The sequence below is a fragment of the Massilia aurea genome, from assembly GCF_040790145.1.
Taxonomy (GTDB): Bacteria; Pseudomonadota; Gammaproteobacteria; order Burkholderiales; family Burkholderiaceae_D; genus Telluria; species Telluria aurea_C.
Genome location: NZ_JBFMMP010000003.1, coordinates 56,213 through 113,883, shown reverse-complemented (window position 1 = coordinate 113,883; position 57,671 = coordinate 56,213). Strand labels below are relative to the sequence as shown.

39 protein-coding genes, 2 pseudogenes and 1 riboswitch (2 of these 42 running past the window's edge) are annotated in these 57,671 nt (G+C 62.5%); of the genes and pseudogenes, 16 read left to right on the top strand and 25 right to left on the bottom strand.

Annotation, left to right across the window (positions count from 1 at the left end; all coding sequences use genetic code 11):
- Window positions 1-673, bottom strand: a pseudogene (locus tag AB2N08_RS07160) (IS3 family transposase); its annotated part reaches 411 nt to the left of the window's first position; the annotation flags it as partial.
- 694 nt (window positions 674-1,367) lie between these two features.
- On the opposite strand from AB2N08_RS07160, the gene AB2N08_RS07155 reads away from it, so the two are divergent.
- From AB2N08_RS07155 to dcd, 5 genes are all read left to right on the top strand, one after another.
- Window positions 1,368-2,543: an AAA family ATPase gene (locus AB2N08_RS07155; protein ID WP_367609951.1), complete on the top strand. Its 1,176-nt coding sequence runs from the start codon at window positions 1,368-1,370 to the stop codon at window positions 2,541-2,543.
- 12 nt (window positions 2,544-2,555) lie between these two features.
- The gene (locus AB2N08_RS07150; RefSeq protein WP_367609950.1) at window positions 2,556-5,078 is read left to right on the top strand and encodes a S8 family peptidase; all 2,523 of its coding nucleotides are present in this window, start codon (window positions 2,556-2,558) and stop codon (window positions 5,076-5,078) included.
- A gap of 197 nt (window positions 5,079-5,275) precedes the next feature.
- Window positions 5,276-5,599 (top strand): hypothetical protein, encoded by a 324-nt coding sequence (locus tag AB2N08_RS07145; RefSeq protein ID WP_367609949.1) that lies wholly within the window; start codon window positions 5,276-5,278, stop codon window positions 5,597-5,599.
- A gap of 145 nt (window positions 5,600-5,744) precedes the next feature.
- Complete coding sequence (locus AB2N08_RS07140) at window positions 5,745-6,674, top strand: hypothetical protein (RefSeq protein ID WP_367609948.1); 930 nt, start codon at window positions 5,745-5,747, stop codon at window positions 6,672-6,674.
- Window positions 6,658-7,278 (top strand): dCTP deaminase, encoded by a 621-nt coding sequence (gene dcd, locus AB2N08_RS07135; RefSeq protein WP_367609947.1) that lies wholly within the window; start codon window positions 6,658-6,660, stop codon window positions 7,276-7,278. The genes AB2N08_RS07140 and dcd overlap by 17 nt, the downstream gene beginning before the upstream one ends.
- 50 nt (window positions 7,279-7,328) lie before the next feature.
- Here dcd and AB2N08_RS07130 read toward each other — a convergent pair whose 3' ends face one another.
- The 8 genes and pseudogenes from AB2N08_RS07130 to AB2N08_RS07095 all read right to left on the bottom strand — a co-directional run bounded on the left by AB2N08_RS07130 (window position 7,329) and on the right by AB2N08_RS07095 (window position 15,601).
- Entirely contained in the window at window positions 7,329-8,381 is a 1,053-nt protein-coding gene (locus AB2N08_RS07130; RefSeq protein ID WP_367609946.1) for a ComEC/Rec2 family competence protein, read from the bottom strand.
- Window positions 8,382-9,728 (bottom strand): hypothetical protein, encoded by a 1,347-nt coding sequence (locus AB2N08_RS07125; RefSeq protein WP_367609945.1) that lies wholly within the window; start codon window positions 9,726-9,728, stop codon window positions 8,382-8,384.
- A gap of 3 nt (window positions 9,729-9,731) precedes the next feature.
- Window positions 9,732-10,964: a caspase family protein gene (locus AB2N08_RS07120; protein ID WP_367609944.1), complete on the bottom strand. Its 1,233-nt coding sequence runs from the start codon at window positions 10,962-10,964 to the stop codon at window positions 9,732-9,734.
- A gap of 1,208 nt (window positions 10,965-12,172) precedes the next feature.
- Window positions 12,173-12,556 carry a VOC family protein gene (locus AB2N08_RS07115; RefSeq protein ID WP_367609943.1) on the bottom strand — a complete coding sequence of 128 codons (384 nt, stop codon included), beginning with the start codon at window positions 12,554-12,556 and terminating at the stop codon, window positions 12,173-12,175.
- A gap of 87 nt (window positions 12,557-12,643) precedes the next feature.
- Window positions 12,644-12,739: pseudogene (locus AB2N08_RS07110) on the bottom strand (VOC family protein); the annotation flags it as partial.
- 58 nt (window positions 12,740-12,797) lie between these two features.
- Window positions 12,798-13,685, bottom strand: a complete 888-nt coding sequence (gene kynA, locus AB2N08_RS07105; RefSeq protein WP_367609942.1) for a tryptophan 2,3-dioxygenase — start codon at window positions 13,683-13,685, stop codon at window positions 12,798-12,800.
- A gap of 37 nt (window positions 13,686-13,722) precedes the next feature.
- Window positions 13,723-14,985, bottom strand: coding sequence for a kynureninase (gene kynU, locus AB2N08_RS07100; protein ID WP_367609941.1), 1,263 nt, complete (start codon window positions 14,983-14,985; stop codon window positions 13,723-13,725).
- Window positions 14,986-15,130: 145 nt separating this feature from the next.
- Window positions 15,131-15,601: an Lrp/AsnC family transcriptional regulator gene (locus AB2N08_RS07095; RefSeq protein ID WP_367609940.1), complete on the bottom strand. Its 471-nt coding sequence runs from the start codon at window positions 15,599-15,601 to the stop codon at window positions 15,131-15,133.
- A gap of 317 nt (window positions 15,602-15,918) precedes the next feature.
- On the opposite strand from AB2N08_RS07095, the gene AB2N08_RS07090 reads away from it, so the two are divergent.
- The 9 genes from AB2N08_RS07090 to AB2N08_RS07050 all read left to right on the top strand — a co-directional run bounded on the left by AB2N08_RS07090 (window position 15,919) and on the right by AB2N08_RS07050 (window position 32,251).
- On the top strand, window positions 15,919-18,846 hold the full coding sequence (locus tag AB2N08_RS07090; protein ID WP_367609939.1) for a TonB-dependent receptor domain-containing protein: 2,928 nt from the start codon (window positions 15,919-15,921) through the stop codon (window positions 18,844-18,846).
- A gap of 23 nt (window positions 18,847-18,869) precedes the next feature.
- Window positions 18,870-20,282, top strand: a complete 1,413-nt coding sequence (locus AB2N08_RS07085) for a M20/M25/M40 family metallo-hydrolase (RefSeq protein ID WP_370662405.1) — start codon at window positions 18,870-18,872, stop codon at window positions 20,280-20,282.
- Window positions 20,283-20,310: 28 nt separating this feature from the next.
- Window positions 20,311-21,699 carry an amino acid permease gene (locus AB2N08_RS07080; protein WP_367609937.1) on the top strand — a complete coding sequence of 463 codons (1,389 nt, stop codon included), beginning with the start codon at window positions 20,311-20,313 and terminating at the stop codon, window positions 21,697-21,699.
- 301 nt (window positions 21,700-22,000) lie between these two features.
- Window positions 22,001-22,220: riboswitch (cobalamin riboswitch) on the top strand.
- A 147-nt stretch (window positions 22,221-22,367) separates the two neighbouring features.
- Complete coding sequence (locus tag AB2N08_RS07075; RefSeq protein ID WP_367609936.1) at window positions 22,368-26,747, top strand: cobaltochelatase subunit CobN; 4,380 nt, start codon at window positions 22,368-22,370, stop codon at window positions 26,745-26,747.
- Window positions 26,744-27,187, top strand: coding sequence for a MotA/TolQ/ExbB proton channel family protein (locus AB2N08_RS07070; protein WP_367609935.1), 444 nt, complete (start codon window positions 26,744-26,746; stop codon window positions 27,185-27,187). Before AB2N08_RS07075 ends, AB2N08_RS07070 begins: the two co-directional genes overlap by 4 nt.
- A complete protein-coding gene (locus AB2N08_RS07065; RefSeq protein WP_367609934.1) occupies window positions 27,184-27,510 on the top strand; it encodes a hypothetical protein in 327 nt (108 codons plus the stop codon). The genes AB2N08_RS07070 and AB2N08_RS07065 overlap by 4 nt, the downstream gene beginning before the upstream one ends.
- 8 nt (window positions 27,511-27,518) lie before the next feature.
- A complete protein-coding gene (locus tag AB2N08_RS07060) occupies window positions 27,519-29,612 on the top strand; it encodes a TonB-dependent receptor (protein WP_367609933.1) in 2,094 nt (697 codons plus the stop codon).
- An 11-nt stretch (window positions 29,613-29,623) separates the two neighbouring features.
- Window positions 29,624-31,060: a PepSY domain-containing protein gene (locus AB2N08_RS07055; RefSeq protein ID WP_367609932.1), complete on the top strand. Its 1,437-nt coding sequence runs from the start codon at window positions 29,624-29,626 to the stop codon at window positions 31,058-31,060.
- A 219-nt stretch (window positions 31,061-31,279) separates the two neighbouring features.
- Window positions 31,280-32,251: an antitoxin Xre/MbcA/ParS toxin-binding domain-containing protein gene (locus AB2N08_RS07050; RefSeq protein WP_367609931.1), complete on the top strand. Its 972-nt coding sequence runs from the start codon at window positions 31,280-31,282 to the stop codon at window positions 32,249-32,251.
- Between the two features lie 30 nt (window positions 32,252-32,281).
- On the opposite strand, the gene AB2N08_RS07045 is transcribed toward AB2N08_RS07050, so the two are convergent.
- The 12 genes from AB2N08_RS07045 to AB2N08_RS06990 all read right to left on the bottom strand — a co-directional run bounded on the left by AB2N08_RS07045 (window position 32,282) and on the right by AB2N08_RS06990 (window position 48,452).
- Window positions 32,282-33,058, bottom strand: a complete 777-nt coding sequence (locus tag AB2N08_RS07045) for a ThuA domain-containing protein (protein WP_367609930.1) — start codon at window positions 33,056-33,058, stop codon at window positions 32,282-32,284.
- A 10-nt stretch (window positions 33,059-33,068) separates the two neighbouring features.
- Window positions 33,069-36,107, bottom strand: coding sequence for a glycosyl hydrolase family 28-related protein (locus AB2N08_RS07040; RefSeq protein WP_367609929.1), 3,039 nt, complete (start codon window positions 36,105-36,107; stop codon window positions 33,069-33,071).
- Window positions 36,108-36,128: 21 nt separating this feature from the next.
- The gene (locus tag AB2N08_RS07035; RefSeq protein WP_367609928.1) at window positions 36,129-37,445 is read right to left on the bottom strand and encodes a gluconate:H+ symporter; all 1,317 of its coding nucleotides are present in this window, start codon (window positions 37,443-37,445) and stop codon (window positions 36,129-36,131) included.
- A 12-nt stretch (window positions 37,446-37,457) separates the two neighbouring features.
- Entirely contained in the window at window positions 37,458-40,442 is a 2,985-nt protein-coding gene (locus AB2N08_RS07030; RefSeq protein ID WP_367609927.1) for a TonB-dependent receptor plug domain-containing protein, read from the bottom strand.
- A gap of 111 nt (window positions 40,443-40,553) precedes the next feature.
- On the bottom strand, window positions 40,554-41,087 hold the full coding sequence (locus AB2N08_RS07025; RefSeq protein WP_367609926.1) for a gluconokinase: 534 nt from the start codon (window positions 41,085-41,087) through the stop codon (window positions 40,554-40,556).
- Between the two features lie 269 nt (window positions 41,088-41,356).
- The gene (gene mnhG / locus AB2N08_RS07020; protein ID WP_367609925.1) at window positions 41,357-41,740 is read right to left on the bottom strand and encodes a monovalent cation/H(+) antiporter subunit G; all 384 of its coding nucleotides are present in this window, start codon (window positions 41,738-41,740) and stop codon (window positions 41,357-41,359) included.
- On the bottom strand, window positions 41,737-42,015 hold the full coding sequence (locus tag AB2N08_RS07015; RefSeq protein WP_367609924.1) for a K+/H+ antiporter subunit F: 279 nt from the start codon (window positions 42,013-42,015) through the stop codon (window positions 41,737-41,739). The genes mnhG and AB2N08_RS07015 overlap by 4 nt, the downstream gene beginning before the upstream one ends.
- A complete protein-coding gene (locus tag AB2N08_RS07010; protein WP_367609923.1) occupies window positions 41,999-42,517 on the bottom strand; it encodes a Na+/H+ antiporter subunit E in 519 nt (172 codons plus the stop codon). The genes AB2N08_RS07015 and AB2N08_RS07010 overlap by 17 nt, the downstream gene beginning before the upstream one ends.
- Window positions 42,514-44,196, bottom strand: coding sequence for a monovalent cation/H+ antiporter subunit D (locus tag AB2N08_RS07005; RefSeq protein WP_367609922.1), 1,683 nt, complete (start codon window positions 44,194-44,196; stop codon window positions 42,514-42,516). Before AB2N08_RS07005 ends, AB2N08_RS07010 begins: the two co-directional genes overlap by 4 nt.
- A complete protein-coding gene (locus AB2N08_RS07000) occupies window positions 44,193-44,537 on the bottom strand; it encodes a Na+/H+ antiporter subunit C (RefSeq protein WP_367609921.1) in 345 nt (114 codons plus the stop codon). The genes AB2N08_RS07005 and AB2N08_RS07000 overlap by 4 nt, the downstream gene beginning before the upstream one ends.
- A complete protein-coding gene (locus AB2N08_RS06995; protein WP_367609920.1) occupies window positions 44,537-47,452 on the bottom strand; it encodes a monovalent cation/H+ antiporter subunit A in 2,916 nt (971 codons plus the stop codon). The genes AB2N08_RS07000 and AB2N08_RS06995 overlap by 1 nt, the downstream gene beginning before the upstream one ends.
- 418 nt (window positions 47,453-47,870) lie before the next feature.
- Window positions 47,871-48,452 (bottom strand): hypothetical protein, encoded by a 582-nt coding sequence (locus AB2N08_RS06990; protein ID WP_367609919.1) that lies wholly within the window; start codon window positions 48,450-48,452, stop codon window positions 47,871-47,873.
- Between the two features lie 162 nt (window positions 48,453-48,614).
- Here AB2N08_RS06990 and AB2N08_RS06985 point away from each other — a divergent pair, with 162 nt between their 5' ends.
- Window positions 48,615-49,721 (top strand): porin, encoded by a 1,107-nt coding sequence (locus AB2N08_RS06985; RefSeq protein ID WP_367609918.1) that lies wholly within the window; start codon window positions 48,615-48,617, stop codon window positions 49,719-49,721.
- Window positions 49,722-49,733: 12 nt separating this feature from the next.
- On the opposite strand, the gene AB2N08_RS06980 is transcribed toward AB2N08_RS06985, so the two are convergent.
- The 4 genes from AB2N08_RS06980 to AB2N08_RS06965 form a co-directional block, all read right to left on the bottom strand.
- A complete protein-coding gene (locus AB2N08_RS06980) occupies window positions 49,734-51,935 on the bottom strand; it encodes a heme-degrading domain-containing protein (protein WP_367609917.1) in 2,202 nt (733 codons plus the stop codon).
- Window positions 51,932-53,272, bottom strand: a complete 1,341-nt coding sequence (locus tag AB2N08_RS06975; RefSeq protein ID WP_367609916.1) for an MFS transporter — start codon at window positions 53,270-53,272, stop codon at window positions 51,932-51,934. The genes AB2N08_RS06980 and AB2N08_RS06975 overlap by 4 nt, the downstream gene beginning before the upstream one ends.
- A 15-nt stretch (window positions 53,273-53,287) precedes the next feature.
- The gene (locus tag AB2N08_RS06970; protein ID WP_367609915.1) at window positions 53,288-54,631 is read right to left on the bottom strand and encodes a GH1 family beta-glucosidase; all 1,344 of its coding nucleotides are present in this window, start codon (window positions 54,629-54,631) and stop codon (window positions 53,288-53,290) included.
- Window positions 54,632-54,712: 81 nt separating this feature from the next.
- Window positions 54,713-57,136, bottom strand: a complete 2,424-nt coding sequence (locus AB2N08_RS06965) for a TonB-dependent receptor (protein ID WP_367609914.1) — start codon at window positions 57,134-57,136, stop codon at window positions 54,713-54,715.
- Window positions 57,137-57,410: 274 nt separating this feature from the next.
- On the opposite strand from AB2N08_RS06965, the gene AB2N08_RS06960 reads away from it, so the two are divergent.
- Window positions 57,411-57,671 carry the 5' end (the start) of a LacI family DNA-binding transcriptional regulator gene (locus AB2N08_RS06960; protein ID WP_367609913.1) on the top strand. It continues 750 nt past the right edge of the window, so the window shows 261 of its 1,011 coding nt (coding positions 1-261); it begins with the start codon at window positions 57,411-57,413; its stop codon lies off the right edge, out of view.

Genomic DNA, 57,671 nt, shown 5'->3' with positions numbered 1-57,671 from the left:
AACCGGATGCTGCGCCCATCTGCGAGCTGATCATGCATGAAATCTATCGACCAGCTCTGGTTGGTGGCGGTCGGCCCGACCAGCGGCAATGGCTTCTCGCCCACCAGGAGATGACGTGGCTTGATGTGCAGGTTCAGTTCAAGCTCACGGTAAATCTTGTAGAGCGGTCGTGCTTCCATTTGAAGCCCTTCACGTTGCGCAGGTACAAAAAGCTTAGTCCGAAGCCCCAGTTGCGCTCGTTGTTCGTCAGCCTTACCAGTCAGTCGGCAATGACGGCGTTTTCTGCGTCCAGCTTTGCCTTGTACCGGTAGCACGTCAGGGTGATGCAAAACGCCTGGCACGCCAGGCAAATGGTGGCTGACCGCTGCGTTACTGCCCACTGCGCCTTCTCCCGTTGCTGAGATCGCGCGACCATTTTTTGCAAGTATCTCCGCGACGATCTCGGCCTCGAGGCGCTCCTCAGCATACATTTTCTTCAGGCGCCGGTTCTCCTCTTCCAGTTCCTCGATCCGTGCATCAAGGACACATCCATGCCGCCATATTTGGCGTGCCACTTGCAGAACGTTGCATTGCTGATGCCATGTTCGCCGCACAGTTCTGGTGCCGGGGTGCCAGCTTCGACGTGCTTGAGGATGGCCATGATCTGACTGTCGGTAAGGCGGGAAGTCGTCATGTAGAGCTTTCTGTGTCTTAAGTAGAAAATTCCACTTCCAAACGTGCTCTTTTTACGGGGAATTACCGGCTGAAAACCAGACCCGGCCCCTCGAGAACGCTGCCAATCTGGGCCAAAGGGTCATTAGAGTTCGGTTTTCGGGTTGTGCATTACTCGCCTCCCCAAGTGTAAGACTGATGTGTGGGTAGAGGTTGGCAGCTCGCAGTAGCGGAACGCTGCTTAACACTTATTTCGTCCACTTATCATAACGAGCGCCAACGACAAGGGGGCGGAGTATTCCTCGCCAGAGATAGGATCCCGACAATGAAACAAGTCGCTCTGCAATCCTTCTCCAGTGCGACCAAGTACAGCCTTCCAGCCTCAACATCTTGACCTTGCGCTGATGCTTTTTACAAAAATTCAGTGCTGCGGACATAGATTTCCTTCGTTTTGACACGGGAGGTTAACTGGGTTGGATATTCATCGCGAAAATGTCTTTAAAGCGAACTTAAAATGGGAAATTTTCCAAAAAATCGGGAAATTTTACAATTTTTCAGGGAAATATCCACAAATTTAAAGCAAAAACAAGCAATTTTTGGGAAATTGGTATATTATCACAACAACTGTATGAAGTACTGTACAAGTGTGCAAAATTGCTGACACGCACTTGCGAAAAACACCGTACAAGCATTGCCAAACTAACATGGAGAACTAATTGGAACACTTTGCAATCGTTCACGCGATCTGCCGTCTTGCCCTTGCTCAACCCACTGACGCTTTAGTTTTTCAGGTAAAGCGCCTAGCCGATGCTTTGTTGGAGGGCGGCAACGAAGAAGACGCGAGCGCGCTCCGAGCGGTTTTGTTGCTGTCGGAACGGTCTGCTGAAATGACGCCCCGGCGGCTTGTGCCTGCCCGCGGAATTGCGGTCTCAGGTGAGGCGCTTCTACCCAACACCATTCTGCCTGCAGACAAGGAAACGGGAGCCCGGTTACTGGATGTAATTTTCCCCAGTGAGACAGCGAAGGCGCTGCCTATTTTCTCCGACGCGCATCGACGAGCAGCTGAGCAGCTGGTTGCCGAATGGTCTAATGCGGAAAGGCTCAGGGAAGTAGGAGTTTCCCCCACTATGTCCTGCCTCATTTTAGGGGCGCCAGGAACCGGTAAAACGACATTGGCGTATTGGCTAGCTCATCAACTCGGATTGCCTGTGGTATTGGCTCGAATAGACGCAATGATGTCGTCCTTCTTGGGTACGTCGGCTCGCAATATCACCCAAGTCTTCAATTTTGCGAACAGATTTAAATGCATTCTAGTGCTTGATGAGTTTGATTCGATCGCTAAAATGAGAGATGATCCGAACGAGGCTGGCGAAATTAAGCGAGTAGTCAATGCACTGCTCCAAAACTTGGACACGCGGAAGCCAATTGGCATTACGATTGCGGTAACTAACCATCCGAAATTGTTGGATAGTGCGGTATGGCGACGCTTCGAAGTCCAAGTCCAAGTCCCTCTTCCAGACTTTACGACGCGCTGTGAAATCGTTCGGCGTTATGCTACCCCATGCGAGTATTCGGAACCGGAAATACTCACGATGGCAGCGCTCTTGGATGGTTGCTCGGGGGCAGAAGTGGAAGATTTTGTACGAGCATATAAGAAACGATTCATTCTCGACCCCGTTCCTACATCTCCCATCGAAGCAATGAGAGACGTGATAGTGATTAACGATGGGCGTGTGTCAAATGAGGTGAAAGCGAAATTTTTAACAGACGATGCGCACTTAGCTGTATGGTTGAAAAATAACGACGAATTGAGCTTGGGGGTGGTGGAGATCGCATCACTTATCGGCAAGAGCAAATCCGCTGTTTCCCGACTTATGAATACAAAATTTTGACGCGAGATCAGAATGAAACAATATAGCCCAATACAAGTGGTACTGGACGCACGTACTTATCAAGATGCGCGAGTTAGGCAGGCGGGAGGAGGCCGTACCGATTTTTTTGAGGGAGATAATGCCGGCTTTATCAAACATCGTAGCCAGATTTCTTCCACATTGCGCGCCGCAGCCCTGCAGCTAGGTGGACAAGAGGGCCCATGTGTAGGGTTCTTAAAAGTCTCGATGCGACAAAACGCTTTGGCGAAAAGCCATAGACCAGTCAAGTCATTGTTCCCCTCCCGAGCCACCGCCGTGGTGGGTATTGACGAAGTCGGGGAGCTGTTAGTCCAAGTAACAAGTGGCGCCGCAAGTCGGGCGGCGGATGAGATCGACGCGACGGAAGATCACGTTGAATGGGTGAAAAGGATGAAACCCGATGGACGCGTGGTTGAGGAAGCCGTACCGTCGCAAGCTCGGGCGGAGACTAGTGCTATCGAAGGAATTAGTCTGTGGGGACCTAACGACAAACGTCAATTTTCGACAAGGGTCGCTATCGCATGGGCGAAAGAAAATAACCTTACTCTAAGGTACCGAATTGATCTCTTCGACTTTACACCACCCCAAGACCGTAAGGTCCTCAATGAAGTGAAGCATAGCCACCCGAGGCAATGGTTTTTGGAGCAGCTTGATGTTGAGGTGGGTGGAGGTTACTTCGCTATAAATGACCGGCCGTCCGATGAAGCGAGCGAGCGCATTTACCTGTGGCTGGTGAAAGATTCGTCTGTTAAGGTTATCTCAACCCTTCAGCAAGTGCGATCCAAAATTCCGAGGCGGGATGAAATTGATTTGGACCTGTCGAGGCACGAAAAACTTTTAAAATTTCTCGATAAAAATTGTATTGTGCGGCGCGTCGGTTTGCCGAACACGTTCGAACGGTCTGCTGCCTCTCACGTGCACACGAGCGGCCCGATCAGTACTCATACTTACTCTACGCCTACTTCCGGTCCAGCTGGATATCCGGTGGTGGGTATTATTGACGGCGGTGTGGGCGAAATCCCAAAGGCATGGATAGCTCGGGAGGCGGCAATGGTACCTCCGCACCAACTCGATTCCTCTCATGGGACGGAAATCGCAAGTTTGTTGATCGACGGACAATCGCTGAACGGTCCCAAGGTGTGCCCTGAGCCAGATGGTTGCATGATAGTCGATATCGCCGCCTTGCCACGACCAATCTTTTTCTATGATAACTATCCTGGAGGGGACCTTGGTCTTTTGGCTGCACTTGAGGTCGAAGTGCGAAAGGCGAAAGAGGCAACTGGAGTCCGTATCTTCTGCTTTAGTCACAACATCAATTATGCCGTGAGGCCAGACACCTACGACATGTTATCCCTCGGGCTCGACAATATCGCGAGAAAGCATGACGTTATATTTGTTATTTCGGCTGGAAATTTAGCCTCAAACGTCGTGCGTCCCGAATGGAAATCAAAATCGGCCGATGTTCTAAGTGATCTGGCAAATGCGGTAGATGATCGTGTAAGGGCGCCGGCCGACTCAATTCTCAACATAAGCGTATCGGCCCTAAATCCGCTCACTGTTACACACGTGTTGCCTGGAGTGCCTGCTCGATATTCGCGCCGCGGGCCAGGCTTCAAATTCACGACCAAGCCCGATGTCACGCACTTCGGGGGATGTGGACCTGGTGACGTAGCTGGACCTTCGGGGCTCTTAGCAGTGACCACTGACGGAGTTGTTGCGTCTGTTCACGGTACGAGCTACTCAGGTCCGTTAGCTGCAAAAACGTTGGCAAGGCTCGATCTACTTACGCAAGGAACACTTACGCGTGAAGCATTAATCGCGCTGCTGATTCACGGCACATCGATCCCAGACTCGGTGTCAGCGAAAGACTATTTGCAGGTCAGGCGAGACCTGGTCGGTTTCGGACTGCCGATGCCAGCACTGAACTTGCTCGAAGGGGAGCAAACTTCGGCGACGCTTGTTTTCTTAGATGTTCTACAGCCGAAGAAGGATCTGTTTTTTCAATTCCGTTGGCCTGAATGCCTTTCAGTAGAAGGAAAGTGTCGTGGCGAAGCGCGTGTGACCTTAGTGTATAGCCCGCCAGTGGGAGAAAAGTTTGGCGCCGAAATGATACGAATTAATTTGGACGTCTCGTTACAGCAGTATGATCCTGAAAAGGAAACTTACGGCGCAAAAACTAAGAGCGTTTTTAAGCCGACAAGCGATGCGGAGAAGTCCCACGAACATGAGTTGATCAAAGCCAGCATGAAGTGGGGTAATGTGAAGCAGGTCGAGTTCTCATCGCCGCGCGGGGTCGGAAAATCCTCGGATTGGCGACTCAACATTGGCTATCTTGAACGCCAAGATGCCATCTTCCCTCCGGAGGGCGTTCAATTTGCAGTTATCGTGACCCTGCGTGATCCTAAGAAAAACGCCCCCGTGTACCAAGATATGCGGAGCACTTTGGCCTCGACCAATGTTCGAACAGAGGATATACAGGTATATGGCCGCGCTCAAATACGCGGTTCGACCGGCTGAGTATCTTGACTGACTAAGTATCTTGGTAAAAAGTGAAAAATTCTGCGGAATCCTACTTCTCGTATTTTATTGTTCATTGTACAATCGTAATCGAAAATATGTCTGACGCAAACTTGGAAATAAGATGGAACAATGGTTGAACCGTTAAACATGGCAAATTTCCCATTGTTCTTGCTTGTGACCTCAAAGGAGCAAACATGAGCTTCTCTGTCATGATGCATCACCAATCGCCTCTAGCGTTGCTTCGCGTTCTGGTTCGCGAAATGTCTCAAGAAGGCGGAAGTGTTCCCGAGGAGGTGCATAACTATGTTTATCGGACTGCAGTTGATGCGGCACTCTTAGTCAATCGAGAATCGTCGAAAAATCATATAATAGAACCCGAAGCGATTGAACTTGCCTTCGAGATCGCAGACCAACCTGATCTCGTTAGAGTATTGAGCGGCATGAAGTCGCCCCAACAATTTGACAAGAATATGGCACGGAGACTCTTAAACGAGTTTGACCGATTTGTTGCTGCATAAATCCATACTCCGACTGCTAGGTGCTCAGCTCGATAGTTTGATCGTTGACGGGCAGATGTCGAGCGACCTTAGGCGGTATGTAGCCCATTTAAAGGTTATGCTTGCCGGATTGACGGCGCGCGCACTGGCTTCAAGGACTGATGCGATGGACGCGATGTCGCATCTACTAATTGACTCCATTTGGCGCTCAACACAATACCTCGCAGGTAGTACGTCAAATCGGGTACCTTTCGAAATTGTCTATGCGCTCAAGCATGCCCTAAAAGACTGGGACTTAACGGACGCAATTATTACGACGTCTCTTCTGAAGTCATCGGATTTTTTATGTGAACGTGCAAATAACGCACCTAAAGCCGTTGCAGCGATGGTCGGCGAACCGGTTCCATACGACTTAGTGCAAATTGCCTTTCCCGAAATTTTCCAACACTACCCTTTGTTCTGTACGCCTCTCTATCACGAGATTGGGCACTATATCGAAGACAGACATGGCTATGTTGCCCGCCTCGTAGCTGGGAGTAAGGTGGACGAGTTGTGGGCTCTGCTTCCTGATAGAAGCCATTTCTCGTGCCTCGATATTGCGGCTCGCAGGCGAATAATTCGGAATCATCTCACCGAATATTTTTGCGACCTATTTTCGGCCAGTTATTTGGGCACTAGCGCTGGCTTCTACATTGGACAATTAGAAGTTGGCCAACCGGTAACCGAGTCACATCCATTGATCAGGTCTCGCTTAACTGTAATCGAAAAGTTCACGTCGAAATCCACAGACCCGATAGTCGACTTGCTTAAGCGGTGCGCTATTGATACTGATGGGAACCAGCGTCTCCGCCAGCGTTTTTTAGATGTTCCAGTTGCGCATTGCTTTACCGACGCACGGCCAGTAGATATTGCAAATGTCGAAGAGATGCATGGTATTTTTCCAGCCGCCTTGGCTTTTATTGCAAACGGCCAGCCGCCGGCGAGCTGTACTTCTACGAACCACGTGGATGAGCTGACGAAGCTGGTCAATGACCTTGTGGAGAAATCGATTCGAAATTTTATGATAGCGAAAGCGTGGAATGAGCATCTGGTCTAAGCAAGAGATATTCGCAGGCCTTCGTAGCTTCGAGCCCAGCCTCTGCATTCAGCCGCTCCTATCTGATGACCAGGTGAACGATACGACGGTCGATCTTCGTCTGGGTTACGACTTTTTGGTTTCTATTCTGACTCGAAATGCATGCATCGATATTTCTGGCAATGCAGCCGCGGGCAACACTGACCTTTCTTCGCACTTCCAGGAGACGCGGCGGGAAATGGGGGCGCCATTTGTGTTGTACCCCAACCAATTAGTCCTAGTTACAACCCTAGAATATATCTCCCTCCCCGCAGATACCTATGCAGATATTTTCCCTCGAAGCAGCTACTCTAAGCTTGGTGTGGCCTTAGGCGGAATGTTGCAGCCAGGATATCGGGGGTGCATACCCCTTGAGTTACTTAACCACGGTAATGTGCCGGTTACGCTGACTGTGGGCACTAGGATATGCCAGATGCGGCTTATGCGATGCGGACTATCGTTTAATTATCATAGTCAAGTGGATCCCCGAAAATACTTTGCACAGGTGCGACCTTCGGTATCCAAGGCGTCCACTGATAGCGACATCGCCAAACTGCGAGCACTTCCTAGGATGCTGGATCTGTAGTAACCGTTCTATGCCGTCTAGCGGTCGTCATGCGCCCGGAAAACTCACTTCTATAACTCCGGCAAACGAATCTCCAAGACTTCTCCAGCTTTTGCATATTGGGCAGTATGACGTTCATTGGAAACGCTCGTGTCAGACCAAACTGAGGTTATTGAGTTTGTGTGGTTGAAGATGAGCAGAGGATTAGGGTGGCCCTGCGTGATAATTCGTGCCAGCGTAGCGTTATCGGGGAGGGGATGGACTTCACCACTAGTTGATATAACATACTTTGGGGCCGGGAAGAGATGAAGCAAGTCCTCATTGGTGTTTTTAGCCGAACCGTGATGTGAAACTTTAAAAATGTCGATCGGTCTGACCCCATTTTTCCCGGCAATCCAAGACTCGCAGATTACCTCAGCGAGCGCATCGCCCGCAAATAGAATGCCGTGTTCGCCGACCTCAAGAAGGAATGCAATGCTTGAGGCGTTAGTTGGAGACTTATCTTTTTTGTAAAGAAGCGGATCTGCAAGCGCATCGATATTGATACCGCCGAACGATTGACGGCCCTTCTTTTTATTGAGTTTGGCCTGAGCCCGCGCCTCTAAGATTACAAGGCCGTCATCCCATGCCTTTTTTAGCTGAGTCAGCTCTGGAATTCCCGGAGACAAAATGCTAATTTTTGCCGCGAAACTCAGATCAATCACACGTGGCGAACCATCTTTGTTAATATTTACGGCTTCGTAACCGAAATGTTCGTTCCAAGGTATGTCGGATTCTTCAATCAGCTTCGTCAGTGATTCACCTTGCCCTACGCTAAACGACTGAGTCCCTGAGCGCACTGGAAGATGTTTATAACCATTAAACCAAATTGATTTGATTTTCTTCCGCGCCTCAGCGTCATTCAAGATCGCTATCATTCCTCCTATGTGGTCGTCATCAATGTGTGTCACAACGGCGAGATCAACCTCTCCGTCCAAGGCTTCCAGCCAGGCCTTTGTATAGCGGTCGAATGTTGAACCAACGCCGCCGTCAACCATTAAGCGGAACAACTTCCCGCCATTGTCGAACTCGCAAACGAGGCAGTCGCCATCACCAGCCTGGAATATCTTAAGTAAGACTGCCATTCACTTCTCCTCATGTCGGATCGTCGTTAGGGCGTTACCTGGGACGACTTGGCGTGTCAGCCAGCGTATAGCATTAAGCTCGTCCGAATTCTTGTTATTTTCGAAGGCCCATTCGGCGCCGCGTTTAAGTAGTCTGACTGCTTCAGTAAACATTGGTAGTCCCCTACGGACTGCCAGCTCAAAAGAGAGCGAAGCTTCTGTCATCTGTACATGTTGATCCCCGGGACGGAGAGCATTAATCCATGCATCACCTACAGCACCGTCCGAAATTGTATAAAAATCTTTTCTTAGCGTGTGGAGCCAACTTTCCCATTTGGCCTTATCCGCGTCAGGTAATGCTTCTCCCATACTCGCGTGGACTAATACGAGCGCTGCTGCTGCCGCAGCCACTGGGTCTTTATGCTTATTAAATAGCATTTTTTTAGCAAGTGACGTCCATACTTTGACGGCGTTGGGCATCTCGCCGTCCGCCAAAAACTGCGTTACGGCGTCAAATTTCGGATCAGTGGTGTGAAGTCTCACCCCACGTAACCGATCAATTTCCGACGTGCATCGAACACGCTCATTCACGTATGATATTTCTAGGGTTAACGGATCGACATTGCCTCCTTCATCCGGACTTATTTGGGGTAGGACCACGCTAAACGCTTGGTCAGAAAATTTAATTCTGAGCAGTGCTTTTCGTCTAATTTGGTTTCTAACTGTCTTCGAAAGATCCAGTTTTAGGTTTAATACCGATAGGTTTTGGCTGTGTTCCTTAAATACTTCACCGGGCCATACCTCGGTTGGAACGTACGGCTCGCTTTCTCGCCAGTCGGACATCCAATACTTCATTCGAGCGTCAAAGCTGTTCGCGTCGGAAAAGTAAGCGCGGGCCGCATTTTCGCTTGGTCTGTAATCATAGAGCTTAACGAGAAACATGTCTTTGTTAGCAACCCTAGCGGTCGATTGGGAATTATTCGAAGACGTATGCCCCCTACTCGGAGCGAGGCGACCGCGGGGAAGAAGTCCATAAGGATGAGAGTCATCGCTCGTTTCATATCTAATTTTGCGCTCTGCTTCTCTGCCTATAACAATGTTTATAGCCTGCTCATGGATTGATTCGGGAACGGTTATCACGTTCACGGATTCTGGAAAGTACGCATTTTTGACAAATACGCACCATGTTCCATGCCCTAACTCGGCGGTCACAGGGGTCGCGGGGACACGCTCAACTATCGCAATAGTCTCTTGGGTTGATGTATCGATATCACCAACGTTCGCTGGCCGAACACAGCGCACAATCGCTGACAATTGACGCCCAACTGGTAGACGCAAGTCGGAGATGGAGAGTTTTACGATCGGCATGATCTAGCCCACAAAAATATAATGGAACGGCAGCACTACTGATTCGTTCTTGTTCCTGCAGCGTCGACCATCACCGCCGATCGCTCCGAAGGAGTAGTAGCCTGGAGTCAGTTCGGTTCGCCATACTTGCCCGGACGGCTGTTGAAGAGTTTCTTGGACTCCCTGTTTCCAAAAAATCGTGTGCGTTGCGTTGTCGCTATCTGGGTCGCACGAGATCTCCACCATCATGGTTGGCAGTCGTTCTGCTGGTAAGCAATGGAGGAACGAATCACTATCCGCATTCCACTGATAGGGCACTGGACGCGTCGCAAGGTCGAAATCTTCTCGCACGTAGATGCGTTCTAATTGCTTGGAAATCGCTCGGAAGGCTACGTCCGTAAAACACGCCCAGTCTCGGCCATTGCGGCGATCGAAAGCGTTCGATTCAAATGCTTTTACTACTGCTTCTGCAAAAAAGCTTGGGGCACCCGCGTTACCGTGCGCCTCACCGCCTGGTGAAGTTGCAAAAAACGTGGAAATTTTCGGCCCCCCGATTTTTCCAATCGGCCCGGTTCCATCATCTACCTTACGACCATAGTCGCCATTAATCGCTTGAGCGATCTCACTAACACGGCATGAGTCGATAAATATCCAAACGTGAGACGATTTAGACTTGTTCGCGATTGCATAGAGAACATTATTGTAGTCAACAGCCCCTTCCATCCTTCGTTTGGGCGCCGCGTTATAGTTTTCGCAGATCAACGAATGATCGGCCCACGAGCCGATTCCGTGGCCTGCGAAGTAGAGAACTAAAGTACTTCCAGGCTGGGCGTCGGCATCTGCGATCCAAGCATCGTAGGCGTCGAGGAAGTTGTCGCTAGTAGCCGCGTCAACCTGCTGCACTCCCTCCGCTGATTCCCATTGGTTACCATGATCATTTGACAGTAATAGCCTTAGAGACGCTAGAGGCTTCGAAGGGTTATGAAATTTCTGAGCGAACCAGTTCGCAACACTTTGAGCGCCGATTTCGGCAGAATCGATTTGTCCCATAGTGTTTTGACCAGGAACATATCCTGGAAATGTAGGGTAGCTACCGACTCCGACTATGAGCACATGTGTGCCAGGATGTTCTGAGTGGTTGCGAATAACGAGGGTCATGAAGCGGAATCCAATATAGCCCACGTCCTTGACGCAACGTGTGTAAGTAATAATAGTGCAAAACGACAAAAAATAGTTGCCTTTGTTTGTGTGAATCATCCTGTGAACACCTGAATGATCATTGAGAGCTTGAGCGACTGTCGGTTATTTTCTGCATCGGTCGGTCGTATATTTGTCCACTGATTGATCGGCATACATCGTCAGCTTTCTGGACCTGGCTAACAGGTGTTTATGAACATTATGGTTACCTCGTTACCGCCGGAGCGACCGACATGCTCAGGCGTCTTCGCCTTGCGGCCGAGGTGTAACCCACACTGGCAGAAGGTTGGGTTCGCGCCCGTATTAGTGTTTTGTGGGCGCCGTTGCGACGTGATCAAACTGCGGTCGTTGGGCAGCGATGGCTGTTCCTGCTTGCATGGCGACTTGAGCACGGACACCCCGTCCTGGCACAGGGACCAACGTACGGTAACGCTGATCCCTGTGGTAGCACGGACAACGGAACGACCTAAACAGCCGTGCCTGTGGGCTTATTTGCGTGATGACTAGACCAAGCAACGTCACCAGTGAAGGAATGGTTCGCCTACACACTGGGTTGCAAGGGCATTTATCGAAAAACCCACTGACCCATCTCAATAATATGCTGTTTGCGGATGCCTATGCCGGCTTAAATGCGCTGTTTGACGACGGCACAGTTTAAGAACTTCTTTGCTGGCGCGTGCGCGACTTTGGAGGTGACGAAGCGGGCAGCCAGCTGCGAGCCGATCTAGTTCGACGCGGCTGACATTGGACGGCTCTGGTAAGTCTCCAACCGCCAAGCAGGAGTCGTCGGGCTGATGGAAGTCTGAATCCTTGGGTAGCAGAGATGCAAGAAACGGAGCTAAGCTTCAGTGTTGTTAATGTGGAGCACTTAATTGCTGTGCGTGGCGGCGATGGCCCAGATGTATGTTCCTTCTGCACCGGCCTGTATGTGTGGTACACCGTGGACGCACTAAGTGCTACCCACAAAACGATGTCCTGGCCCCAGTTTTGCAATGAAAAACGTGTTTTTAGACAAGCTACCAACAACTTGGTACCTAGATTGGGCGTGGAGCCGGACTCACTTACTCACATGGAGCGCGCTACCAACACTTTTTGGTGGGCATAAGGCTTCTAAGACTGATTGTTGTTGAACCGATCAAGCTCCGTGGGTCTGCGACTCACGGAGTTTTTTTTCGCCGCCGGGGGCGCGGCGTTCGCTCCTGATCGCTGTCTGCGCCGCGCTCGGCTTCTACATCTTCACGCCCGGGCAAGCCGCGGTAATACGGACGCTACGTACCGTTAATATTCAGCACATTCCCAGCCGGATCCTTCAGCCAAGCCGCCTTCATCCCCTCGGCGACATGGATATCCCCTTCGAGTCGCATGCCCGGCATGTCGTAATGCTCGAAGCGCACACCCTTGGCCAACAGCGCATCGACCACCGTCTCGAGGCGATTGCCGACATCCCAGGTAACGGAAGTCGCCTGGTTGGTGCCGCCAAATGTGGATTGATACACCTGCACCAGTGTGGCGCCGCTACGGTAGGTGAGGAAGTCGGGGTAGTGACTGCGCGCCTCGTCTTCCTGGAGCTCGAGCACCTCGCCATAGAATGTGCGTGCAGCAGCGATATCGCGTACGCCGACCGTCGCGATCGCATCCGTGTTTGCCAGCATGGGTCACCTCCGCAGTTTAAGCGGATACGCTACGCCCATCACATCTTGTACAGCGCGCGTTTGCCGCTGGGAATGCGGCGATGGTGATCAGCCGATCGGCTCGGAAATCTCGATCAGATTGAGATCCGGATCGCGCACATACACCGAGCGGATCTTGCTCGTCGCGCCAGTGCGCTCGACCGGGTCAGCACCAGATGGTCGAGATGGGAAATCATGGCACGCGGTCCCTGGTTGAAGGTGATTACAGCTCGGTGCGCAATTCGAACAATTCCGGGAACAGCACCACGTCCAGCATCTTGCGCAGATACCCCACGCCGTCCGTGCCGCCGGTGCCCGTTTTAAAGCCAATCACGCGTTGCACGGTCGTCACGTGCCGGAAGCGCCACAACCTGAAAGCCGTCTCGATATCGACGAGCTTTTCGCCCAGCTCGTACAGTGGCCAGTACTGGTCGGTGTCGCGATACACCACCATCCACGCCGCCTTCACCGACGGATCGGACCGCGTCGCATGGTGCCATGGACCGGCCAGCCGCGCCGCGTCGACCGCCAGCCCGCTGCGCGCCATCACCATGATGGCTTCGTCATACAGCGACGGTTTGTCGAGCACGTTTTGCAGGGCAGCGTGCGCATCGACCTTGTGCTGGTGCACCTGCAAATGCGTAACGTTCTTGTTCCCTAATATAAATTCGATCTCGCGATACTGATGCGACTGGAAGCCCGACGACGCGCCCAGGTAAGGGCGGATCGCCGTGTACTCGGGCGGGGTCATCGTCGCCAGCACATCCCACGCATGCACGAGCTGGTTCATGATCGCCGCCACGCGCGCCAGCATCTTCATTGCCGCCGGCAACTGGCCGCCTGCGATATTGTCGCGCGCGCCGTGCAGCTCGTGCAGCATCAGCTTCATCCACAGTTCGCTCGTCTGGTGCTGGACGATGAACAGCAGCTCATTGTGCTCGGGCGACAGCGGATGCTGGGCATTGAGGATCGTGTCGAGCGACAGGTAGTCGCCGTAGCTCATGTCCTTGCTGAAGTCGAGCTTGGCGCCGTGGTAGCCGGGCTGCGAAACCGGACAGCCGCCCGGATTGGTGGCTGCGGCGGGCGAATCGGGGGAGACAGGGCAGGGCATGATGTTCTCTCTTGCTGGCGTTGGTTTCAACAGTAACTCAGGTCACGGCGGTGCGCTTGGCATCGACCTGGTAATCGCTCCGGTCGAGGATATCCTTGAGCACCACGACCGCCTGCCACACATCCCGATACCCCGTGTACAGCGGCGTGAAGCCGAAGCGCATCACCTGCGGCTCGCGGTAGTCGCCAATCACGCCGCGTGCGATCAGGGCCTGCATCACCGCGTAGCCGTGCGGATGCGTCACGCTCACCTGGCTGCCCCGGTCGGCATGATTGCGCGGCGTAATCAGCTCCAGCGGATGGGCCGAACATTCCTGCTCGAGCAGCGCGATGAAGAGGTCGGACAGCGCCAGCGACTTCTTGCGCAGCGCCGCCATCGTCACTTGCTGGAACACGGCCAGGCCGCATTCGATCAGCGCCAGCGATACCACCGGCTGCGTGCCGCACATCGCGCGCCGGATACCGGCCGCCGGTGCAAACGCCGGCTGCATCGCGAACGGTTGGCGATGCGCCCACCAGCCGGTCAGCGGCTGCGTGAACTGCGCATGATGGCGCTGCGGCACCCAGATAAAGGCCGGCGCACCGGGCCCGCCATTGAGGAATTTATAGGTGCAGCCCACCGCGAAGTCAGCATTGGCGCCGTTCAGGTCGACCTCCACTGCGCCGGCCGAATGCGCCAAATCCCAGATCGCCAGCGCGCCGGCGGCGTGGATCTGCGCGGTGATCGGCTGCATGTCGAGCATGCGGCCGGTGCGGTAATTCACGTGCGTAAGCATCACCACGGCCACTTGCGCGCCGGCCTCGCCCTCGAGTGCGGCCGGCAGGTCGGCCCAGTTGTCGAGCAGGCGCAGCTCGTAGCCGCGCTCGAGCCAGCCCAGCAAGCCTTCGGCCATGTAGATGTCGCTCGGGAAGTTGTCGCGCTCGGTGATGATGACGCGGCGCCCGGCGCGGGCCGGATCGTTGGCCTGCATCTTCAGTGCGCCGGCCAGTGCCTTGAACAGGTTCACCGACGTGGAGTCGGTGACCACTACCTCGTCCACCGCCGCGCCGATCAGCGGCGCGATCATGGTGCCCAGGCGCTGCGGCAGGTCGTACCAGCCGGCCGTGTTCCAGCTGCGGATGAGATCGTCGCCCCATTCGGCGGCGATGACGTCCTGCGCGCGTTGCAGGGCGGCGCGGGGACGGGCACCGAGCGAATTGCCGTCGAGGTAAATCACGCCGTCCGGCAGCGCAAATTCATGGCGCTGGGGCGCCAGCGGATCGGCCGCATCGAGGGCCAGGCAGTCTTGTTCAGTGATCATGGGAAGGCCGTCGCTAATTAAGTTGACCAGAATTTTACGTTGAGGCGCGCAAAATAATATTCCTTACTTCCTGCCAGATGGGGCATCCCGCAGAACAACAGTCTGAATTTTCAGGCATTAGCAGAACGCTCACGCCTTGTAGCAATCAACTTGCGACCGCTCGCCAGCGCGCCGCCTCGGTAAGCGATGAGCGTGACTTGATTGTTTTAAGGCAGATCATCGTTGTCGAGCGCTGTAAACCCGGCAGCAGCGACAGGTTGTAGCGCAGCAGGTCGTCGAGCTTGTCGACGCCTTCGCAGACCACCTTGAGCAGGTAATCGGCATCGCCGGCCATTGACATGCATTCGATCACCGCCGGATTGGCCAGCGCGGCCGCCTCGAACTCGGCGCGCCGGCCAAAGTTGATCATCACCTGAATATAGGCGATCAGCTTCAGGTCGAGGTGCTGCGGGGCGATATCGGCGTGGTAGCCGCGGATCGTGCCGTTCTTTTCCAGCGCTTGCACGCGCGTCCAGCATGGCGTCTTGGACAGGCCCACTTCTTCGGCAAGATCGACGAACGATTGCCGTCCGTCGCGTTCGAGCGAGGCGAGGATGGCGAGGTCAAATTTATCCATTGCAGCGTCCTTGGCAAAATCACGTGAAAAACAATGTTTGATCAACGTCCTGCTTTACCGGTCTTGTGCAGAATCTTCGTCCTAATATACAACGCATCAAGAACGAAATTCCGATTCTTCGGCAAATTTCGATATTTTCAGAATAAAAATCCACACTGGAAAGATATGATGAAGGCATGAGTTCATGACTACATGATCCGCCCGGTCCGCTACCAGCATCACCGGGATGAAGGACAAGTTCGCTACAACGACCAGGTGCCATCCGGATAGACGGTAGTTCGCTTCATTCAAAGCCATTTATTTACCGGAGAACCGCAATGCGCAGTCCAACTACCCGTACATCGCCGTCCGACAAGCCGGCCTGGTCCGAAACACTGAACCTGGCCGTTGCGCTGTTGCTGGCCTCGGCCGGCGCCTCCGCCCTGGCCCAGACCGCGCCGGAAGCGGCCGCAGTAGCCGCGCCAGCCGAGGCTGAAGCCGCCCCCGCCGCGCCAGCCCCCGCCGCCATCCCGATGCAAAGCATCGTGGTCAGCTCGTCGCGCATCGACCGCGCCGGCTTCAAGGCGCCGACGCCCACCACCATCATCGGCGCCCAGGCCATCGCCGAGCGCGCCGCCGTGAACGTGGGCGACGTGCTCAATGAAATCCCGGCTTTTCGCGCGTCCAACTCGGCCACCAGCGGCACGACCAGCACGGGTGTCACGTTCACCGACCTGCGCGGCCTGGGCGCCAACCGCACGCTGGTGCTGCTGGGCCGTAACCGCCTGCCGCTGACCTTCAACGGCAACGTGGCCGGCGCCGCCGGTGTCGACCTGAACATGGTGCCGACGTCGCTGATCCAGAGCGTGGACGTCGTCACCGGCGGCGCCTCGGCAGCCTACGGTTCGGATGCCGTGGCCGGCGTCGTCAACATCCGCCTGAAAGACCGCATCGACGGCGTGCAGGGCTCGATCCAGTATGGCCAGGCCGAAGAAGGCGACGCGCGCGACAAGACCATCAGCCTGGCCGGCGGGACGACGTTCGCCAACGGGCGCGGGCGCATCATCGCGGGCGGCGAATACAACGACAACTCGGGCGTGGCCAATTACTACGAGCGCGACTGGGGCCGCCGCGAGAACGCGGTGTTCGCCGTGCCGGGCGTGCGCGCCGCCGGCGTGCCGGCCAACCTGATCGCCGACGGCATCCGCATCGGCAACATGGCGCCCGGTGGCCTGATCCAGAACGTGGCCACCAACCCGGCGGCGCTGCGCGGCCAGCAATTCGTCACCGGCGCCGACGGCAGCATCGGGACCACGCCATTCGACTACGGCCAGTACGCCAGCGGCACGACGATGGTCGGCGGCGGCATCGCCGGCAACAGCGTGTACGGCGTGTTCCCGCTGCGTACGCCGGTGGAGCGCGCCTCGTTCATGAGCCGCCTGACCTATGACCTGAGCGACGACGTCTCGCTGTACGTCGAACCGTCGTTCGCACGCAGCAAGGGTGGCGGCACCACGCAGATCTACTTCAATCCGGCCGTGTCGATCGCGCGCGACAACGCGTATTTGCCGGCCTCGATCGCGGCGCAGATGGGCACGACGCCGCTGCGGGTCGGCTACTCGGGCAATAACCTCGGCGCGCCGCAGCTGGAAAACGTCAACGAAGCGGCGCGCCTGGCCGTGGGCCTGAACGGCGCGTTCGGCGAGAGCTGGAAGTGGGACGTCAACCTGCAATCGGCGCGCAGCAATTTTGAAAAGGCCACGTCCAACAACGTCATCAACGCCAATATGCTGCGCGCGATCGACGCCGTGACGGTGACGCCGGCGAATGTCGGCAGCTCGGGCCTGGCGCTGGGCTCCGTGGCCTGCCGCTCGACGCTCACCGCACCGACCAATGGCTGCGCGCCATTCAACCTGTTCGGCAGCAGCACGCCATCGGACGCGGCGCGCGCGTACATCCTCGGCACCGCGCAGTTCAAGCAAGTCTCCAAATTGCAGGAAGCATCGGCCAACCTGCAGGGCGAACCGTTCGAGAACTGGGCCGGGCCAGTGTCGGTGGCCGGCGGCGTCGCCTACCGCAAGGAAGAACTGGAATCGAGCGCCGATGCGCTGTCGTCCAGCGCGGCCTTCAACGTCAACAACGTCCAGCCGATCAACGGCGCGCTCAATGTCAAGGAAGTCTATCTCGAGACGCTGGTGCCGCTGGCGGCAAAGATGACGGGCATCCACGCGCTGGACCTGAACGCCGCCGCGCGCCGCACCGATTACTCGACCTCGGGCGCCGTCACTACCTGGAAGGTGGGCCTGAACTACGCGCCGGTCGCCGACGTGCGCCTGCGCGCCACGCGCTCGCGCGACATCCGCGCGCCGAACCTGTCGGAGCTGTTCAGCTCACGCAATTCGGCCACGCAGAACCTGTTCGACCCGCGTCCGGAATTCAACCGCAGTTACGTGATGACGGCGTATAACGGCGGCAACCGCGAGCTGCAGCCGGAGGTTTCGGACACCACCACGGTGGGCGTCGTGTTCGAACCGGTGGGCTTCAAGCGCCTGAGCATGTCGGTCGACTATTACAAGATCGATGTCAAGAGCGCGATCACGACGCTGGCCTTCCAGACCCTGATCAACAACTGCCTGCGCGACGGTAAGACGAGCGACTGCGCGTTTCTCACCTACGGCGCCGACAACTCGATCGCGGCGGTATCGGGCGTGAACGCCAACGTGGGCGAGCTGCGCACCGATGGCGTCGACCTGCAACTGGCCTACACCCAGCCGCTCAAGGAGTGGAGCGATTCGCTGGCCGGCACCGTCAACTTCGCGGTCCAGGGCACGCGCGTGTTCGAGCTCTGGTCGTCCGGCGACGTCACCCCGGCTACCCCGGACGGCATCAACCGCGCCGGCCAGACCGGCGTCACGGGCGGCATCGCGAAATGGACGTGGAACGTCAACGCCACCTACAAGCTGGGCCCATGGTCGACCACGGGCCAGCTGCGCCACATCAGCCGCGGCCACTTCAACAACGGCTTCATCGGCCCGGACGACGCAGCGTATTCGCCAACGCTGGCCAACAGCATCAACGACAACGAGATGCCGTCGGCGACCTACTTCAACTGGCGTGGCAGCTACGAGATCGGCGGCAAGGGCTCGCCAGAAGTCTTCTTCGCCGTGAACAACGTGTTCGACCGCGCGCCGCCGCTGCCGGCCAACGGCATCTATCACGACGTGATCGGCCGCAGCTTCAGCCTGGGCATGCGCGCCCGCTTCTAACCAATCCAGGAAATCAAGAGATGATGAAACACACACACTGGCGCAAGGCCCTGATCGCATCGCTGCTGGCATCCGGCGCCGTGCTGGGCGCGGCGCAGGCAGCGGATGCCCCGGCCACCTTGACGCCGACGCAAAAAAGCTTCCGCGCGATCTACCAGGAACTCATCGAGATCAACACCACCCACTCGGCCGGCGACACCACCAGGGCTTCGGAAGCAATGCGCGCGCACCTGCTGGCAGCCGGCTTCAAGCCGGACGACGTGCAGGTGGTCGCACCGTTCCCGCGCAAGGGCAATCTGGTCGCGCGCTTCAAGGGCAGCGGCAAGAAGAAGCCGCTCCTGCTGCTCGCCCACATCGACGTGGTCGAAGCCAGGCGCAGCGACTGGGACACCGATCCGTTCAAGCTGCAAGAAAAGGATGGCTACTTCATCGCGCGCGGCGCGGTCGACGACAAGGCCATGTCGGCCGCCTTTGTGTCGGTTCTGGCGCAGCTGAAGTCCGAAGGCTTCAAGCCGGATCGGGACATCATCCTGGCGCTGACCGGCGATGAAGAGCGCGGCGGCGAGCCGACCAACGGCGCGTTCTGGATCGTCAACAACCGGCGCGAACTGATCGAGGCCGAATACGGCATCAACGAGGGCGGGCGCGGCGAGAACAAGGACGGCAAGCCGGTCGCGCATTACGTGCAGCTGGGCGAAAAGAGTTTCGTGCACGCCGAGTTCGACGCCACCGGCCCGGGCGGCCACAGCTCGCGCCCGATGCCGGACAATGTCATCTACGAAGTGTCCGAAGCGATGGCCCGTTTGAAGGCGTACCAGTTCCCGGTGCGCGTGAACGAGGCGGCGCGCCTGCACTTCGAACGCAGCGCCGCACTGCAGACGGGCCAGGTCGCCGACGATATGCGCGCCGTGGGCAAGGGCTCGGTCGACCCGGCCATCATCGCGCGCCTGTCGGCCAATCCGGGCCTGGTCGGCCTGTTGCGCACCACCTGCGTGGCGACGATGATGAGTGCCGGCCACGCGCCGAACGCGCTGGCGCAAAGCGCGAAGGCCACCGTCAATTGCCGCCTGCTGCCAGATGAAGACTTCGCCTTCGTGCAGGCCAGGCTGACCGAGATCGGCGGACCGAAGGTCAAGGTGGTGGCGCAGGAATTGAGCAAGCCGGCGCCGGCGTCCGCGGCGCGGCCTGACGTGATGGCAGCGGTGGAGTCGATCAGCGCGAGTATCTGGCCGGGCGTGCCGGTGATCCCGACGATGGGCGTGTCGACCACCGACAGCCGCCACTTTCGGCAGAACGGCATTCCGATGTATGGTGTGTCGGGCATGTTCGGCGACGACGCCAACGGCGTGCACGGCCTGAACGAGCGCATCGCCGTGAAGGATCTGTATAACGGCCGCGAGTTCCTGTACCAGCTGGTCAAGCGCCTGGCCCGCTGATCACCCTTGATTTAATCTGCCCCACACCATGACGCAACCTGTTGAACACAACACGCTCAAGCGCGGCCTGAGCAACCGCCACATCCAGTTGATCGCCCTTGGCGGCGCGGTCGGCACGGGCCTGTTCCTGGGCGTGGCGCAGACCATCGCGCTGGCCGGCCCGTCGGTCATCCTCGGCTATGCGATCGCCGGCATCATGGCCTTCTTCATCATGCGCCAGCTCAGCGAAATGGTGGTCGACCAGCCGGTGGCGGGCTCGTTCAGCCACTTTGCCAACCGCTACTGGGGTTCGTTCGCGGGTTTCGCGTCGGGCTGGAACTACTGGATCCTGTATGTGCTGGTCAGCATGGCCGAACTGACGGCGGTCGGCATCTACGTCCAGTACTGGTGGCCGCAGGTGCCGCTGTGGGCGTCGGCGCTGGTGTTCTTCGTGCTGATCAACGTCATCAACCTGCTGCACGTAAAACTGTTCGGCGAGATGGAATTCTGGTTCGCCATCATCAAGGTGGCGGCCATCGTTGGCATGATCGGTTTCGGCAGCTATCTGCTGTTGAGTGGCACTGGCGGGCCGCAGGCCAGCGTGAGCAATCTGTGGGCGCTGGGCGGGTTCTTCCCGTACGGCGTGAGCGGCATGGTGATGGCGATGGCCGTGATCATGTTCTCGTTTGGCGGGCTGGAACTGGTGGGCATCACGGCGGCCGAAGCCGAGTCGCCCGAGAAGACCATCCCCAAGGCGACCAACCAGGTCGTGTACCGCATCCTGATTTTCTACGTCGGCGCACTGGCGGTGCTGCTCTCGCTGTATCCATGGAGCCAGGTGCAGCAGGGCGGCAGCCCGTTCGTGATGATCTTCAAGGCGCTCGACAGCGCATGGGTGGCGTCGGCGCTGAACGTGGTGGTCTTGACGGCGGCGCTGTCGGTCTACAACAGCTGCGTCTACAGCAACAGCCGCATGCTGCTTGGCCTGGCGCTGCAGGGCCACGCGCCGCGCCGGCTGGCGCAGCTCAATGCGCGCGGCATTCCGGTGGCGGCCCTGGGCGTCTCGGCGGCGGCCACCGCGCTGTGCGTGCTGCTCAATTACGCGATGCCGGGTGAAGCGTTCGGCATGCTGATGATGCTGGTGGTGGCGGCCCTGATGATCAACTGGGCGACGATCAGCATCACGCACCTCAAGTTCAGCAAGCAGAAGGCGCTTGAAGGGCAGGTCACCAGTTTTCCAAGTTGGGGCAAGCCGTGGACCAACTACCTGTGCCTGGCCTTTATGGCGGGGATCGTGGTGATCATGTTCCTGACGCCGTCGACGCGGATTGCCGTGTACCTGATGCCGGCCTGGGTTGCGCTCTTGGCGGTGTGCTATCGCGTGCGGCAAAGCATGCTGGCGCGCGAGCACCGCGCCGGCGTTGCCCAATCAAGTTAGCCTGAAAACCGTCGTTCCAGCGAGGCTGGAACCCAAGTTTGCATGCGTAGAGGTTCTGCAAAATTTCGTGACTGCGCAAGCACACTTGGATTCCCGCCAAGGTGGCCGACGAGGCCGGGAATGACGTGCCTGGGCCAATGGCGACCGCCGACCGCCAACCGCCAATCGCCAATCTATCGCTTCACCAGCTTCAAGACCAACCCATGCGCTCGCGCGCACCTGACAGACGCCCCCAGCGTTGCCATATAAACCACTTTGCCAAAGAATGCGGTGACAATCTTGCATCCTTGGCTGTAGAATCGCGCCCAATCAAGTGAATGGTGCCGACCTGCTCGTCTGCAGGAAGGTGAAACGGGAAGCCGGTGACGCATGCGAACTCCATCGCATGCCAGTCCGGCGCAGCCCCCGCTGCTGTATGCCTGACGACCCTCGTCGAACGCCACTGTGCCCCGTGCACGGGAAGGCAGGACCCGGGAAGGATGACGGCAAGCCAGAAGACCGGCCTTTCACGATGCATTGCGTACGTCCCGGGGTGTGGGCGTGCCTGTTGGTTGTCCGTGGATCCTTCTTTGTCGCTGACGCGACCGTATTCTCCGTTCATCGCTGAAGGACGACGGCTGCCTGTTGTCATGCGCGCCCTGGCGCGCAGCTGAAAGGTCGACGTTCACATGAACACTTCACTGCTTGTCCGCGCCTGCGCGGCGCTGGCGTTTTTCTTCGCCTGTGCGCCGGTGTTTGCCGCCACGATGTTCGCCGTCGTTACCGAGCGCGCCGCGCCGGGCGCCATCGAGGCCGCCCACCGCCACCTGGCCAGCTACCCGCGCGACCGCATCCTGCTGCGCACCCCGGCCCAGCTGATGGCGGCGAGCGAGCGCGATGTGGGCCGCTGGATCGCCAGCGCAGACACGGTGCTGGCCGTATCGTTGTTCGGCGACCCGGCGCGCCGCATGAAGGATGCGCTGGCGCGTCATGCCAAACCGAAGACCGCGGTGCTGGCCATCAACGGCGAAGCGAGCCTGAACCTGATGACGCGCGCCGCCCACGGCAGCCTGGCGGGCTTCTCGCCGGAGCTGCTGCGCGAACTGGCGGCCGAAGCGCCGCCGCCCGCCGCGCTGCAAGCGGCCGAAGCCAATCCCGCCGCACGCCACTGGCTGGCGGCGCGCCGCGTGTGGCAAGCCGGCGGTGTGGACAACACCACGGCGCTCATCGCCCACCTGCTCGATCCCTCGACACCGCTGGGCGGCCCCCTGCCCGAGCCGACGCTGCGCCTGCGCGTCGGCCAGAAGGAACTGCAGGACGCCGCCGCCTGGGGCAACGCCGCACAACTCGGCCTGAAAGACCGCCCGACCGTCGTGGTGCTCGACCTGGCGAATATGGACGGCATGGTGCCGGCCGCGCTGTGCCGCCAGATTGAAGCAAAGGGTCAACCTTGCGTGCAGCTGCTCACGCGCTGGGGCGGCGCCTCGCGCGAAGCGCTGGTGCGCCTGCCCGAGCTGATCGCACCGGCCAGACCGGCGGCGCTGGTCGTGCTGCAAGACTTCGTCGTCGGCGCCGCCGAAGGCCGCGAGACCGTCAGCGAAGCCTTCAAACGCCTCGATATCCCGGTGTTCAAGGCGATCCGCCTGTCGGACCGCACCGCGATCCAGTGGCAACTTTCGCCGGACGGCATGCCGCCCGACTCGGTCCAGTACCGCGTGGCGCTGCCCGAACTGCAGGGCATCGGCCAGCCGATGGTGGTGGCGGCCCTGGGCCAGTCGCAGCGCGACCGCCTGACCGGCATCGAGAACCGGCCGCCGGTGCTGCTGCCGGCCGAAGTCGAGCGCATGACGGCGCGCGTGAGCCGCTGGCTGGCGCTGCGCGCCAAGGCGAACCGCGACAAGCGCGTCGCGATGGTCTATTACAACCACCCGCCGGGCCGCCAGAACATCGGCGCCGACAACCTGAACGTGCCGGCGTCGCTGTTCGACATGCTGCACGCGCTCAAGGCCGCCGGCTACACGGTCGGCGACCTGCCGGCCACGCCCGAAGCGCTGCTCGACATGATCATGGCGCGCGGCGTGAACCTGCCCGAAGACCGCGCCGCGCTGCGCGAGATGAGCGGCACCGTCAACAGCGTCGGCGCCGCCGACTATGCGCGCTGGTTCGCCACGCTGGCGCCGCGCGTGCAGGGAGAAATGAAGGACGGCATGCTGGGTCGCCTGCATGCCGACGTGCTGGTGGCCGAAGCGCAGGGCGAGCGCGCGCTGGGCCGCAAGCAGGTCGAGACGATCGTCGAAGAACTGCTGCACCTGGTCGAAGGTGTCGACCATCCGCAGCGGGTGCAGGCCACGCGCGACCTGCATGCGCTGGAAGACGGCTACCGCGCCTGTCTCGACGACAGCAAGCCAAGTCCGTGCAAGGCGCTCGGGCCGTTGTACCGGCGCCTGATCGGCTATGGCATCGAAGGCATGCGCGGCTGGGGCCCGGCGCCCGGCAAGGTGATGGTCGACAGCGGCAAGCTGCTGGTGCCGGGCCTCGTGTTCGGCAACGTGTTCATCGGCCCGCAGCCGCCGCGCGGCTGGGAAGTCGATGAAGAACTGCTGCACGCGAACACCAGCATCACCCCGCCGCACCAGTACCTGGCGTTCTATCACTGGATTCGCGACCGTTTCAGGGCCGACGCCGTCGTGCACGTGGGCCGGCACTCGACCTATGAATTCTTGCCTGGCAAAGCCGTCGGCCTGTCGAGCGACGACTATCCGAGCCTGATCGCGGGTGACCTGCCGGGCATCTATCCGTACATCGTCGACGGCGTGGGCGAGGGCACGCAGGCCAAGCGCCGCGGCCTGGCCATCATCGTCGACCACCTGACGCCGCCGCTGGCGACGACGCCGCTGTACGACGAACTGCTGTCGCTGCGCCAGATCGTCGAGAGCTTCGAGGCCGCGTCGTCCGAGTCGCTCAAGACGCAGGCGGCGCAGTTGATACGCGAACGCGTGGTGGCGCTGAACCTGCGCGCCGAACTGGAGGCGTCGATGTCCGACGTGCTCGAAGTACGCGGCATCGGATTCGACGCTGCCGACGACGATCTGCTGGCGCACGAAGTCGGCCACTATCTGACCAAGCTGCAAGAGAAATTCATGCCGTTCGGGCTGCACGTGTTTGGCCGGCCGTGGGATCAGAAGTCGCTCGACCTGATGCTCGAATCGATGAAGAAGAGCGGCATCGACGACCCGGCCATCGCCCATAAACTGCGCGACTCGCCGCGGCTTGAAATGGTCGGCCTGCTGGCCGGCCTGGATGGCCGCTACATCGAGCCCGGCAAGGGCAACGACCCACTGCGCTCGCCCGAGGCGCTGCCGACCGGCCGCAACTTCCATGCAGTCGATGGCGACATCCTGCCGACGCGCCTCGGCTATGGCCTGGCGCAGAAGATGGCGGCCAAGGCCATGGCGCGCAGCAAGGGCGACGCGGCGCGTGAGCAGGGCAGCGAAGGCATCATCCTGTGGGCTTCGGACGCGGTGCGCGACGAGGGCGTGATGGTCGGCTTCGCGCTGGCCATGATGGGCGCCGAGCCGGTATGGAATGCGCGCGGCATCGTCACCGATGTGCGCCTGGTGCCGGGCGCGGTGCGGCGCGATGCGCTGGTGACCACGTCTGGCCTCTTTCGCGACCTGTATCCCAACCTGATCCGCCTGATCGACCGTGCCGGCCGGCTGGCGCTGGCGGCATCCGCCGAGACGATGGCGCAGCAAGACCCGGCCCTGCAGGAGGCATTGCAGGCCGCACTGGCGCCGCTCCAGGGCGCCGTCTGGGGCAAGGAACCGGTCGCGGACAACCGTGTCGCGCGCGAATGGCTGGTGCGCCAGCGCGCACTGGTCGCGGGTGGTGACTCGAACATCGAGGCCGGGCAGGGCGCCGCGCTGCGCGTGTTCGGCGATGCGCCGGGCGCGTACGGCACCGGCGTGAACCGCCTGACCGAGCGCTCGGGCGCCTGGCGCGAGCGCGAGGAAATCGGCCGCGCCTACCGCAACCGCATGGGCCACGGCTATGGCCTGGACGCCGACGGCGAGTCGCAGCACCGCGCCTTCGACGTGGCATTGGACGGCATTCACCGCACCTACCATGGCCGCGCCAGTAATCTGTACGGCCTGCTCGACAACAACGACGCCTTCGACTACCTGGGCGGCCTGTCACTGGCCGTCGAGACGCGCACCGGCCGCGTGCCGGACGCGCTGATCCTGCAGCACGCGCAGCCGGGCCAGGCCGATGTCGAGCCGCTGGCTACCGCCCTGCTGGGCGAGTTGCGCGGACGCTTTTTGAATCCTGCCTGGCTGCGCCCGTTGATGGACAACGGTTACTCGGGCGCACGCACGATGGGCCAGGAATTCATCGAGAACCTGTGGGGCTGGCAGGTCACGCGCCCGGATCTGGTGAAGAACTGGGCCTGGGACGAAGTCAAGTCCGTCTACTTCGACGATGCGCACAAGCTCGGGCTGCCGGAATTTCTGGGCCAGCGCCACAACGCGCACGTCAAGGCGCACATGCTGGCCGTGTTCATGGTGGCGGCCGAAAAAGGCTTCTGGAAGACCGACCCGGAGACGATCCGCACCATGGGCGGCGAGCTGGCGCGGCTGGTGGCGGCCAATGGCTTGCCGGGCAGCGGCCACACGTCGCCGGATCACCCGATGTGGGGCTGGCTGGCGCCGCAACTCGACAGCGGCGATGCGCAGCAGCTTGGCGTGACGCTGGCCAGGGCGCGCGGCGAGATGCTGCCAGCGCCCGCTCTCGGCATGCCGGCCGGCGCCCCAGCAGCGGTGTCGCCGGCCGCAGCGCCGCCACCTGCCGACGCGCGGCAAGGCCAGGAACCGGCGCCCGAGGCACCTGCCGAACCTGCAACCTCGCCGCCGCCGCGCGTGTATGAACTCAATCCGCAAGCCGAACCCGCGCAGCCGTCTGGGCTGCGCATCGTGCAGGTCCTGGCCATCCTGGCGGCCTGCTTGGCCCTGTTTTCGCTTGGCCTGTGGCGCGGCCGAAGCATCCCTCAACCTGTAAGGAGTACTTCATGATCGACAATTTATCGTATGCCTGGCTGCACGACGCCGTCAGCTGGCTGCTCACGCCATCCCTGGTGGCGCTGCTGGCCGGCTGCGCGATCGCGCTGATCGAAGCGGGCATCGCCGTCGGCGAACGCTTTCACGGCCTGGCCAGACTGCGCGCGGCCGGCAACGTCGAACACGTGCAGAAGCTTGCCCGTCACCGCCTCGAGCGCGCCGACCTGCTGGCGCGCATCCCGCCAATGCTGGGCCTGATGGCCACGATCATCCCGCTCGGGCCTGGCCTGGCCGCGCTGGGCGAAGGCGATCCGGCCAAGCTGGCCAGCGCCGTGACGGTTGCCTTTGATGCCACCGTGCTGGGCCTGATCGCCGGTATCGCCGGCCTGGCGATCGGCAAGCTGCGCCGCCGCTGGTACGAAGAAACCCTGGACGCGATGGAGCCTTTGGCATGACCGCCCCGGCACGTGGGCGCCTGCGCCTGTACCGCCACCTCGACGCGCGCTTCGACGGGAGCGACGAAGACCCGCGCGCGAGCCTCGTCAACCTGGTCGACGTGATGCTGGTCTTTGCCTGCGGCCTGATCGCGGCAATCGCCGGCGCGCAGGGTTCGATCAAGACGCCGCAACCGGTCGAGAAGGGCCGTCAGATCGAGCGGCCCGCCGACGGCGTCACGCAAGACGGCAGCGGCTACGACCGGGTCGGCGAAGTCTATCGCGATCCGAAAACCGGCAAGCTCGTACTGATCGAGCCAGTTGCAGCACCTGCAAAACAATAAAACACATGATGAAACAAATCTCTCGTCTCCCATTCGCGGCCACCATCGCCCTGCTGTGCGCACACGGCGCCTATGCCCAGGCCTCGCACATCGTCACCATCCGCGCCAGCGCCGGCGATGAAGGCCTGGCGCTCGACCGCGCCAACAGCACCGGTAGCCGCCTGGATATCAGCACGCTCGAGCTGCCCGCCAGCGCCGAGACCATCACCGCCGCGACGATCGCGGCGCGCGGCGACCTGTCGGTCAAGGACGCCGTCACCCGCACCACCGGCCTGACCGACAGCAGCTCGCCCGGCAGCGGCATCAGCTATTCGGCGCGCGGCTTCAACGGCAACGGCTCGATCGCGCTGCTGGAAAACGGCCAGCGCCTGCTGGTGGGGTCAAGCACCGCAACGTACCCATCCGACCCATGGGGTTACGAGACCATCGAAGTGCTGCGCGGCCCCGGCTCGGTGGTCCACGGCAGCGGCACCACGGGCGCGATCATCAACGCCGTGCGCAAGGCGCCGCGCCGTGAGTCGTCGTTCGAAGTCATGGGCGGCATCGGTGGCGGCCAGGCGCTGCGCGCGGGCGTTGGCGCGACCGGCGCGCTGGGCGAGCAGGGCGCGTTTCGCGTCGATGCCTACGCGGGCCGCAGCGACGGCTTCATGGAGCGTGGCGAAGCACGCCACGGCAAGGTCCTGACCAGCATGACCACGAAGCTGGCGCCCAATGTCACACTGTCGGCGCAACTCGATCACGCCGAGCAGGAACCGGTGCGCTACTTCGGCACGCCGCTGGTCAACGGCGGCCTGTCCGAAGCACTGCGCGACGAGAACTACAACGCCGGTGACGCCGTGCTGCGCTACGTCGACGACAAAGCCGTCGCACGCCTGGACTGGCAGGCCGCGCCAGGCCTGGTCGTCAGCAACGAGCTGGCGTACTTCAAGGCGCGCCGCGACTGGCGCAATATCGAATCGTACGCTTACGACCCGGTGCGCAACGTCGTCGACCGCAGCGACTACATCGGCATCCGCCACGACCAGGAGCAGACCGCAAACCGCCTCGAAGCGCGCTACAAGGGCGGCGCCAACCAGATCGTCGCCGGCTGGGAAGTCTCGACCATCAACTTCAGGCACACCAACAATTCGCCATACGGCGGATCGTCGACCGTGGCGCCGACCGGCTTCGATCCGGGCAGCTTCAATGCCACGCCGGACGCCTTCAGGCCGAACTTCGCGACCGACACGCTCACGCACGCGTTCTACCTGGAAGACGCGTATCGCGTGAACGAGCGCCTGTTGATCACGGCGGGCGCGCGCCACGATCGCTACAAGGTCGACTATCAAAACCTGCGGGCGGTGACGGGCAACTTCACTACCACGCTGCGTTCGACCGCAGTGCGCCTGGGTGCGAGCTGGAAACTGGATCCGAACACGTCGCTGTATGGCCAGGTCAGCACCGGGAGCGACCCGGTCACGAGCATCCTGTCGATCAATCTGGCCAACAGCCGCTTCAAGCTCACCGATGCGCGGCAGGTCGAAGCGGGCGTCAAGGGCGTGCTGGCAGGTGGTGCGGCCGAATGGACCGCAGCGCTGTACCACATCGAAAAAGACGACATCATTACGCGCGACCCGAACAATGCGGCGATCTCGGTGCTGGGCGGTTCGCAAACGTCGCAGGGTGCGGAGGTCAGCGCAAGCGTGCGTCTGGCGCAAGCCTGGCGCGTGGAAGGTAACCTGGCCTACACGAAGGCCGAATTCGACGAGCTGCTCGAGGCCGGTGGCGGGGGAAGCAATATTTCACGTGCCGGCAACCGGCCGGCCGACGTGCCGAAGCTGTCGTCGAACCTGTGGCTGACGCACCGCGCCGGTGACTGGCGCACGAGCGCCGGCCTGCGTTACGTGGGCGAGCGTTTCATCAGCAACGCCAATACGCAGACGCTGCCGTCGTACACGACGCTGGACGCGTCGATCGGCTGGAACGTGAAGCGTAACGTGCAGGTGCAGCTCAACCTGCGCAATCTCACCGACCGCCTGTATGCGATCACCGGCTATGGCGCGAGCCAGTACCTGCTGGGTGACGAGCGTCATGCCGAGCTGACGGTGCACTGGCGTTACTGAGCGGGCGTGCGATGGCTTCGATGAAGCGCCAGCTGCACCTGTGGCACCGCTGGCTGGGGATCGGCATCGGCTTGCTCGTGCTGCTGTGGTTCGGCTCGGGCATCGTGATGATGTATGTGCCGTATCCCGAGCTGACCGAGGCCGAACGCAGGACGTGGCTGGCGCCGCTCGATTCGGCCCGCGTACAGGTGCGCGCCGATGCGGCGTGGATGGCGACCGCATTGCAAGGCATGCCCGATGCGGTGCGCCTGAACACGGTCGCGGGCCGGCCGGCCTGGCATTTCGGCCATGGCGGCACGTGGCGCTCGGTGTGGGCCGACAACGGCGCAGCGCTCGTGGTCGACGAGCCCGTGGCGTCGAGCAGCGCGCGCAGTGCGGCGCCGGCCGCGCGCTCGCTGTCGTTCGAAGCGATCGACCTGGACCAGTGGACGTTCGGCGCGGTGCGCGTGCACCAGCCGCTGCTGCGCATCACGGCCGACGACGATGCCGGCAGCGTGATGTACGTCTCGAGCCATACCGGAGAGCTGGTGCGCGACACGACGCGCAGCGAGCGCGCCTGGAACTGGGTCGGCGCCGTCGTGCACTGGGTGTACGTGACGCCGCTGCGCAAGCATAACGAAGCGTGGCGCCTGGCCGTGATGTCGACGTCGGGCGTGGCGCTGCTACTGGCCGTGACTGGCATGGTACTGGGCATCCAGCGCCTGCGCGTGCAGCGCCGCTATGCCGGCGGGCGCATGTCGCCCTACAAGGGCTGGCAGGGCTGGCACCACTGGCTGGGGCTCACGGGCGGCGTGCTGGTCATCACCTGGCTGTTCAGCGGGTGGTTGTCGGTGGGGCCCTTCGGCTTCCCGTCTGGCTCCGGTGCGACCGCGCAGGACCGGCTCGCGTTCGCGGGCGGTGCGCTGGGCAGGGATGACCTGGCAATCGACGCGGCAGCGGTGCTGGCCGCGCATCCCGGTACGCTCGAACTGGAATGGCGCCGCGTGGGCGGCGCGTTGTATCTGAGCGCCCTGGGCCGCACCGGCCGCACGCTGCTGCGCGCGCACGACGGCGCGGTATTGTGCGTGTTGCCGCAAGCGCTGCTGCTGCGCGGCGCGCAGGCGATCCGGCCCCGCGTACCGATGACGGCGACGATGCTCACCGAAGCCGACGACTACTACTACAGCCACCATCGCGACGCCGCCTTCCCGGTGCTGCGGGTACGCTTCGACCTGCCCGATGCGCCGGTCTTCTATATCGACGCGGTCCACGGCCGCGTGGCCGGCTACGTCGACCGCGACAGCCGTTGGAACCGCTGGCTGTTCAACGGCATGCACCAGCTGGACTTCGCGTTCGTGCGCAGCCGGCCGGTATGGGATGTCGTCGTCATCGCCCTGTGTGCGCTGGGCGCCGCGTTGACCTTGACTGGCGTGGTGCTGGGGTGGAAGCGCGTGCGCAAGCGTGCCTGAGCAACCAAGCCATAAAAATTGTTTCGTCGAAATACCGTGCGCTGACACAACGGATGGCCGTAACAAGCGTGCCTCAAGCCAGGCGCCGCTTGAATTTTTTCGATCAAGTCTGCTAAACTAGTCGTAACAACTAATCCGCGACACCGGTGTGGCTAGACCATCTGGAGCGCGGGGGAAAAAGCCGGCGCAAGCCGGTTTTTTCATTTCTACGGAGTGGATATGAGCCGAGCAGAAGAAATAGCCGCCTCTCCTTTGCGCACCCGTATTTATGTTGATGGCTACAATCTGTACTATGGCTGCTTGAAAAGCACGCCATACAAGTGGCTTGATCTGATGGTCTTGTTTGAACGCTGCATTCTTCCCTCCAGCGCGCCTGCCGCCAGCGAGCTATTACCGCTAAGTATCAAGTTTTTTACTGCGAAGATCCTGGAGAAGGCGTCCAGGGCGCTCGACTCGGTTTCATCACAAGCACGCGATCACACTGCGTTACGCAAGCTCTACAGCGGTCGAATCGACATCATCGAAGGCTACTATTCGCTGACTGAATCGAAAGCCAAACTTATCGATCCCGCTGCGCCGGCGACGTGGCCACGCCATGGTCAGGAGACCCTTGTCTGGAAGCTTGAAGAAAAACAATCCGACGTCAACCTGGCATTGCAGGCCTATCATGATGCGATCACTGGCGAGGTCGAACAGGTTGTCATTGTTACGAACGACACCGACATCGCTCCCGCATTGAGTCTGATCCGTTCTCATACCCAAGTACAGATTGGGTTGGTGGTGCCAGCCCGGCACCAGCAGAGAATCCCCAACAGTGAGCTGGCTGAGCTTGCGCATTGGGTTCGTACCCATATCACTTTGGCAGAACTGGCGACGGCACAACTGCCTCGAGTAATTCCTGGCCGCAAGCCGACAATGAAACCCGAATCCTGGTACGCCAGGCCGGACCTGTTGGAGCAAGTGCTGGTATTGGCGATTCCGGTGACGGGAAATCGGGGCAAGGCGTTCAAGTGGATGGAAGAGCCGAACCCCCATTTGGACGGCAAGGCGCCAATCGAACTCGTCGAGACCGAATCAGGAGCCGCACAAGTCATCATGTACATTGAGCGCTATCGTCAGCATCTGGCAGAGATCATCAGGCCCGCTGATATGAATCCAGCGGACCGGGACTTGCCTCCTGACAGAAGCTGAGTCGGTTGACCGACTCAGCCCGCGAATGAATCAACGGTTCGCCGCCGCCTGACCCAACCCGGTCGCACTCCAGTAAATCCCGCCCAGCAAATGGCTCAGGTACTGCGGATCGCGGTACATCTCGCCGTTGTGCCCGAGCGTGGTCACGAACACGCGGCCCTGTTCATGCCGGTGGTGCCACGCAATCGGATGATCCTTGCCCATCCCCTTGACGGTTTGCCCCGGCCAGATCTTCGTCGGGTCGTAGCTCGATTCGTCCACGCTCAGCACCGTGTTGATGGTCACCTGGTACGGATTGGTGGTGACATAGAATTCGTCGCTCCAGATCCAGCGCGCCGGCAGGCCGAAGGTGGCAGGAAAATCCTTGTCGACGATCGTGACCACGCCCGTCTGCAGCTTCGGGTGCGGGCCCACCGAGCGGCCCACCATCTTTTCGTACCAGACCCAGTCGTTCGGCGGCGTGATCGCGGCGCGGTGCACGACGATCGCGTTGCCCCCGCCGCGCATATACGCTTCGAACTTCGCGCGCTGCGCCGCGTTCAGTTCTTCGCCCGGCGTGTTCAGGAACATCACCGCCGTATACTGCGCCAGGTCGCCCTCGAACACCTGCGGCTTGTTGGTGTAGGTGAGTTCGAACGCGTGCAGCTTGGCCATGCGTTCCAGGCTGTCGCGAGCGATCGGGATGTATTCGTAGTGGTACTTGCCAGGCATGGCCAGCACCAGCAGCTTGAACTGGTCTTCGGCCAGGCCGTCCGCCGCTGCGGCCAGCAACAGTGCCGCGCCCAGTGTCCTTGTCATGCGTCCCATGTCATCGTCCTCAGTTGATCTGTGTGGCGTACAGCGCGTGGTGGGTCAGGATGAAGAGTGTACGTTTGTCCGCGCCGCCAAAGAGCAATTGCAGCGGGCGCTCCGGCACGTCGATGCGGCCTTTCTGCTTGCCGTCCTTGCCATAGATGAAGACCTGGCCATTCGCCACATACACGTCGCCGTTCGGTGCGACCGCCGCGCCTTCGCCACCGCGATCGGCCACGGGTTTGAGGTCGGTGATCCCGCCGCCGGCGCCCACCACGCCACTGAAGGTGCGGTTTTCCGAGCCGTTGGTAAACACCACGCGCCCGCCGATTGGCGCGCTCACAAAACCGTGCGCCTGCAGCGAATCGGCCCAGCGCCAGCCCCGGTGGTCCGGTGCGCCCTGGCGCAGCACGCGGTAGGCCGGCAGCGCCAGGCTGCCGTCGGGCGAGACGTATTCATTCGCCTTCGGCAGCGCGACGTCGCGGGCGAACATCTCGGCCAGTGTCGTGAACTCGTAGGTGTCGACGTTCAGCTGGTCCTTGAATTCGCCGTTCTGCCAGAAGTTCACTGGCACCGCGATGCGGCCGCCTTTGCGGGCCGCGACCGGCGTCGGCTCGATCATCGTCAGGTCGAGTCCCGGCTTGCGCGGGTCAAACGCATACACACTGGCCTGCGGGCCATACGACGACAGCACCATCACGTTGCCGCTGTTGTCGATCGCCAGGTTGACCGGGTCGAGCGGCGCGTCGCGCACCACGACCAGGCCATCGTCCTTGCTCCAGCTGAAGATGCGCTTCCAGTGGCGGTCGACAAAATACAGCTTGCCGCGCGCGTCCACGGCGCCGCCGGCAATCGAATAAAAGCCGCCTTCGAGCTTGGCCACCCGGCCCAGCGGCGCGGGCGCCTTGCGCTGCGCACCGCTGTAGTCGAACACGGCGAATTCGCGTTCGCGCACATCGAGCTTGTGGGTCACGTCGCGGATCGCGTTCTCGTAGGCAAATTTGCTGGCGCGCAGATAGGTCGCGCAGCCGGCGTCATCGCAGCTTGCAAAACCGCTCTCGCCATTCACGTGCACATTGCGAAAGCGGATGTCGCTCGAATTGGTGATCAGGATCGCGGCCGGCATCGGCTTGTACGAACGCGTCACGCGGTAGCCGTGGTAGTTCGCAAACAGGATGTTCTTCGAGTTGCGGATCTCGACCGATACCGCATCGGCCCCGTCGCGCACTTCTTCTTCGGTCTGCGGCGCCAGAAATTCCCAGTTCTGCACATTGTCCAGCACGATCTCGGCGCGGATATGGTGTTCGGCCGAGAGCTCGTAGACCTTGCCGGGCGTGGTGGTGTTGGTGACGTAGAAGCCCGCCTGCGCGTAGCCGCTGGGCGACCAGATGCCCGAGAACGTGCCGCCGCCACCATCCGTCACCCACACGCTCGGGTACTGGCGATCCCAATGCGCGGTGGTGTCGAACTTCGCGTCCTTCTTGTACGGATCGGCGCGGGTGCCGTCGTACAGGCGCGTGCCGTGGCCGCCCTGGATGCGCACGTCGTCCACCAGCGATTGCGCGCCGGCGCGCCACAGCAGGGCCACCGCGCGGTTGTTCACTTCCCCGGTGGCCAGGCCCAGGCCCGAGACGATGCCGTCGCCGCCACGCGCGCTCTCCAGGAGCGCCTTCGGACTGCCGATGCCCTGGTAGTGCGACGAGCCATTTGGAATCACCAGCTGGGTCAGGCCGGGATGCAGCGCGATCAGCACCGTGTCGGGCTTCATCCGAACCGTGTCATTGACGACGTAAAAACCCAGCGGCAGATAGACGGTGCGCTTGCTGTCGATCGCTTTTTGCAGCGCAACCGTGTCGTCGGTGCTGCCGTCGCCTTTCGCGCCGTAGTCGAGCACATTGGCCCAGTCGTTCGACGCCGGCAGGGCGCGCAGCGCGCGCACCGGGGTTGTATTGGCCGGCAGCGCCGCCGTCTTGTAGTTGGTCGAGAACTGGCCCGGCTCGGCCATCTGCTTGATGAACAGGCCGTAGTTGAACTCTTTCACCAGGTAGTCGCGGCCCTTGCCAGCCAGCGTCTTGCCGCTGTCGCGAAAACGCACGAACGTGGGCACGTTGCGTGCGCTGGCATTTTCCATGCCGACCTGCGTGTACACATTGTTCTCGTTGCTGACCACAAGTGCGGCGCGGCTGACATTCTCGAAGCGCACGTCCTTGCCCCACAACCAGTCGCCATAGCCGCGGTTGATCTCGACGCCGACCGGCGTGTTGCGGATGTCGACATTGACCATCGTGAGGCTGGCCTCGTGCTCGCGGATCGCCGCGTCGCGCTGGCCGTCGAAGCTCGAATCCATCAGCGTGAATTGCCAGGCAGGCGAGGTTTTCTCGCTGAGGATGCCGTAGCGGCCACCATGAAAGCGCAGGTTGAAGGCCACGTTGCCTACCTGGTAGACGCCCGCCAGTCCGGACCCGATATGGAAATCGATGTGGCTCAGGTTCGAGTGCTGCGCCGTGTGCATGCGCACGGCGGCGGCGGCCGGATTGCCGTCCTTGATCTCGAAGTCGACATTCGACAGCGCCGAATAGAACGTCGACGAGTTCGCATTGCGCACCGCCTTGCCGTCTTCCGCGCTGAACGGCACCGCGCTCGGCACCGGCATCGGCACCTTGCCGACGTTGTACTGGTCGCCGCCCGTGAAGATCACCATATTGGCAACGCCCTTCTGGAAGCCGGGCGTATCCGGGGCGAGCACGAACACCGGGCGCGTCGGCCCCACGCCATACACGCGCACCGCCAGCGGAATCAGGATCGAGCGCGTGATGCGATAGCGCCCGGACGGCAGGAACACTACGCCGCCCTGGCCCCCGTTGGCCGCGCTGTCGATCGCCGCCTGGAGCGCGGCGCTGTCGTCGGTGACGCCGTCACCGGTGGCGCGCACGACGACCGCACGCGGGTCGACCGGCATGGCGGGGTAGGCCGACAGCGAGGCAGCCGAGGCAGCCGACGCCGTGGCGGTGAAACACAGCAGAAACGCGCAAGCGCGCGCGATTGCAAACATCCTTGTCATCATGGTGTTTTTCCTCAGACGGGATCACAGCGATAAAAAATGGGACAGCAGCAGGACGAACAGCAGGCCGAACACGCCGACGAGCGTTTCCATCAGCGTCCATGAGCGGAACGTGTCCTTGAGCGACAGGCCAAAATATTCCTTGAACATCCAGAAGCCTGAATCGTTGACGTGGCTGCACATCAGGCTCCCCGCGCCGATGGCCAGCACCATCAGGTTGGGATCCACGCCAGAACTCTGCACGAGCGGCGCGACGATGCCGCCGGCCGTCACGCCGGCCACGGTGGCCGAGCCCAGGCAGATGCGGATCACGGTCGCCACCAGCCAGCCCAGCACCAGTGGCGAGAGTGTCAGGTTCGCGAGCAGCGCGCCCAACTCGGCGCTCACGCCCGATTCGACCAGCACCTGCTTGAGCGCGCCGGCGCCGGCGATGATCAACAGGATCGGCGCGATCTCGCGCATCGCCTCGGCCGGGCCCTGCATCACGGTGACGAACGAGCGACCCTGCGCCAGCCCGAGCGAGACGATCGCCACGCCGTACGCCACCGCCATCACGACCAGTGGATTGGCAAAGAAGGCGAGCACGCCATTGAGATCGGGCCGCGCCATGATGAGCAGCGTCGTCGCGCCCAGCAGCAGCACTGGCAGCAGCGCGGTCGCGAAGCTGTTGACCGCGCCGGGCAGTTGCGCGTCGGGTAGTTGGCGGCCGTCCTGGAAGATGGCGGCAGGCTGCGCCTGGATGCGCGCCAGCGATAACGCGAATACGGGCCCGGCGAGGATCAGGGTCGGCACCGCCACCACGATCCCGTACAGCAGCGTGGTGCCCATGTCGGCGTGGATGGCCGCCACCAGCGCCACCGGCGACGGGTGCGGCGGCAGGAAGCCGTGCGCGATCGACAGGCCCGCCAGCAGCGGGATCGCCAGTGCCACGGCCGGGCGCCCCGAGCTGTAGACGAGCGAAAAGATCAGTGGCACCAGCAGCACGAAGCCGACGTTGTAGTACAGCGGAATGCCGACCACGAAGCCGGTAATCGTCAGCGCGACCGGCAGGCGGCGCGGCCCGAGCGCATCGACCAGGCAGGTGGCGATGCGGCGCGCCGCGCCGCTGTCGGCGATCAGCTTGCCGAACACGGCGCCCAGGCAGATGATCACCACCAGGGAGCCAAGCAGGTCGCCGATGCCTTTCTCGATGGCGCCCGGGATCCGCGCCAGCGGTACCCCGAGCAGCAGGGCAGCCGCCAGCGCCGCCGCGACAAACGCCAGCAGGGGCTGGACCTTGCCCCACGCGATGAGCAGCGTGAGCAGGCCCACCGCCAGCAGCACGGACACGATATTCCACACGGCGCGATCCCGTCAGAAGCCGTAGCGCAGGCCGACCCGGTAAGTGCGTCCGGCCACGTCGTACAGCGCCGGGTTGATGCCGAAGCTCGCGTTGGTCTGCGGCGCCGGTTCCGGGTGCTCGTCCGTCAGGTTGTCGATCTTGAAGTACAGCTGCATCTGCTTGGACAGGTTGTAGCTGCCGCCGAAGTCGAAGTAGGTCGCGCCCTTCATCTTGTTGCTGTAGATGGTCGGGTGGATCAGCGTCGAGACCGGGCAGCCGGTCTGGCACTCGATGAAGTCGTTGCGGTAGGTGCCGTCGCTGATCCAGCGCTCGGTCAGCGTCAGACTGAGCTTGTCGTTGTCCCAGCTTTGCTGCGCCAGCACCTTCCACTTCGGCGTGTTGCCCATGTTCGAGCCGGCCGCGTCCACCGGGATCGTGCCGACCACGCCCGTGTCAGTGATGAAGTGCAGGTTGCGCGTGCCCAGCGCGCGGAACGTGAAGCGGCCCGGCAGGTTCAAACGCTCGAGGCCAGTTCGGTAGGCGGTCTCGATATCGAAGCCCTTGGCCTCGAGCGAGGCGAGGTTGAAGTTCTGCACCGTGACGTAGTTGTTGCCCGGGTTGTTGAGCACCACCGCATTGCAGATGTCCTGGTTGCCGGCCACGCACAGGTCGACTTCCTGCTGGCTGGTCAGCGCCGAGATCACGCCCTTGACCTTGATGTCGAAGTAGTCGAGCGAGACCGAAAAGCCCGGCGCCCATGTCGGCTGGCTCAGGACGATGCCGAACGTGTTGTTGCGCGCGATCTCGGCGCGCAGCGCCGTGTTGCCGACGGTGCGTTCCTGGATGCTGATCGTGTTGCCCTGGTACTGGACCACGTTGTTGACCACCACCGGCGCGGCAAACAGTTCGCTCAGGTTTGGCGCGCGCACGTCCTTCGAGGTGACGCCGCGCAGGCGCAGGCCGTCGATCGGGGTTTGCCAGGTGGCGCCCAGCTTCCAGCTGCCCACGCTGCCGGCGGTGCTGTACTTGGTTTCGCGGTCGGCCAGGTTCAGGTTCGCTTCGCCCCAGGTGTCGGATTTGAACAGCGGGACGTTCAGTTCCACGTAGGCTTCGCGCACGTTGTAGCTGCCTTCGCCGTTGTGGAAGTTCCCGGCGTACCAGTTGTTGCCGACCGTGGTGTCGAGCAGCGGGTCGCTTGGGTACTGCGCATTGTTCGGCGAGTCGGGCGTGACGCCATTGCCGTAGGCGTCGCCGCGCACGCGGTACTTCTCGCGGCGGTACTCGGCGCCGGTGGCCAGCGACACCGGCCCGGCCCAGCCTTCGAACAATTCGCCATTGACGTTGATGCTGGCGACATCCTGGCTCTGCGTGGTGCGCTGGCGCGGGCCGTTCTCGGGCGCGATGTAGGCCCAGGCAGCGGGATCGACCGGGTTGTTGCCGATGATATTGAGCGGTACGCAACCCGCCGCGGCGGCCACCGGATTGCGGCACACGATGCGGCCATTCGGCGCGCGCACGGCGTCGATCGCGGCGTTGTAGCGGCGATTGATCGTCATGTTGTTCGCGTCGAGATTGGTCTTGTTTTCGCCATGCGTGATGTAGGCGTCGTACGACCACGGCTTGCCCATCAGGTCGAACTTGCCTTCGGCCCCGACGACGAAGCGGCGCTGGGTGCGGGTCGGCTGCACGTCGATATTCTCGGGGAAGATCGCGTTCGAGGTGCCGTACTGGAAGCTGCTGATGTTGTTCTGTGCGCAGGCGGCCACGATCGACGCCGGCAGGAACGGGTTCGAGCACTGGATGTTCAGGTTGGCGTTCTTGGCCGCGCCCGGATTGGGCGAGAAGCGCGAGGCGACCTGCCCGTAGTTGGCGGTGAAGTAGACCTGGTTGTCCGGATTGAGGTCATACGACACGCGGGTATAGGCCACCTGGCGCTTGAAGTTCATCGCCAGGTTGGTGCCCGAGCCCACGCTGCCGCTCAAATCGCCGCCGATGCAGAACGGGTTGACGCAACCGGTCACCGCGCCGGTGCCGGTGGGCCGGCCGTTGGAGCCATACTGGAACTGGTAAGGTACGCCGCCATCGCCGAACGCGGTGCCTTGCAGCGGCCCGCTCGTGATCAGGCCGTATTTCGAATACTGGTACTGCTGCGCGTTCGAGATCACGCGGTACTGCGGCAGGCCGTCGCCGGTCTGGTTCAGCGGCCGCACCGAGTAGGCCGGGTTCTGGTACCAGGTGCGGCCATTCGGGCCGATGCCGCCGATGCCGGGCGACTCGATGCCATTTTCTTTCGTGAATTCGGCGCTGGCCGTCACGTGCAGGCGGTTGTCCAGGAACGCCCGGCCCCACGCCGCCTGCACGGTGGCGCCCTTGTCATCGTCGTATTTGGTCTGGCCCAGCTGGACGTTGGACTTGAAACCGGTGAAGGTCTTGTCGGTGACGAAGTTGACCACGCCGCCCACCGCATCGGAGCCATACGAGGCCGAGGCGCCGCCGGTGACCACGTCCACGCGCTTGACCAGCAGTTGCGGGAACTGGCTCACGTCGGTCACGCCGGTGACGTTGGCGCCCACCACGCGCTGGCCGTCGAGCAGCGTCAGGGTACGGATCGTGCCCAGGCCGCGCAGGCTCAGGGAGCTCAATCCCTGGATGCCGCTGCTGGTGCTGTTGGTACTGGTCGTGCGGCCCGTGCTGCCCTGCAGGGCCGGCAGTTCGGCCAGCGTGTTGAACAGGTTCGGCTTGGCCGCTTTTTCGAGATCGGCGGCGTTCAGGCTGGTGGTGGGCGTCGGCTGGGTGAAGCCGCGCGCGGCAATGCGCGAGCCCGAGATGCGCACCACCGAGGTGGCGGCGGGTTCGGTCGCTGTCGGCGTCGCTGGCTCCGGCGCAGTGTCGGTGGCGGGATCGGTGGCGGTAGCGGGATCGGCGGGCGCCTCCTGGGCCTGGGCGGCGGCGCCGACCATCCAGCAGGCGCTGGCCACGGCCAGACTGATGAGAGTGCGTTGAACGGGTGTACGCATGATGGTTGTCTCCTCGATGCTCGTTGAATGAAAGCGCGCCGCCTCTATGGGTGGGCAGCTGCGCTAGCTGGCTAAGGCGTGGTGCTTGCTCTGGTGCCGCGTCTTGACCTGTCAGGCGCTGGCGGTGATGCGTTCCACCAGCGCCTGCGGCGCCAGCGTGATGTCGAGGGTCAAGCCAGCCTCGTCCGGTTGCAGCGGCTCGAGGATGCGCAACTGGCTTTCGAGCAGCGCCGGCGGCATGTAGTGGTCGGGGCGGTTTTCCATGCGCGCGGCGATCAGCTCGCGCGGGCCGGCCAGGTGGACGAAGCGCAGCGCCGGATCGGCCGCGCGCAGCAGGTCACGGTAGCGTCGTTTCAGCGATGAGCAGGACAGCACCAGGCCATTGCCGTACTCGCGCGCGGCGCGGATTTCACCGGCCAGGGTGGCGAGCCAGCCGGCGCGGTCGTCGTCGTCTAGTGGGGTGCCGGCGCTCATCTTGATGACGTTGGCGGCGGGGTGATAGGCGTCGCCCTCGAGGAACGGCACGCCGTCGTGGGCAGCCAGCAAGGCGCCGACCGTGCTCTTGCCCGATCCACTCACGCCCATGACGACCCAGCGCAAGGCGCCGGTAGAGGTTGACGGGAAGGGATTACTGGTGACCGGCATCGTTTTCTCCTCACTGACGTTAGCGCTAACATGTGCGTTTTTTTCAGTGTTGACGAGCTGGTGAAATTTGTAAACCTGATATCGATGTTGCAACGCAAGGCAAATTCGAGAATGCCAATGAATTTTTGCGCGCTACTGAAGAGACTCTGCTGATAGCGCTATCATTGCTGCGCCGCGCCATCGCATGTTTTGACCTGTTGTATTTACTCTACGTTGTGGTGGATCAGCGACAGCAATCGGCTCGGCCGCGCCGAGCCGAGTCGAGCAGATTATTTGCCGATGTCCTTGTGCGCGATCGTGTACACGTCGCCAGCCGTGGCGCCGGCATCTGCGCGCTTGGCCCGCAAATCGCGGTACACGGCGGCGCGCATGATCATCATCGACACCACCGGCGCCGTGAGCAGCACGAACAGCGTGATGATCACTTCGTGCACGACGGGCCGCGATTGTGCGGTCGTGAAGTACAGCATGGATGCCAGCAGCAGGCTGCCGGTGCCGATCGTGATCGTGATCGCCGGGCCATGGATGCGCTGATAAAAGGTGCGCAGGCGCACCAGGCCCAGGGCGCCAATCAGCACGACGCTCGCGCCCAGGATCAGGAGCAGCGAGACGACCAGGGCGGCCCAATCGGACAAGTGTTCGATGCCGTTCATTCGATGATCTCCCCACGCATTAAAAATTTGGCTATTGCGATGGTCGAGACAAAGCCGACCAGCGCGATGAGCATCGCCACTTCAAAATAGACTTGCGTGCCGAAGCGGATGCCCAGTACGAGCGCGAGCAGCATGCCGCACATCCACAGGGTATCGAGTGCCAGCACGCGGTCGTGGGCCGAAGGCCCGATCAGCAGGCGCACGAAGCACAGCAGCATCGCCGCCAGCACACACACGAGGGCGTAGCCGATCGACAGTTCAAGCAGGGTCGCCATGGGTGCCTTTCTTCTCGAAGATGTCCATCAGGGGCTGCTCATAGCGGGTCTTGATGGTGTCGACCCACCAGGCCGCGTCGTGCAGGTCGAATACGTGCAGGATCAGCTCATGGCGCTCGGGCTGGATCTCGGTCCAGACCGTACCGGGCGTCATATTGATCAGGCACGAGAGCGCGGCCAGGCCGTACTCGTCGCGCATCGTCAGCGGCACACGGATGAATTCGGACTTCAGGTTGGCATAGTCGGCGAACAGGATCACGCGGCTGACGTTGAAGCACGAGCGCACCACCTCGACCGACGCAAAGCCCAGCAGGCGCACCGCCACGAGCGGCGCGCGCAGGCGCGGGTAGCCGAGCGGATTGAGGTGGCGCGTGAGGATCGGGCCGGCGATGCCCAGCAGCGCGCCGAGCAGGATGTGGCCCGGATACAGGGTCTGGTTCAGCAGCAGCCACAGGCCGCACAGCAGCAGCGAAACGATCGGGTGGGGGAGCCAGCGCGTCATGGCGCCTCCGGGGTCAGGTTGATGGCGGGAGCAGGCATCGACGTCGGACCGGGCAGGGTGGGCTCGGACAGCACGCGGCCGATATACGTCGCCGGCCGGTGGATGTCGTCGCTGGCGCGCGCCAGGTAGCCGAACAGCGCATTGGCCTGCACGGTCATGCCGACCGACAGCGCCAGCAGGAACATGATGGGCATGACTTCGGTGCGGTGCAGCTTGGGCGCGACCAGCACGCCGCTGGCCCAGAAGGTGCGTACGCCGAAGCGCATCATCGAGATCACGGCGATGAGGCCCGACAGCACGATCAGCACGATCAGCGTCCAGCCGGCGGTGGGGATCGGGGTCGGGCCGGTGATCACGCCGTTGGCCGCGGTGGCCACCACCTGCGGATGGAGCAGCGCGTGGAACATGCTGAACTTGGCGACAAAGCCCGACAGCGGCGGCAGGCCGGCGATCATCAGCGCGCAGGCGGCAAAGGCCAGCGACAGGAAGGCCATCGCAGCCGGCACGCCGCGCCCGACCGGTTCATCCGGCGCGTCTTCCACTGCATAGGCTTCCATCGTCAGCGCCAGCATGGCCGAGCGCGGGGTGCGGATGCGGTCGATCAGTTCGATCAGCAGCAAAAACGCCGCCACCGCCAGCGTGGAGCCGATCAGGTAATAGATGCCGGCCGTGACCAGGTTCGGCTGGCCATAGCCGATCACCGCCAGCAGCGTGCCGGACGAGATGATCGCCGCGTAACCCGCCATGCGCCCGGCCGTGTCGCTCGAGAGCATGCCGGCGGCGCCGAACACGATGGTGGCCATGCCGCCATACAAGAGGGCATCCGCGCCGAAGCCGGCCGCGCCGCCAGCGCTGTCCGAGAAGATCAAGAGCCACAGGCGCAGCACGACGTAGGCGCCCACCTTGGTCATCAACACCAGCATCACGGCCACCGGCGGCGAGGCCGCGGCGTAGGTCGTCGGCAGCCAGAAGCCCAGCGGCCACATGGCGCTCTTGGTCAGGAACGCCAAGGCCAGCACGGTGGCGCCGACCTTGAACAGCGCCAGTTCGTCGCCCGCCAGCATCGGTGCGCGCGCGGCCAGGTCGGCCATGTTCAGTGTGCCGGTGGTGGCGTAGATCAGCGCGGTGCCGAGCAAGAATAGCAGCGCGGCGGCCAGGTTGATCGCGATGTACTGCATGCTGGCGCGAATGCGCTCGGCGTTATACCCGTGCAGCACCAGGCCATACGAGGCGGCCAGCATCACTTCGAAGAAGACGAACAGGTTGAACAGGTCGTGCGTCAGAAACGCGCCGTTGATCCCCATCAGCAAAAACTGGAACAGCGTGTGGAAGTGCACGCCGATCCGGCCCCAGCGCTGCTTGGTGAAGTGCAGCGCCGCCAGGCCCAGCACGGCGGTGAGCAGCAGCATGATGCTGCTTAACCGGTCGGCCAGCAGGGCGATGCCGAACGGCGCGCTCCAGTTGGCGGCCAGGTAGATGCCCATGCCGTCCTGCCATGTGCCGCCGTCGGTCATGTGGATCAGCGCCAGCGCATTGGCCACCAGGCCGAGAAGCGAGGCGTAGCTGAGCCAGAACTTGAGGCGATGCCAGCCCTGCGTGAGCGGGGCCAGGGCGGCGCCGACCAGCAACGGCAGCAATACCGGCACCAGGATCAGGTGCTGGGTCCAGTGCAGACTCATAAATCGGGCTCCTTGCCGTCAACGTGGTCGGTGCCGGTCAGGCCGCGCGAACCGATCATCACCACCAGGTACAGCGCGGTGGTGGCAAAGCCGATCACGATTGCGGTCAGGACCAGCGCCTGCGGCAGCGGGTCGGCCAGCACCGCCGGATTGGGCACGCTGCCGGCCGGCGTCAGGGGCGGCGAGTCGACCCACAGGCGGCCCATCGAAAAGATGAACAGGTTGACGGCGTACGACATGAGCATCAGGCCGCACAGCACCTGGAAGCTGCGCGGACGCAGGACAAGCCAGATGCCGGAGGCGAACACGATGCCGATGGCCAGCGATAGAACAAGCTCCATCAGAGGATCTCCTTGGCAGGTGGGATGGTGGCGCGCGTGGCGTCGGCGGCCGCGCGGTGGCTGCGCAGCGACTGGTGGGCCAGCGCGACGAGCGTGAGCATGGTGGAGCCGACGACGACCAGGAACACGCCCAGGTCGAACATGAACGCGCTCGGCACGTGCAGTTCGCCCAGGACGGGCAGGTCGAGGTGGGCCGTGTGGCTGGTCAGGAACGGGTAGCCGAGGAACCAGGCGCCGATGCCTGTGAACGCCGCGCAGAACAGGCCCCACGAAATCCAGCGGTGCGGCCGCAGGCGCAGGTGCGACTCGACCCAGTCGGTGCCGGCGACCATGTACTGCACGATCAGCGCGGTGGCGAAAATCAGGCCGGCGACAAAGCCGCCGCCAGGCAGGTTATGGCCGCGCATGAAGAAGTAGGCCGCCATCAGGCCCATCACCGGCAGCAGCAGGCGCAGGTAGACGGCCGGGATCATCAGGTAGCCGCTGCGCGCCTGGAGCGCTGGCGGCTGATCCTTGGTCGGATCGACGTCGCTGGCCTGCTGCACGGGAATCGCAATCGATTCGGTGGCGGGGCGGAAGCGGCGCAGCAGCGCGTACACGGTCAGCGCCACGGCCGACAGCACGGTGATTTCGCCCATCGTATCAAAGCCCCGGAAGTCGACCAGCAGCACGTTCACGACGTTCGAGCCGCCGCCTTCGGTGAGTGCGCGCAGCACGAAGAATTCACCAATGGACGGCGGCGGGGTGCGCATCAGCACCGCATAGCTGGCAGCGGCGATACCGAGGCCACCGCCGACGGCGATCAGGCCGTCGCGCGAACGCCGGAACCACGTGCTTGGCGGCGCCTTCTTGAGTTTGAGTTCCTTCGGCACGAGGCGCGGCGGCAGCCAGCGCAGGCCGAGCAGGATCAGCACCGTGGTCACGGTTTCCACCATCAGCTGGGTCAGCGCCAGATCGGGCGCCGACAACCACACGAAGGTGATCGCGGTGACGATGCCGGTGCCGCCGACCATGCTCAGGGCGGCCAGGCGGTGGTACTTGGCCTTGTAGGCCGCGCCGGCGGCGCAACCGGCGCCGATCAGCCACAGCGCGGCGAACAGCGGTTCGATGTCGCCCAGGTGCACGGCCGGCAGGCCGGGCCACGGGTCGACCAGCAGCAGCGGCACGACGATCATGAAGGTCATGAGCACCAGCAGTTGCGGCTGCAGGCGCTTGGTGCCGGTCAGGCGGATGATCCAGGTCGCGCCCAGCGACAGCGCCAGCATCGTGTTCTCGTAGGCTTGCGCGCCCTTCAGGCGGTGCAGCACCGGCACGCGCGTGCGTTCGCGCAGGTCGTGGCGGCGCAGCAGCACCCAGTACAGGATGGCGCCCAGCACCAGCGCGGCGCCGCTCATGCCCAGCGCCAGGTTGAAGCCGTGCCAGATCGCCAGGTCATAGGCCGGCATGGCCGCGCCCAGCACCGAGCTCGAGGCCACGGCCAGGATGTCGCCCACCACGCGCTCGGGCATCACGCCCACGGCGATGCACAGCACCACCAGGCACTCGACCGGGAAGCGCATCCAGCGCGCCGGCTCGTGCGGCTCTTGCGGCAGGTCTTTCGACAGCGCGCCGAAGAACACGCTGATGAAGCGCAGTGAGTAGGCCACGCTGAAGATGCCCATCAAGACGGCCGCATACGACATTGTCCAGTCTTCGCTGCCGCCCACGTGCGCGGTTTCGGCGAAGAACATCTCTTTCGACAGGAAGCCGTTCATCAAAGGCACGCCGGCCATCGAGGCCGAGGCCACGATCGCCAGCGCGGCGGTGACCGGCATCGCGCGTTTCAGGCCACGCAGCACGCGCATGTCGCGGGTGCCTGTTTCATGATCGACGATGCCCACTGCCATGAACAGCGAGGCCTTGAAGATCGCGTGATTCATCACGTGGAAGACCGCCGCCACGATCGACAGCGGGGTGCCGATGCCCAGCAAGACCGTGATCAGGCCGAGGTGGCTGATGGTCGAATAGGCCAGCAAGCCTTTCATGTCGTGCTGGAAGATCGCGAACAGGGAGCCAAGCAGCAGCGTGATGACACCGGCGCCGCCGATCAGCCAGGTCCATTCGGGCGTGCCGCCGAGCGCCGGCCACAGGCGAATGAGCAGGAATACGCCGGCCTTGACCATCGTCGCCGAGTGCAAATACGCCGACACCGGCGTGGGCGCGGCCATCGCGTGGGGCAGCCAGAAGTGGAACGGGAACTGCGCGCTCTTGGTCAGCGCGCCCAGCGCCACCAGCACCAGCGCCGGCAGGTACAGGTGGCTGGCGCGGATCTGGTCGCCGGCGGCGAGCACCGCATCGAGCTCGTAGCTGCCGACGATGTGGCCCAGGATGAGCACACCGGTCAGCAGGCACAGGCCGCCGGCGGTGGTGACGGTAAACGCCATGCGCGCGCCGCGGCGGGCGTCGTTACTGTCTTGCCAGTAGCCGATCAAGAGGAACGACGTGAGGCTGGTGAGTTCCCAGAACACCACCAGCTGGATCAGGTTCCCGGACAGGACCACGCCCATCATCGAGCCCATGAAAGCCAGCATATAGGCATAGAAGCGCGCCACCGGGTCGCGCTTGGACATGTAGTAGCGCGCGTACAGGATCACCAGCAGGCCAATGCCGAGCACCATGATCGAGAACAGCCACGCCAGGCCATCCATGCGCATGATGAAGTCCAGGCCGAACAGCGGCAGCCACTCGTGGCGCGACTGCACCACCTGGCCGGCGCCGAGTTCGTCGAATCTTGAAATGGTAATGAGCAGCGCCGCCAGGGTAAAGGCGCCGGCGGCGGCCGCGGGCCGGTTGCGCGAACTGTTGGGCAGGCAGGCGGAAACGAGAGCGCCGGCGAAAGGAAGAAGGACGAGGAGGATCAGTGGCAGTGAGGTCATCGACATCATCCTTCGGGGCAGTGCGACATATAGCGGCGCGCGCACAGGCGCAGGGCGATTTTAGGCTGGGTCATGGTGTTCTCCGGTGCGCGCAGGGGTGATCGATGCGCCGCGCCATAGGCGTGCGTCGCCGGGCGCCACTGGTACATTGCATACCATCGTGGTCGCCAGCGAGTGTGATAGTTGGTTGGTTGGGTGCCAGGCCGCCGCTGGCAGCCTGTCGGCGCAGGCCTGCAGATCGGTGACAACCAACAATCCGGGGGGCGTAGTTGGGCTAAATTCTGGCATGCGCCGCCTCGTAAAATACTTCTCGGAATGCGACACTCTACCGTAGTTGACGACCTGACTACAACGCGTTTCTCCGTTTATTTCGATTTTACTGCTGATAACTTCGGGTGCGGCGCAGCAAAATCCGGTATCAAGCCGTGATGTTCAGTGCCGGTTCGGCCGCTTCGTCGACGCCGTACGTGGCGCGCACTTCGGCGGTCAGCGCCTCGAGCGGGTCGGCTTGCGTCGACGCTGGCGTGTTGGTTGCGGCCGTGTCTTCGGCCTGCTTTCGCAGTTTGGTCTCGTAGGCGGCGCGTTCTTCGTCGCTGACGGTCTTGTCCGAATTGGTGTCGGCTTCGGCGATGTAGTCGGTGGCCGTCGAGGCTTCGCTCGACGATGCTGCAGGTGCACCACCGGCTGGCGGCGCGCCGCGCGCTGGCGCTGCCGCTGCCTCGGTCGATGCCTCAGTGTCAGTCTCGGTTGTCGCAGCGCTGTCGGTGCTGGCCTCGTCCACGGCGCGCTGCACGCGCGAGGCGTCGGCCTGGGCGTTCAGCTGGTCGCCCAGGCGCGCGCTGGCGGCCGATTCGGCGCTCTGGGTCGGCGCGGGGGCGGCATCCTGGTCTGCGGTCGTGGCGACCGTGCTGGTGCTGGCCGTCGTCTCGTCGAGCGGTTTTTTGGCGGCCGGTGCGTAGGTCGCTTGCGTGGCGCTGGTGCTGTTGATGCTGGAAACCATGGTGTCTGTCCTGTGGCGAGTCGTATCCCATTAACGGTTGCACGGGCGCCGCGCAACAGGGTGGCAAATGTAAAGCGGGGTAAAGCCCCCACGAATCGGGGGTGGCGACACCCCCCTGACGGGGCTGGGCGCACCAGACGGCGCCGCTGGAGAATGCTGACGATGACACCCAAGATGACCCACCACCTGCGCCCTGTGGCGCTCGCGCTGTGCGCCGCCACGGCGACCGGCCATGCCCACGCCCAGACCAATGTCCAGGTCTACGCCCGCCTGAACGTCTCGGCCGAGCGTGTCAATACGGGCGCCACGGCGCACGGCGACCGCCTGAACCTGACCCGCATCTCGAACAACCGCTCGGTGCTGGGGTTTCGCGGCAGCGAAGTCCTGGGCGGTGGCGTCAGCGCCATCTTCCAGATAGAAGGCACGCTCTCGCCCGATACCGGCGCCGGCGAACTGGCGCGGCGCGACACGCGCGTGGGTCTCGATGGCGGCTTCGGCACGGTCTTTCTGGGACATTGGGTCACTGCCTACAACGGCGCGACGTCCGGCCTGGACCCGTTCTATCCCACCACCGCCGGCTACATGAGCATCATCGGCAATGGCGCCGCGGCGGCCGTCGACAATGTCAGCAACCTGTATTCGTTCGACCGGCGCCAGGCCAATTCGATTCACTACTGGAGCCGGCCCTGCAAGGGACTGGGCCTGCGCGTCACGCACGGCGTGGCCGAGGAACGCCCGGTGGGCGGCGCCAAGCCGTCATTGACGTCGGTTGCGGCGATCTATGACGAGGGGCCGTGGTACGCCACGCTGGCCTACGAGCGCCATCATGCTTATCAGGGCGTCGGCCTGGACGACAGCGGGGCCAAGCTGGCCGTGGCCCGGCGCTTCGGCGCCACGCGCGTGGCGCTGCTGGCCGAGCGTCTGGCCTACGAGACCGCGGCGGGCGACCTGACCCGCACGGCCTTTTACCTATCGGTCAGCCATCAGATGGGGCCGCACGGCGTGCGTCTGGGCGTGGCGCGCGCAGGCGACGGCAAGGGCGCCAGCGGCAACCGGGTCGGCTTCGTGCGCGCTGGAGATGCGACCGGCGCCACCCACGTCACGCTGGGCTACGACTATGCCCTGTCGAAGCGCACCAGCGTGTACGCGAATGTCACGTACCTCGACAACGAGGCCAATGCAGCCTACGACTTCGCCATCAACAGCCTGAATGCCGCGCCCGGGGCCACCTTGCGCGGCGCCGCGCTCGGGCTGCGCCACGCGTTCTGACGGGGTGTCCCCTCAGAGCTGGTCGACCTTCAGATAGTCCTTCAGCGCCGCGACCACCAGCGCGTGGTCGTCCGGCCCCGGCAAGCCCGACACGGTGACCGTGCCGACCACGCCCTCGCCGCGCACGACGACCGGGAACGCGCCGCCATGGGCGGCGTAGTCGCGCATGTCCAGGCCGGGCAGCGCATCATGGTCGCCGCCGGCCTGGCGCACTTCGTTGTGGGTGTAGAACGAGCTGTGGCCGGTGCGTTTTACCAGATTGTTCTTGCGGCGGATCCAGTCGGCGTGGTCGGGCGAGGCGCCCGGCATCGCCTGCGTGAAGAGCACGGTGTCGCCGCGCGTGATCTCGATCGTCACGGTCTTGCGTTCGCGGTACGCGCGCAAGATCAGGTGCGCGCCGATGGCCTGCGCCGTGGCCTTGTCGAAGCGGTCGAACTGCAGCAGCTGCTCTTCGCGCAGCAACGATGGCAGTGATGGCAGTGAGGGAGTGGCGGTCTGCAAGTTGGCCTCGGTCCTGGGCGTGAGCGCGGACAGCGCCGCCGTCACATACACCAGCGGCGCGTTCCAGTTGATGGCGACCTCGTTGGCGGCGTAGCTGCAATCGTGGTCGAGATAGGACAGCGCGGGCAGCTTGCTGGGATACGGCGGACAATCCCTGGCATCCTGCTGGCCCGGATTGGGGCCGCCGGCCAGCCAGCCCGGCACCGGCGCGGCCACGCCGTCGGCCATCGATGGCCGGTGGTGCGGATGCATGACCGGGCGCGCGCCGAAGCCCGTGACGAAGGTGTAGCCGGTGGCGTTGCGGCCCAATACATAGTCGAGGCTCGACTGCGCCGCCTGCAGGTACGCCGGCTTGCTATTGATGCGATAGGCCTGCAGCAGCATCATGCCAGCATTCAGGACCACCGCATTGCTGCCCCAGACGATGTCCTTCGCCGCCAGCGGCACCCGGTAGCCGCCTTCGGCAGCGGCGGCAAGTTGCATGGCCAGGGCGTCGACGCGGCGTTCGACCAGGGCACGATCGATGCCCGGGGCCAGGCGCTCGCGGTGCTGCGCCAGCGACATCCAGCCCAGCGCCGCCACGTTGCCCCAGGCCGGTGTGCTCAATGGGGCGTCACGCCGGATGAAGGCTTGCGCATACGCGGCCTGGCCGGTCGAGATGAGCAGTTCGGCCGCCGCCCAGGCAAATTCGTCGTCCAGCTGCGCGTCGCCGTATTCGCCGGTGACGACGTCCTTCGGATTCTTGAAGACGACGTCCGGGTGCGCTTCGGCCCAGCGCCACGCCGCCTGCGCCGCCGCCAGCATGCGCTGCGACACGCCCGGCCATTTGCCTTCGAACGGCGCCAGCACGCGGCTGGCGACCGCCATGGTCGCGGCGAAATCGAGCGCCGCCGCCGTGCTCTTGGCCACCACGTAGCGCGGGGTGTTCGACGCCGCATGCGGCATCACGATGCCGTCGAAGCGCAGGTTGGTGAGCTTGTGGTACACGCCGCCATCGTTCGGGTCCTGCATCGTCAGCAGCCATTCGAGGTTCCACATCGCCTCGTCGAGGATGTCGGGCACGCCGTTGCCCGATTCGGGAATGCCGATGTCGCGCTTGAAGTAGTCGGGGAAATGCTCGAGCGCGGCCAGCAGCGTGTAGGTCGCGATGCCCGAGTTGACCACGTATTTGTTGTAGTCGCCGGCGTCGTACCAGCCCTTGGGACTGGCAATGATCGTGCCTTCCGGGCGCGCCTTCGACGCCGCCGAGGCGTGTACGACCACCTTGTCGTCCGGATGCCCGGCCGGCCGCGCCCAGGCGCCGGCATATTGCGGCGTGAGGGCGATTGCGCTGCGGTTGAAGTAGAACGCCTTCAGGGCCGCGTCGCCCAGCGTGCGGTAGCCATCCGGCGCGACCGTGAACGGATCGGACAGCAGGCCGCCGACCCGTACGCGGTACGTGCCTGCCTGCGTGAGCGCGCTGAAGTCGGCCACGCGCACGGTCTCGCCGGCGGGTTCCCAGCGGCTGGCGGCGCCGAGCGCGCCGTCCAGCACCACCTTGCCGTCGGCACCCACGACCTCGAACCGGCTGGCCTTTGCCGCTTGCGGGACGACGGCCAGCTTGTGCGCCTGCGGCAAAAAGCCGACGGCGTTGACCTTGATGCCGCCATCCTGCGCCGCCGCGGCGCCGGCGGCAACCGACAGCAATGCCGTTGCCAGTATGGACCGCTTCATGCCGGCACCGCCTTGCCATCGCCGTCCAGCCCCGCCGCAGGCGTGCTGCCGTCGTCGTGATAGAACGGCGCGAACCAGGTGGCCACGAACGACGGGATGGTCGCGACCATCACCAGGCCGAAATAGGCGACATAGCCCATCATCTCTTGGAGGTGGCCGCTGATGACGCCCGTGACCATGCCGCACAGTCCCATCAGCCCCGTGCCGAACGCGTAGTGGGTGGTGGTGTACTTGCCCGGCGCGAGCTGCTGCATCAGGTAGATCATGAAGCCGACCGCGCCGAAGCCGAAGAAGAACTTCTCGATGGCCACGCCCAGCGTGATGAGCACCAGGCTCGAAGGCATGTAGATGCTCATCACCAGGAACGCCACGTTCGGGATGTTGATCGCGCAGCACAGCACGAACAGCGTCGACTTCAGGCCGCGCTTGGCGACATACAAGCCGCCGAGCAGCGAGCCGACCAGCACCGCGGCCAGGCCATAGGTGCCGTAGATCAGGCCCAGCATCTCGTTGGACAGGCCGAGGCCGCCTTTCGAGGCCGGATCGACCATGAAGAACGGGCCGATCTTTTCCAGCAGGCCAACGCTGAAGCGGAACAGGAACGCGAACGCGATCATGCGCCACACGCCGCGCTTCTGGAACAGCGTGACGAACGCGTCGACCAGGATGCGGCCGGCGTCCTTCGCGCTCGACGGCGTGTCGGCGGCGCGCGCGCCGTCGGGCATGAAGCGCCAGTGCCACAGCGCCATCAAGAGCGTCAGGCCGCCCACGAGCAGGAAGATGATGCGCCAGGCGTCGATCCAGTCGGGGCCGAACACGCCGGGATCATGGCCGAACACGTGGGTGTGCAGGTAGCCGCTCAGGTAGACCATGCCGCCGGCGGCGACGATCGGGCCGATATTCCACGACAGGCTCTGGATGCCGCAGTACAGCGACTGCGCGCGCGCGTCGAGCGAGGTAACGTACACGCCGTCGCTGGCGATGTCCTGCGTGGCGCCGATGAACGACAGCGCAAAGAAGATCGCCATCAAAAAGGTCATGTAGCCGGGCAGTTCCATCAGCAGCGCCACGCCGGCAAACCCGGCGCCGATGGCAAGCTGCGAGCACAGGACAAAAAACTTCTTGGTCCGGTACATCTCGACGAACGGCGCGAACAGCGGCTTGACGGTGTAGGCCAGTATCAGGAGGCTCGAATACTGGGCGGCGCGGCCGTTGTCCATGCCCAGATTCTTGAACATGATGGCGGTGACGCTGGTGAGCATCACGTAGCCGAGCGCCATCGTGAAGTAACCGGTCGGCACCCACAGCAGCGGCGATACGGATTTAGCAGGTTGCATGGTCGGTTCCGGTCATCAGGTCTTGACGCGGCTCGCGACGAATTCCCGGTACCACAGCGCGCTGTCCTTCAGGGTGCGTTCCTGGGTTGCGTAATCCACGTGCACGATGCCGAAGCGTTTGGCATAGCCCGAATTCCATTCGAAGTTGTCCAGCAGGCTCCACAGGAAGTAGCCACGCACGTCCACGCCCGCGTCCATCGCGTCCTTGAGCGCGGCCAGGTGGCTGCGCACGTAGGCGATGCGCGCCGCATCGTGCACGCGGCCGTCGTCCAGCATGTCGGGATTGGCCATGCCGTTTTCGGTAATGTACACCGGCGGCAGGTCGGGGTACTCGGCCTTGAGTTTCAACAGCAGCTCGGACAAGCCTTCGGGGAAGATTTCCCAGCCCATGTCGGTCACGCCGTGGCGCGCCGGCGCCGGTACCGGCGGCGTGCTGGCGCTGCACCACGAGCGGAAGTAGTAGTTCGAGCCGAGGAAGTCGATCTTCTGGTGGATGATGGCCAGGTCGCCGTCTTGAATTTGCGGGGCATTTGCGCCATGGCCGCGCAGCGCCAGTTCCGGGTAGCGGCCCTTGAAGATCGGGTCCATGAACCACTGCACCGAGCGCGCGTATTCGAACGCCGCCATGTCGCGGTCGGCCTGCGAGTCGGTGGCCGCATCGGCCGTCCACTGGTTCAATACGATGCCCAGCTGCGCACTGCTGCCTGCTTCGCGCATCGCGCTCATGGCCAGGCCGTGCGACAGCAGCAGGTGGTGCGAGACCTGGATCGATTGCTTCAGATCCGCCACGCCGGGCGCGAACTGCGCATTGCCGTAACCCAGGTTGGCCGTGCACCACGGCTCGTTGTGGGTGGCGATCGCTTCCAGCCGGTTGCCGAAGCGGCGCGCGATCTCGCGCGCGTAGTCGGCGAAGCGGTAGGCGGTGTCGCGATTGAGCCAGCCGCCATCGTCCTGCAAGCCTTGCGGGAGGTCCCAGTGGTACAGGGTCGCGTGCGCACGGATGCCTTTGCTCGCCAGTTCGGTCAGCAGGCGGTCGTAGAAATCGAAGCCCGCTTCGTTCCAGGCGCCCTTGCCGTCGGGCTGCACGCGCGCCCAGGCGAACGAGAAGCGGTAGGCATCCACGCCGAGCGAGGCCATGATGCCGACGTCTTCACGGTAGCGGTGGTAGTGGTCGCACGCGACCAGGCCATCGCTGCCGTCCTTGATATTGTTCGTGTCCAGGCAAAAGGTATCCCAGATCGACGGGCCCTTGCCATCGACCGTGGCGGCGCCTTCGATCTGGAAGGCACTGGTGGCCACGCCCCAGGTGAAGTCGGATGGAAAATCGTTGTGGAAGTCGAAGTCGGGGCTTTTGGTCATGGAACTCTCGTATCGCTGCAAAGGGCGGTGTTAAGAAAAAAAACAGGCGCCCGACGAGGCGCGCCTGCGGTGCTTCAGCTTTTAAAAATCAAAGCCGGTATTGATGCCGACCGTACGGGGCGGCTTGTACTGCGCCAGCCACGGGCCGAAGCCGTTGAACGCGCTGGTCTTGATCTTCTTGTCGCTCACGTTGCGCACAAAGGCGTCGACCCACCATTTGTCCTTGCTGTAGCGCAGGCCGATATCGGCGCTGGCGTAGGCTTTCTGGCGGTCTTCCGGCCCCAGGTCGAACACGCTCAGGTTGACGTCATCCTCGTAGCGCGCCGTGATGCGCGGCACGACGGTGGAACCATCGCCCAGGCGGAACGTGTGCTGATATTGCACCGTCGTCGAAAACTTCGGCGCGTGCGGCAGCTTGTTGCCCGTCACATCCAGGCAGGTGGCGATGCGCGTGTCGACCGTGCACGGTGGCAGCGCGTAGTCGTTCGAGCCGGCGACCAGGCGACCGAGCTTGGTGTCCAGCACGGCCAGCGCGATCGTCAGGCGGCCATCTTTCGCGATGCGCGCGGCGATCTCGGTTTCCAGGCCATAGACCTCGGCGCCATCGGCGTTCTCGATGGCCAGGCCACGGCTGCCGTCCGAGAAGCTGACGGGCGAATTGAACTGGAAGTCCTTGAAGTCCATGAAGAACAGCGCGTTGTTGATGCGCAGTGCGCCGTCCAGGAAGGTGCTCTTCGAGCCCAGTTCATAGTTCGTCAGGGTTTCTGGCTGGTACGGCAAGCCGCGATCCTGCACGCCGCCCGACTTGTAGCCGGTCGAAACGCTGGCATAGACCATATTGTTGCGGTCGATGTCGTAGTTCAGGCGCACCAGGCCCGTGGCCTTGTTGTCGCTGTAGCGGCCATCGTTCGGCACGCCCTCCTGGTAGCCGTTGGCCGGGTCGCGCGGGTCGATGTTGGGGTTGAGCGGCAGTTGCGGCACGCTGGCGTCGTAGGCCCAGGTATAACCGCGCCCGCCGATGTGCACGCGCTTGTCGTGGGTGTAGCGCACGCCGCCGGTCAGGTGCCATTGGTCGGTGATGTTCCAGGTGGCCTGGCCGAACACGGCCGACGTGTCCACGGTCTGGTCGGGCTGGATGAACGAACCCTGCCAGTTCACGCTGCCGTCTTCGGTGCCTTTCATGCCGGCGATGTCGAAGCGGATGTCGTTCTTCTCGTTGCCATAGTAGGCGCCGACCTGCCAGTCGACCGTGCGAACGCCGACCGATTGCAAGAGCAGCTCGTGACTGTGGCTCTTGTAGTTGGAGTCGACCGTGGTGTGTTCCTGGAAGATGCCGGGCGAGTTGATCGAGGTCGGCACGAGCGTGCCGCCGTCCTGGTCGAAGCGCATGTCGCCGCTGTATTTCGACCAGCCGGCCACGTACTGCAGTGCCATGTCGGGGCTGATGTCCCAGCTCAGGCGGCTGCGCACATTGTGGCTGTCGCGGTTGATCCATGGCGCGCTGTCGCTCAGGGTCGAGTAATGCTTCTGGCCCGGGCGCGGGGTTTGCATCAGGTTGGCGCTCGGGGTGCCGCGGTCGATGAATTTTTCGTAGGCGACGTTCCAACGCAGGGTCGGCGTGATCTGCCACAGCAGCGACAGGCGCGCCGCGCTCTGGTCCTGGGCGCTGTACTTGTCGCCGCCGGAGACGAAATTGTTCGGATTGATCAGGCGGAACGCGGCCGGATCGCCGCCGGAGGCCAGGTAGGCCGCGCGCTGCTGGTCGGCCGGCACGCCGGGGAATTTCTGGTAGTCGACGTAGCCGTCATGGCGTTCGTGCACGACGGCGAAGCGCAGCGCCGCGGTCTCGGACAGCGGCACGTTGACGGCGCCGCGCGCGCCCAGGCGGTTGTAGTCACCGATGCCGCCTTCGAGATAGCCCGAGCGGCTGTTCAGTTCCGGTTTCACGGTCTGGATATTGACCGCGCCAACGGTGGAGTTGCGGCCCCACAGCGTGCCTTGCGGCCCGCGCAGCACCTCGATGCCTTCGACGTCGAACAGCAGGGCGGTGGCCCCTTCGGCGCGCGGCGAATACACATTGTCGACGAACGAGGCGACTTCGGGGTCGGCGTACTCGGTCTTGGCGCTGTCGTTGCCGATGCCGCGCAGGGTCATGGTGGTCACGCCATGGTCGCCCTGGGCCGTGGCCTGGAAGCCCGGCACCAGCGCGACGACGTCGAGCATCGTCTGCACGTGGTTGTCGGCCAGCGTCGCGGCGGACAGCGCGGTAACGGCGATCGGTGTACGTTGCAGCGAGGTCGAGCGCTTGGTGGCGGTGACGACCACTTCGGCGATGCGGCCGTTGTCGACTGCGGCCGGTGGCGTGGCGGCTGCCGGCGATGCGGGATCCGAGGCGGATTGTGCTTGGGCCGCGCCGATGCTGGCGAGCAGCGTCAGGATGGCCAGGCGGATGGGGGCGGACGAGGGCGTGCGAACCCCCGCCAGGTAGGGCGTCATCATTGTCATGCTTGTCTCCGATATAGTTTTATGGATAGTGCGAGCGCTAACAACCAGATTGATAAGAAATCGGTTTCATCAATCTTGAAAACGGTTTCATAGTAAATTCAGGCGTAAAAAAATGTCAATTAGTATTTATGATAGGGAGTAGACGGTGTGTTGCGGGTGAACGACGCGTCGTTTATGAAAGCGTTTCATAAAGAGCTTGCCGTACCCGTTTCGGGTGGACGGGACGTGTTACACTTCGAGCAACTAATCGCTGTGGACCTGTCCAGAACGCTTCATGAAAAACGTCGAAAGCGGAATCACCACCCTGTACCAGGTCGCCAGCAAGGCGGGCGTATCGCCGGCCACCGTCTCGCGATTTCTCAACGGCACCGCCAAGGTGTCGGAGGACAAACGGCGCACCATCGAGCGCGTCATCGATGAACTGAACTACAAGCCCAATCGCCTCGCGCAAAGTCTCAAGATGGGCAGCACGAACACCATCGGCGTGCTGACCCAGTCGCTCGAGAGCGGCTATTTCAACCGCGCCATGGTGGGC

Bases quoted from the DNA above. Each gene is read 5' to 3' on its own strand.
- AB2N08_RS07010 (WP_367609923.1), bottom strand. From the start codon at position 42,517: ATGACGCGCTGGCTCCCCCACCCGATCGTTTCGCTGCTGCTGTGCGGC.
- AB2N08_RS07025 (WP_367609926.1), bottom strand. From the start codon at position 41,087: ATGCCGGTCACCAGTAATCCCTTCCCGTCAACCTCTACCGGCGCCTTG.
- AB2N08_RS07045 (WP_367609930.1), bottom strand. From the start codon at position 33,058: ATGGGACGCATGACAAGGACACTGGGCGCGGCACTGTTGCTGGCCGCA.
- AB2N08_RS07065 (WP_367609934.1), top strand. From the start codon at position 27,184: ATGACCGCCCCGGCACGTGGGCGCCTGCGCCTGTACCGCCACCTCGAC.
- AB2N08_RS07015 (WP_367609924.1), bottom strand. From the start codon at position 42,015: ATGGCGACCCTGCTTGAACTGTCGATCGGCTACGCCCTCGTGTGTGTG.
- AB2N08_RS07030 (WP_367609927.1), bottom strand. From the start codon at position 40,442: ATGCGTACACCCGTTCAACGCACTCTCATCAGTCTGGCCGTGGCCAGC.
- AB2N08_RS07125 (WP_367609945.1), bottom strand. From the start codon at position 9,728: ATGCCGATCGTAAAACTCTCCATCTCCGACTTGCGTCTACCAGTTGGG.
- AB2N08_RS07095 (WP_367609940.1), bottom strand. From the start codon at position 15,601: ATGGATAAATTTGACCTCGCCATCCTCGCCTCGCTCGAACGCGACGGA.
- kynU (WP_367609941.1), bottom strand. From the start codon at position 14,985: ATGATCACTGAACAAGACTGCCTGGCCCTCGATGCGGCCGATCCGCTG.
- AB2N08_RS07005 (WP_367609922.1), bottom strand. From the start codon at position 44,196: ATGAGTCTGCACTGGACCCAGCACCTGATCCTGGTGCCGGTATTGCTG.
- AB2N08_RS07080 (WP_367609937.1), top strand. From the start codon at position 20,311: ATGACGCAACCTGTTGAACACAACACGCTCAAGCGCGGCCTGAGCAAC.
- AB2N08_RS06980 (WP_367609917.1), bottom strand. From the start codon at position 51,935: ATGAAGCGGTCCATACTGGCAACGGCATTGCTGTCGGTTGCCGCCGGC.
- AB2N08_RS06990 (WP_367609919.1), bottom strand. From the start codon at position 48,452: ATGGTTTCCAGCATCAACAGCACCAGCGCCACGCAAGCGACCTACGCA.
- AB2N08_RS07070 (WP_367609935.1), top strand. From the start codon at position 26,744: ATGATCGACAATTTATCGTATGCCTGGCTGCACGACGCCGTCAGCTGG.
- AB2N08_RS07050 (WP_367609931.1), top strand. From the start codon at position 31,280: ATGAGCCGAGCAGAAGAAATAGCCGCCTCTCCTTTGCGCACCCGTATT.
- AB2N08_RS06965 (WP_367609914.1), bottom strand. From the start codon at position 57,136: ATGACAATGATGACGCCCTACCTGGCGGGGGTTCGCACGCCCTCGTCC.
- kynA (WP_367609942.1), bottom strand. From the start codon at position 13,685: ATGCCCTGCCCTGTCTCCCCCGATTCGCCCGCCGCAGCCACCAATCCG.
- AB2N08_RS06975 (WP_367609916.1), bottom strand. From the start codon at position 53,272: ATGCAACCTGCTAAATCCGTATCGCCGCTGCTGTGGGTGCCGACCGGT.
- AB2N08_RS07115 (WP_367609943.1), bottom strand. From the start codon at position 12,556: ATGCTGGCAAACACGGATGCGATCGCGACGGTCGGCGTACGCGATATC.
- AB2N08_RS07085 (WP_370662405.1), top strand. From the start codon at position 18,870: ATGAAACACACACACTGGCGCAAGGCCCTGATCGCATCGCTGCTGGCA.
- AB2N08_RS07120 (WP_367609944.1), bottom strand. From the start codon at position 10,964: ATGATTCACACAAACAAAGGCAACTATTTTTTGTCGTTTTGCACTATT.
- AB2N08_RS06995 (WP_367609920.1), bottom strand. From the start codon at position 47,452: ATGACCTCACTGCCACTGATCCTCCTCGTCCTTCTTCCTTTCGCCGGC.
- dcd (WP_367609947.1), top strand. From the start codon at position 6,658: ATGAGCATCTGGTCTAAGCAAGAGATATTCGCAGGCCTTCGTAGCTTC.
- AB2N08_RS07145 (WP_367609949.1), top strand. From the start codon at position 5,276: ATGAGCTTCTCTGTCATGATGCATCACCAATCGCCTCTAGCGTTGCTT.
- AB2N08_RS07140 (WP_367609948.1), top strand. From the start codon at position 5,745: ATGGACGCGATGTCGCATCTACTAATTGACTCCATTTGGCGCTCAACA.
- AB2N08_RS07000 (WP_367609921.1), bottom strand. From the start codon at position 44,537: ATGGAGCTTGTTCTATCGCTGGCCATCGGCATCGTGTTCGCCTCCGGC.
- AB2N08_RS06985 (WP_367609918.1), top strand. From the start codon at position 48,615: ATGACACCCAAGATGACCCACCACCTGCGCCCTGTGGCGCTCGCGCTG.
- AB2N08_RS07040 (WP_367609929.1), bottom strand. From the start codon at position 36,107: ATGATGACAAGGATGTTTGCAATCGCGCGCGCTTGCGCGTTTCTGCTG.
- AB2N08_RS07055 (WP_367609932.1), top strand. From the start codon at position 29,624: ATGGCTTCGATGAAGCGCCAGCTGCACCTGTGGCACCGCTGGCTGGGG.
- AB2N08_RS06970 (WP_367609915.1), bottom strand. From the start codon at position 54,631: ATGACCAAAAGCCCCGACTTCGACTTCCACAACGATTTTCCATCCGAC.
- AB2N08_RS07150 (WP_367609950.1), top strand. From the start codon at position 2,556: ATGAAACAATATAGCCCAATACAAGTGGTACTGGACGCACGTACTTAT.
- mnhG (WP_367609925.1), bottom strand. From the start codon at position 41,740: ATGAACGGCATCGAACACTTGTCCGATTGGGCCGCCCTGGTCGTCTCG.
- AB2N08_RS07130 (WP_367609946.1), bottom strand. From the start codon at position 8,381: ATGGCAGTCTTACTTAAGATATTCCAGGCTGGTGATGGCGACTGCCTC.
- AB2N08_RS07075 (WP_367609936.1), top strand. From the start codon at position 22,368: ATGAACACTTCACTGCTTGTCCGCGCCTGCGCGGCGCTGGCGTTTTTC.
- AB2N08_RS07060 (WP_367609933.1), top strand. From the start codon at position 27,519: ATGAAACAAATCTCTCGTCTCCCATTCGCGGCCACCATCGCCCTGCTG.
- AB2N08_RS07090 (WP_367609939.1), top strand. From the start codon at position 15,919: ATGCGCAGTCCAACTACCCGTACATCGCCGTCCGACAAGCCGGCCTGG.